This window comes from Leptospira weilii, from assembly GCF_006874765.1.
GTDB classification, from domain to species: Bacteria; Spirochaetota; Leptospiria; order Leptospirales; family Leptospiraceae; genus Leptospira; species Leptospira weilii.
Genome location: NZ_CP040840.1, coordinates 3,782,501 through 3,840,171 on the forward strand (window position 1 = coordinate 3,782,501; position 57,671 = coordinate 3,840,171).

At 40.8% G+C, this 57,671-nt stretch carries 48 protein-coding genes and 2 pseudogenes (1 of these 50 cut by a window edge); 20 read left to right on the forward strand and 30 right to left on the reverse strand.

What is annotated here, in order from left to right; translation table 11 throughout:
* The 4 genes from FHG67_RS18465 to FHG67_RS18480 form a co-directional block, all read right to left on the reverse strand.
* Positions 1–77, reverse strand: the 5' end (the start) of a protein-coding gene (locus FHG67_RS18465; protein ID WP_004498931.1) for a DUF4139 domain-containing protein. It extends 2,026 nt beyond the left edge of the window; 77 of the gene's 2,103 nt are visible here — the first part of the coding sequence; its start codon is at positions 75–77; its stop codon lies beyond the left edge, outside the window.
* Between the two features lie 336 nt (positions 78–413).
* On the reverse strand, positions 414–2,267 hold the full coding sequence (locus tag FHG67_RS18470; RefSeq protein WP_004504054.1) for a chloride channel protein: 1,854 nt from the start codon (positions 2,265–2,267) through the stop codon (positions 414–416).
* Between the two features lie 143 nt (positions 2,268–2,410).
* Positions 2,411–3,190, reverse strand: coding sequence for a hypothetical protein (locus FHG67_RS18475; protein ID WP_004497057.1), 780 nt, complete (start codon positions 3,188–3,190; stop codon positions 2,411–2,413).
* The gene (locus tag FHG67_RS18480; RefSeq protein WP_002614424.1) at positions 3,187–4,101 is read right to left on the reverse strand and encodes a CPBP family intramembrane glutamic endopeptidase; all 915 of its coding nucleotides are present in this window, start codon (positions 4,099–4,101) and stop codon (positions 3,187–3,189) included. Before FHG67_RS18480 ends, FHG67_RS18475 begins: the two co-directional genes overlap by 4 nt.
* A gap of 62 nt (positions 4,102–4,163) precedes the next feature.
* On the opposite strand from FHG67_RS18480, the gene FHG67_RS18485 reads away from it, so the two are divergent.
* Positions 4,164–5,084 (forward strand): M23 family metallopeptidase, encoded by a 921-nt coding sequence (locus FHG67_RS18485; RefSeq protein WP_142499876.1) that lies wholly within the window; start codon positions 4,164–4,166, stop codon positions 5,082–5,084.
* The gene (locus tag FHG67_RS18490; protein ID WP_004504012.1) at positions 5,077–6,156 is read left to right on the forward strand and encodes an NHL repeat-containing protein; all 1,080 of its coding nucleotides are present in this window, start codon (positions 5,077–5,079) and stop codon (positions 6,154–6,156) included. The genes FHG67_RS18485 and FHG67_RS18490 overlap by 8 nt, the downstream gene beginning before the upstream one ends.
* An 11-nt stretch (positions 6,157–6,167) precedes the next feature.
* Here FHG67_RS18490 and FHG67_RS18495 read toward each other — a convergent pair whose 3' ends face one another.
* Genes FHG67_RS18495 through FHG67_RS18520 form a run of 6 tightly spaced genes read right to left on the reverse strand, consistent with a single transcriptional unit; the run spans position 6,168 to position 12,234 of the window.
* Positions 6,168–7,850: an NADPH-dependent assimilatory sulfite reductase hemoprotein subunit gene (locus FHG67_RS18495; RefSeq protein WP_142499877.1), complete on the reverse strand. Its 1,683-nt coding sequence runs from the start codon at positions 7,848–7,850 to the stop codon at positions 6,168–6,170.
* Between the two features lie 37 nt (positions 7,851–7,887).
* Positions 7,888–8,496 (reverse strand): precorrin-2 dehydrogenase/sirohydrochlorin ferrochelatase family protein, encoded by a 609-nt coding sequence (locus tag FHG67_RS18500; RefSeq protein WP_002614414.1) that lies wholly within the window; start codon positions 8,494–8,496, stop codon positions 7,888–7,890.
* Positions 8,493–9,329: a uroporphyrinogen-III C-methyltransferase gene (cobA, locus tag FHG67_RS18505; protein ID WP_142499878.1), complete on the reverse strand. Its 837-nt coding sequence runs from the start codon at positions 9,327–9,329 to the stop codon at positions 8,493–8,495. Before cobA ends, FHG67_RS18500 begins: the two co-directional genes overlap by 4 nt.
* Positions 9,330–9,332: 3 nt before the next feature.
* The gene (locus FHG67_RS18510; RefSeq protein ID WP_142499879.1) at positions 9,333–10,583 is read right to left on the reverse strand and encodes a sulfate adenylyltransferase subunit 1; all 1,251 of its coding nucleotides are present in this window, start codon (positions 10,581–10,583) and stop codon (positions 9,333–9,335) included.
* Entirely contained in the window at positions 10,583–11,488 is a 906-nt protein-coding gene (gene cysD, locus FHG67_RS18515) for a sulfate adenylyltransferase subunit CysD (protein ID WP_004497110.1), read from the reverse strand. Before cysD ends, FHG67_RS18510 begins: the two co-directional genes overlap by 1 nt.
* An 8-nt stretch (positions 11,489–11,496) precedes the next feature.
* Positions 11,497–12,234 (reverse strand): phosphoadenylyl-sulfate reductase, encoded by a 738-nt coding sequence (locus tag FHG67_RS18520; RefSeq protein ID WP_004497111.1) that lies wholly within the window; start codon positions 12,232–12,234, stop codon positions 11,497–11,499.
* Positions 12,235–13,279: 1,045 nt separating this feature from the next.
* On the opposite strand from FHG67_RS18520, the gene FHG67_RS18525 reads away from it, so the two are divergent.
* Together FHG67_RS18525 and FHG67_RS18530 are read left to right on the forward strand one after the other, a co-directional pair.
* Positions 13,280–14,191, forward strand: a complete 912-nt coding sequence (locus tag FHG67_RS18525) for a CPBP family glutamic-type intramembrane protease (RefSeq protein WP_004497034.1) — start codon at positions 13,280–13,282, stop codon at positions 14,189–14,191.
* 791 nt (positions 14,192–14,982) lie between these two features.
* A complete protein-coding gene (locus tag FHG67_RS18530) occupies positions 14,983–15,573 on the forward strand; it encodes a hypothetical protein (RefSeq protein ID WP_004498921.1) in 591 nt (196 codons plus the stop codon).
* Positions 15,574–16,870: 1,297 nt separating this feature from the next.
* Here FHG67_RS18530 and FHG67_RS18535 read toward each other — a convergent pair.
* Both FHG67_RS18535 and FHG67_RS18550 read right to left on the reverse strand, forming a co-directional pair.
* Positions 16,871–17,998, reverse strand: a complete 1,128-nt coding sequence (locus tag FHG67_RS18535; RefSeq protein ID WP_002633472.1) for an alpha/beta hydrolase — start codon at positions 17,996–17,998, stop codon at positions 16,871–16,873.
* A gap of 739 nt (positions 17,999–18,737) precedes the next feature.
* Entirely contained in the window at positions 18,738–20,117 is a 1,380-nt protein-coding gene (locus tag FHG67_RS18550; protein ID WP_004497070.1) for an OmpA family protein, read from the reverse strand.
* Positions 20,118–20,239: 122 nt separating this feature from the next.
* On the opposite strand from FHG67_RS18550, the gene cutA reads away from it, so the two are divergent.
* From cutA to FHG67_RS18565, 3 genes are read left to right on the forward strand one after another with little or no spacing between them, the layout of a single operon-like run.
* Positions 20,240–20,560, forward strand: coding sequence for a divalent-cation tolerance protein CutA (cutA, locus tag FHG67_RS18555; protein ID WP_002633473.1), 321 nt, complete (start codon positions 20,240–20,242; stop codon positions 20,558–20,560).
* Between the two features lie 24 nt (positions 20,561–20,584).
* Positions 20,585–21,418 carry a patatin-like phospholipase family protein gene (locus tag FHG67_RS18560; RefSeq protein WP_002633471.1) on the forward strand — a complete coding sequence of 278 codons (834 nt, stop codon included), beginning with the start codon at positions 20,585–20,587 and terminating at the stop codon, positions 21,416–21,418.
* 5 nt (positions 21,419–21,423) lie between these two features.
* The gene (locus FHG67_RS18565) at positions 21,424–22,167 is read left to right on the forward strand and encodes a GNAT family N-acetyltransferase (protein ID WP_004497101.1); all 744 of its coding nucleotides are present in this window, start codon (positions 21,424–21,426) and stop codon (positions 22,165–22,167) included.
* A 420-nt stretch (positions 22,168–22,587) separates the two neighbouring features.
* On the opposite strand, the gene FHG67_RS18570 is transcribed toward FHG67_RS18565, so the two are convergent.
* Together FHG67_RS18570 and FHG67_RS18575 are read right to left on the reverse strand one after the other, a co-directional pair.
* On the reverse strand, positions 22,588–23,862 hold the full coding sequence (locus tag FHG67_RS18570) for an amidohydrolase family protein (protein WP_142499931.1): 1,275 nt from the start codon (positions 23,860–23,862) through the stop codon (positions 22,588–22,590).
* 92 nt (positions 23,863–23,954) lie between these two features.
* Entirely contained in the window at positions 23,955–24,569 is a 615-nt protein-coding gene (locus FHG67_RS18575) for an LIC_10572 family protein (RefSeq protein ID WP_004504027.1), read from the reverse strand.
* A 152-nt stretch (positions 24,570–24,721) separates the two neighbouring features.
* On the opposite strand from FHG67_RS18575, the gene FHG67_RS18585 reads away from it, so the two are divergent.
* Positions 24,722–26,011 carry a homoserine dehydrogenase gene (locus FHG67_RS18585; RefSeq protein WP_004501189.1) on the forward strand — a complete coding sequence of 430 codons (1,290 nt, stop codon included), beginning with the start codon at positions 24,722–24,724 and terminating at the stop codon, positions 26,009–26,011.
* A 259-nt stretch (positions 26,012–26,270) separates the two neighbouring features.
* Complete coding sequence (locus tag FHG67_RS18595; RefSeq protein WP_002616248.1) at positions 26,271–26,645, forward strand: STAS domain-containing protein; 375 nt, start codon at positions 26,271–26,273, stop codon at positions 26,643–26,645.
* A gap of 167 nt (positions 26,646–26,812) precedes the next feature.
* On the opposite strand, the gene FHG67_RS21890 is transcribed toward FHG67_RS18595, so the two are convergent.
* Together FHG67_RS21890 and hflX are read right to left on the reverse strand one after the other, a co-directional pair.
* A complete protein-coding gene (locus FHG67_RS21890; protein WP_004497131.1) occupies positions 26,813–26,971 on the reverse strand; it encodes a hypothetical protein in 159 nt (52 codons plus the stop codon).
* Between the two features lie 582 nt (positions 26,972–27,553).
* Positions 27,554–29,394, reverse strand: a pseudogene (gene hflX / locus FHG67_RS18600) (GTPase HflX).
* Between the two features lie 94 nt (positions 29,395–29,488).
* Between hflX and FHG67_RS18610 the strand changes: the two are divergent.
* On the forward strand, positions 29,489–30,925 hold the full coding sequence (locus FHG67_RS18610; RefSeq protein WP_004498933.1) for a HEAT repeat domain-containing protein: 1,437 nt from the start codon (positions 29,489–29,491) through the stop codon (positions 30,923–30,925).
* Here the strand turns inward: FHG67_RS18610 and FHG67_RS18615 are convergent.
* From FHG67_RS18615 to FHG67_RS18645, 7 genes are all read right to left on the reverse strand, one after another.
* The gene (locus FHG67_RS18615; protein WP_004497105.1) at positions 30,914–31,327 is read right to left on the reverse strand and encodes a response regulator; all 414 of its coding nucleotides are present in this window, start codon (positions 31,325–31,327) and stop codon (positions 30,914–30,916) included. The two genes, FHG67_RS18610 and FHG67_RS18615, sit on opposite strands and share 12 nt — an antisense overlap.
* A complete protein-coding gene (locus FHG67_RS18620; protein ID WP_004497075.1) occupies positions 31,324–33,222 on the reverse strand; it encodes an ABC transporter ATP-binding protein in 1,899 nt (632 codons plus the stop codon). The genes FHG67_RS18615 and FHG67_RS18620 overlap by 4 nt, the downstream gene beginning before the upstream one ends.
* Positions 33,219–33,797, reverse strand: coding sequence for an anthranilate synthase component II (locus FHG67_RS18625; protein ID WP_002616257.1), 579 nt, complete (start codon positions 33,795–33,797; stop codon positions 33,219–33,221). The genes FHG67_RS18620 and FHG67_RS18625 overlap by 4 nt, the downstream gene beginning before the upstream one ends.
* Positions 33,797–35,218 carry an anthranilate synthase component I family protein gene (locus FHG67_RS18630; protein WP_004497119.1) on the reverse strand — a complete coding sequence of 474 codons (1,422 nt, stop codon included), beginning with the start codon at positions 35,216–35,218 and terminating at the stop codon, positions 33,797–33,799. The genes FHG67_RS18625 and FHG67_RS18630 overlap by 1 nt, the downstream gene beginning before the upstream one ends.
* 86 nt (positions 35,219–35,304) lie before the next feature.
* Positions 35,305–36,468: an acyl-CoA dehydrogenase family protein gene (locus FHG67_RS18635; protein ID WP_002616238.1), complete on the reverse strand. Its 1,164-nt coding sequence runs from the start codon at positions 36,466–36,468 to the stop codon at positions 35,305–35,307.
* Positions 36,469–36,914: 446 nt separating this feature from the next.
* Entirely contained in the window at positions 36,915–37,619 is a 705-nt protein-coding gene (locus FHG67_RS18640; protein WP_004498952.1) for a YwaF family protein, read from the reverse strand.
* 100 nt (positions 37,620–37,719) lie between these two features.
* The gene (locus FHG67_RS18645; protein WP_004497035.1) at positions 37,720–38,901 is read right to left on the reverse strand and encodes an acetyl-CoA C-acetyltransferase; all 1,182 of its coding nucleotides are present in this window, start codon (positions 38,899–38,901) and stop codon (positions 37,720–37,722) included.
* 1,767 nt (positions 38,902–40,668) lie between these two features.
* On the opposite strand from FHG67_RS18645, the gene FHG67_RS18660 reads away from it, so the two are divergent.
* Positions 40,669–41,283: a TetR/AcrR family transcriptional regulator gene (locus FHG67_RS18660; protein WP_002616229.1), complete on the forward strand. Its 615-nt coding sequence runs from the start codon at positions 40,669–40,671 to the stop codon at positions 41,281–41,283.
* A gap of 263 nt (positions 41,284–41,546) precedes the next feature.
* Here FHG67_RS18660 and FHG67_RS18670 read toward each other — a convergent pair whose 3' ends face one another.
* From FHG67_RS18670 to FHG67_RS18690, 4 genes are all read right to left on the reverse strand, one after another.
* Entirely contained in the window at positions 41,547–42,365 is an 819-nt protein-coding gene (locus FHG67_RS18670) for a metallophosphoesterase (protein WP_004497082.1), read from the reverse strand.
* Between the two features lie 734 nt (positions 42,366–43,099).
* Complete coding sequence (locus tag FHG67_RS18680) at positions 43,100–43,435, reverse strand: rhodanese-like domain-containing protein (protein WP_002620951.1); 336 nt, start codon at positions 43,433–43,435, stop codon at positions 43,100–43,102.
* Between the two features lie 124 nt (positions 43,436–43,559).
* On the reverse strand, positions 43,560–45,503 hold the full coding sequence (locus tag FHG67_RS18685; protein WP_142499880.1) for an ABC-F family ATP-binding cassette domain-containing protein: 1,944 nt from the start codon (positions 45,501–45,503) through the stop codon (positions 43,560–43,562).
* Between the two features lie 73 nt (positions 45,504–45,576).
* The gene (locus tag FHG67_RS18690) at positions 45,577–45,747 is read right to left on the reverse strand and encodes a hypothetical protein (protein WP_004500532.1); all 171 of its coding nucleotides are present in this window, start codon (positions 45,745–45,747) and stop codon (positions 45,577–45,579) included.
* 1,013 nt (positions 45,748–46,760) lie between these two features.
* Between FHG67_RS18690 and FHG67_RS18695 the strand changes: the two genes are divergently transcribed.
* The 9 genes from FHG67_RS18695 to FHG67_RS18735 all read left to right on the forward strand — a co-directional run bounded on the left by FHG67_RS18695 (position 46,761) and on the right by FHG67_RS18735 (position 56,196).
* Positions 46,761–47,690 carry an ABC transporter ATP-binding protein gene (locus FHG67_RS18695; protein ID WP_061230926.1) on the forward strand — a complete coding sequence of 310 codons (930 nt, stop codon included), beginning with the start codon at positions 46,761–46,763 and terminating at the stop codon, positions 47,688–47,690.
* Positions 47,691–47,696: 6 nt separating this feature from the next.
* Positions 47,697–48,425 carry an ABC transporter permease gene (locus FHG67_RS18700; protein WP_002620890.1) on the forward strand — a complete coding sequence of 243 codons (729 nt, stop codon included), beginning with the start codon at positions 47,697–47,699 and terminating at the stop codon, positions 48,423–48,425.
* Positions 48,422–50,419: a motility-associated ABC transporter substrate-binding family protein gene (locus FHG67_RS18705; RefSeq protein ID WP_142499881.1), complete on the forward strand. Its 1,998-nt coding sequence runs from the start codon at positions 48,422–48,424 to the stop codon at positions 50,417–50,419. Before FHG67_RS18700 ends, FHG67_RS18705 begins: the two co-directional genes overlap by 4 nt.
* A complete protein-coding gene (locus tag FHG67_RS18710; RefSeq protein WP_004504026.1) occupies positions 50,416–51,516 on the forward strand; it encodes a DUF4340 domain-containing protein in 1,101 nt (366 codons plus the stop codon). Before FHG67_RS18705 ends, FHG67_RS18710 begins: the two co-directional genes overlap by 4 nt.
* A complete protein-coding gene (locus FHG67_RS18715) occupies positions 51,513–52,130 on the forward strand; it encodes a hypothetical protein (protein WP_002620878.1) in 618 nt (205 codons plus the stop codon). The genes FHG67_RS18710 and FHG67_RS18715 overlap by 4 nt, the downstream gene beginning before the upstream one ends.
* Positions 52,127–53,524: a UDP-N-acetylmuramate--L-alanine ligase gene (locus tag FHG67_RS18720; RefSeq protein WP_016760447.1), complete on the forward strand. Its 1,398-nt coding sequence runs from the start codon at positions 52,127–52,129 to the stop codon at positions 53,522–53,524. The genes FHG67_RS18715 and FHG67_RS18720 overlap by 4 nt, the downstream gene beginning before the upstream one ends.
* Positions 53,521–54,546 carry a phenylalanine--tRNA ligase subunit alpha gene (gene pheS, locus FHG67_RS18725; protein ID WP_004497088.1) on the forward strand — a complete coding sequence of 342 codons (1,026 nt, stop codon included), beginning with the start codon at positions 53,521–53,523 and terminating at the stop codon, positions 54,544–54,546. Before FHG67_RS18720 ends, pheS begins: the two co-directional genes overlap by 4 nt.
* A gap of 1 nt (position 54,547) precedes the next feature.
* Positions 54,548–54,970 carry an acyl-CoA thioesterase gene (locus tag FHG67_RS18730; protein ID WP_004501213.1) on the forward strand — a complete coding sequence of 141 codons (423 nt, stop codon included), beginning with the start codon at positions 54,548–54,550 and terminating at the stop codon, positions 54,968–54,970.
* A 188-nt stretch (positions 54,971–55,158) separates the two neighbouring features.
* Positions 55,159–56,196 carry a WG repeat-containing protein gene (locus tag FHG67_RS18735; protein WP_036075103.1) on the forward strand — a complete coding sequence of 346 codons (1,038 nt, stop codon included), beginning with the start codon at positions 55,159–55,161 and terminating at the stop codon, positions 56,194–56,196.
* Between the two features lie 137 nt (positions 56,197–56,333).
* Here the strand turns inward: FHG67_RS18735 and FHG67_RS18740 are convergent, their stop codons facing one another.
* The 3 genes and pseudogenes from FHG67_RS18740 to FHG67_RS18750 all read right to left on the reverse strand — a co-directional run bounded on the left by FHG67_RS18740 (position 56,334) and on the right by FHG67_RS18750 (position 57,519).
* Positions 56,334–57,149, reverse strand: coding sequence for a hypothetical protein (locus FHG67_RS18740; protein WP_004501244.1), 816 nt, complete (start codon positions 57,147–57,149; stop codon positions 56,334–56,336).
* Positions 57,142–57,365, reverse strand: a pseudogene (locus FHG67_RS22765) (type II toxin-antitoxin system HicA family toxin). Before FHG67_RS22765 ends, FHG67_RS18740 begins: the two are co-directional and overlap by 8 nt.
* The gene (locus FHG67_RS18750; protein ID WP_004501253.1) at positions 57,355–57,519 is read right to left on the reverse strand and encodes a type II toxin-antitoxin system HicB family antitoxin; all 165 of its coding nucleotides are present in this window, start codon (positions 57,517–57,519) and stop codon (positions 57,355–57,357) included. Before FHG67_RS18750 ends, FHG67_RS22765 begins: the two are co-directional and overlap by 11 nt.
* Positions 57,520–57,671 lie beyond the last annotated feature (152 nt).

The window sequence follows — 57,671 nt, forward strand, 5'->3', positions numbered from 1 at the left end:
GTTAAGATTAAAAAAATCAGGATCAGATTTAGAAATAATTTTTTTTCAATTCGCAACGGTAGAATGGGTTGTCGCATACAATTTAAATTTCCAGAAAGCCAGATTTCTTATCCACGAAAAAGAAACATCGATTTCGAATTGGGTCAATCCTTTTCCGAAACGGTTAAGGTAAGTTTCAGCAGAATAAGATCATTAGAATTGTTGAAAAATTAATTCTCTATCTGTTTCTGCTTCATTGAAATGAATGTTTGAAGCCGTTTTGCTAATCCGAATCATGGAATTTTTCAACAACTCTATTGAGAATTTGTTCTGAAAAACTCGGATTACTTTACGAACTGCCATGCAAAAGCCCGCGAGACGTTAAACCGAACTAATACAGCCTAAAGATATATCTTAGTTTTCGGGGCAGAATCCTATGATTTTGCACTTTTAGGGAATGTGTTTTCGAAATATATTTTCATAAGGTCTGCAAAACGAAGATATCCGATAAATTGATTCTCCTCGACAATTGCAACCTTATCCAGATCCCAATCGATCAAGATCTTCAAAAGAGCGGCGAGAGAATCTTCCGGTTTTCCAAACGGCGCCGAAACGTCCGTAACATCTCCAACGGTAATTAAGTTGCTGATGACGTCTCTAGATTCGAGGGTATGTCTTGCTTTTCGAAGAGATAGAATTCCCAGATATCGACCTTCCCCATTGAGAACCACATAGTCGCTCGCTTGAATTTTTAACGCCTCTTCCTCAAGTTCAGAAAGTAAAAAATGATCCCGAGCTACTGCAATCGTTCGCAACCGGTTTTTGCAAGTTTTGACTTGAATCTCTTCCAGAAAGTCTCGGTTCATATCCCAAAAATGAGCGGGAGATTGAAATCTTGTTTCTTTCTGCGCACGATACAAACTCAATCTGTGACTCAGTACAAACGTTAAAATCGAAACTACCATCAAAGGGGGAAGCAACATGTAACTTCCAATCATTTCACAGATCATAATCATCCCCGCGATCGGAGCGCTTGCAACACCCGCGTAAAAGGCTCCCATTCCCACCAAGATAAACGACGTAACGGAAAGATCGGGATAGAAGACAACCTTTGCAAAGGTTCCAACTCCTCCGCCTAACATTCCTCCGATAAAAAGAGAAGGTCCAAACATTCCCGCCGAACCTCCGGTTCCAATGGTAAACGAAGTGGTAAGAATTTTCATTCCTGCTAAGATAAAAAACAACACGACCAACCAAAGCCCCGTACTTTGAAATATCGATGAAAAAATTCCCAATGTTCCGACGGGGTCTTTTCCGTCCAATGCGACTTGAAGTATTCCCGCTCCGGTTCCAATCGTCTCCGGTAAAAAAAGTCCGACGGTTCCCACAAAAATTCCGCCTAATGCAGGTTTTAAGATCGGAGAAATTTTAAGACGCGCAGAAAAGTTCTGCACCTTTCTGAAAATCCGAATGAATATATCACCGCACAAAAAACAAAGAACGCCCAGACCTAAATAAAAAATCAGATCGGTATACCTCAAAAACTCGGCGCCGGTAACTCGATAAACCGTATTAAAACCGTTCAGACCGGAATAAACTAAGTAAGCCGAAACCGAAGAAATAATACAGGGAATCAAAGAATCGCTTTCGATATCTTCCCGATAGATCATTTCCACCGACGTTAATGCGCCTCCCAACGGAGCGTGAAAAATCGCGCCTAAACCTCCTGCCGTTCCGGCAAGTAAAAGTGTTCGTCTGGCTCTTGCTCCCGCTTTCAAAAGAGTAGCCAGTAAGGATCCGAAACCCGCTCCGATTTGTGAGATCGGACCTTCTTTTCCGCCGCTCCCTCCGCTTGCCAGCGTAAAGACCGTCGCGATGGACTTTACGAGTGAAACGACGGGATTCATTCTTCCTTCCTGATTGTGAAAGGAATCGATCATCGCATCCGAACCCGTTCCCCCCGATTCGGGTGAAAAACGGTTTACGATCCAACCTGTAAGTAACCCTCCGATGATTGGAAGAAAAAACACGACCCAAGGTCTATATTCATCCGAAAAAGGAATTCCCCAGTGCAAAGTGTCGCTGGAATCGATGAGAAATTCTCCGGAAGCGTGTGGAAGCGAAAGGCCTGCCGCACGATCCAAAAATAAGTATTCACATACGGCAAGAATTCTTGAAAATAGAAAGGCGCCCAATCCGGAAACGATTCCGGTAAGAATACAATAAAAGTATAAAGATCTTCTGCCGCTGATTCGAAAAATGGGTTGTTTTACTTTTTCCATCTTCATAGCTGCGTCGGCCGCTCTTAGAGAACTTTAAAGTGTCGATCTTATTTTCAGGATCGATATTTTAAAGTTTCTATAACACTTCAAAATCCTACTTTGTCTTGAAACGTGATTTCAAGATATTATAGGCCATTTTCGAATGAGTTCTAATATTTAAAAGTATAAGACAATTCGAACAAACGATTATGAGTCGCGGTATCTTCCACCGAACCCGTCATCCTATACAATCTTGGAATCACAATAGCGGCGATTACAACACCGCCGTATTTGGATTCAAAAACGTTTCCACTAGGACCTTCTTTACCCAGAAGATTGTCCATCATACTCTTTTTATGATTGTTGTTCATCGCGAAATAATATGCGAGCCCTCCGATCAACAAATCCGTAAGAATATAAAAAGAAACCCTTGTAAACGTATCCCCTGAGGTATAAATCGGAGATTTTCGAGAATTGTAAAAAACGGATAACGCAGGGGAAATCAAATTCAATCCTTGAGATACGAAATGGGATTTTTTCTCCGGCTTTTCGATTCTTTCGTCAGGCATGGTTCCGGAAGTCGAGCCGATTCCCGTTGCGTCTTTCTTCTGCAGCTCTTCTTTAAAATAGTCTCGAAACGCTTTTTCCATTCCATATTTCGGAGCTTCGATTCTCATGATGCTCACGTTATCGCGTTTTGCGAATTCTCCCAAATAGATATCGAACGAATATTTGGAATACCAAGGATTCGTATAATGATATTTGAATCCTTTTGTCTTCTTACTGAACTTCACGGAACCTTCCGCAAGTCTGTTCAACGCGGCTGAGATTTTCATATTGTTTTCTTCGATATTTCCCTCGAGTTCCATCACCTCGGACGCGAAAATAGAACGAAACGTTAGGAAAAACGGGATTAAGATAAAAAGAAGTCGCCTGTGACGCCGATTCACTGAAGCTCCCCCCCTTTGATATAAGCGATCAATAACATAATGGAGTTGTAACTAACGTGCGCCGATATGGAATACCAGATATTTCCCGTTCTCAGATAAAAAAGTCCGAAAAACATTCCCACAAAACTGAGCAGAATCGGAACGCTGATGGAAGACTGTTCACCGTAATGCACCAAACCGAAAACAACGGACGTAAAAAGAAGACCGGGTATTTCCAATCCTCTTCCTTGGAATTGTTTCAGACAAAATCCCCGAAAAAAAACTTCCTCCACAATTCCGGTGATCAGACCGACGCTATAAAGAGACCAGAGTAACAAGGACCTGTTTCCTTTCATTTCCTTGAAAAGCGCTTCTTGAAATTCATTCGGAGTTTGTTTACCGAAAATCTTGGTTAGAAAAAAACCGAAAACGATTACAAATAGAAAAACCAAAGCCCCGAGTCCCGCGCCGGTAAACATCGTCTTGAGATCGAAAGAATCGCTAAGATCTGCGTATTCGGCCTTAAAAAATCGAACCAAAATAAAATAAGCGGGAAGAATAAAACAAAGCGCCCAAATGAATCGATCCACGATCAAAAGCCAGGGTTTTTCTTTTACCATCACTTCGATATAGCGCTGATAAATCTGCTTATTATCAGATTGGATTTCTTTCTGAAATTTTTCAGTCGTCTGTTTATAAATCTCCGCTCTCGTGCTCCCGTCCAAATATGGAAAATCGCTAGGAAGTTCTTTGGAAATCAAAACGGTAAGAACGACCGAAGTGGCGATTAAAGGCAGAAGAACATACGTTCCAAGGATCAGAACGAGAAATTGTTGAAACGCGATCACAATCGGTTCGAACGGTTTCTTTTGCGGATTGCCGATATTTTCTTCTAAGGATTCCATTGGATCGGGAGTCTTGGTTACAAGCATTTTTGTCTCTTTTTTTGCGTCATTGTTTTTTTAGAACCGGCCGATTCTACAGGTATAAGACCATGAAATGTTCTTTCAAGTATCCAATCGGACTGGCCACCGTACTTTTAGCCGTTGTTTTTTTTAAAAGTCCGCTCGATTCCCGCCAAAAGCCGGAACTCCTGAAAAACTTAGATTACAACAATCAATCGATAAAACGGCTCAGAGAGGACGTCAAAAACAACCTAAGAATCTCCGTTTCCAATCTCGAACGATCCGAACTCACTTCCCTTGAATTTTATCGATATATCGTAAGGAAAGAAGACAACTTCTTCAAAATCATGGCTCGAACCGGAATGGACATCGACACGATCTCGTCGGTCAATAGTCTTTCATCTCCTTACGACATTTATCCAGGGATGGAGCTTTTGATTCCCAACATGCGCGGAATATACGATTTGGAGGAAAAGGAGAATTCGTCCTCGGTTCAAAGAAAACTTTCTAAGAAATACAACCTCGCGCAGAAGTTCATCTTTTTCGACGAGAGTAAAGGACTTTGGTTTATCCCCGGAAAAGGACTTCCGAAAGAAGAAAGATCTTTCTTTTACGGAATGGCTTTTAATCGTCCTTTGGGTGAGATGGGAATCGTATCCTCCCGTTTTGGAAGAAGAAAAGATCCGTTTACCAGAAAGGAAACCTTCCACGGCGGGTTAGACATCGCCGCCGAAGAAGGAACTCCAGTTTATGCTTCCGCCGACGGAGAGGTTCAATTTTCCGATAAAAAAGGAGGATATGGAAATTTAATCGTTCTGGGTCACAAGCTCGGATACGAAACCTTATACGGACATCTGAGTTCTATTTCCGTACGCCCCGGCGAAAAAGTCAGTAAAGGTCAAAAGATCGGAGAAGTAGGTCAAACCGGAAGAGCGACGGGAAATCATTTGCACTTTGAAGTCAGAAGATTCAATCAAAGACAAAGACCCGTCTTTAGGGATCATGTTTAAAAAAATTTTTCACTTTTTTTCCGTTCTGGTCTTTCTTTCCCTATTCTTTTTGGGTTTTTTATTTCTACGTTCGAATCAAAGTACGGACGAATATCTTTCCGATTCTCCCTTTGATCCCGGAAAAAATAATTTTCTCTTGGAATCGGAATGGATTCATAAGGAAACTTTAAACCAACCTTACGGAATCGCAATCGATACTTCCGGTTTTGTTTATACCGGAACCGCGGATCATAAAATTGTACGAATCCGTACGAACGAAAAGGTAGAAACATTTGCGATTCTCGAGGGAAGGCCTTTGGGAATGGTTTTCGATTCAAATGGAAATCTTTTGGTTTGTGTGGAGGAAGTCGGAATTGTAGAGATCAATAAAGACGGCTCTCAAAGAATTCTAATTTCCAAACTTCCGGACGGTTCCCCGCTTCGATTTCCGCATGGAATCGATATAACTAAAAACGGGAAAATTTATTTCACTGTTTCCAGCCGATCTTATTCTTTCAAAGAATCATTTTTAGAGGAACTTTCCTCCCAATCCGATGGAATGATTTTAACGACGGATAAAAACCTTGGTTCATTAGTAATTCTGAATGAAAGTTTGTTTTATCCCACGGGAATCGCGCTATCGTCCAACGAACAATTCCTACTCGTATCGGAACCGTTTCGTCATAGGATTTCTTCCATTCCATTGTCGGGCCAGAAAAAAGGTGTGGAAAAATTTTTTCTCACGAACATCCCGGGGCTTCCGGCTTTAATTACCGGAAATTCCGGTTCTTTTTGGATTGGAATTCCTTATTTTAGAAACGAGGTTTTGGATAGGATCCAGAAGTATCCCGAAATTAAAAATCTATTGATGGGCCTACCGAATTTTCTTTTTGCCAGAAACACACCCAGAGGTTTGATATTCGGGTTAAACGATTTCGGAGATATTACCGCTAATTATCAGGACTTTTCGGACTCTTCTGTTACGGGGATTACGGCAGTTTTAAAACACGCGGGAAATATTTATCTCGTTTCTTCGACCATCGGCAAAATCGCAAAAATGAAACCGATAGTCGAAGAAATTCAATTTTTCTAATATTAGGATCCTTACATGGACCCTAATACCTCTCTGAATCTTTCGAGAGGGAATCTATTTACAAAATCTCCGAATTTCTCATCGGAATCCCCTTCTTCTTTCCAGAGTACGAAAGCTTTTTCCAACTGAGCCGGGATATCCGCAAGAGGAACTTTCTTCGCGACATACTCGCCGACCTTGGTTCCTTCGGAATCCGCCCCGAAAAACAATGAGTATTTGCCTCCGGCTTGCTGACCTACGATTCCCACTTCCGCGGAATAAGGTCTCGCGCATCCGTTCGGACATCCGGTCATACGAACCACGGGAGCCCTATCACTGAGACCGAGCTTATCCAAAATTTTTTGAATTCCATTCAGAACCTCGGGAAAAGAACGTTCCGATTCCGTCAACGCAAGCGCGCAGGTAGGAAGCGCCGGACAAGCAAGCGCGCGATCGAAAAGCGGAGAAGGACTTTCCCAAGGTACATTCAATTCTTTTAATCTTGCTTCGATCTTTTCGCGATCGGATTTTTGAACTCCGAGAAGAATCAAGTCCTGATCCGCGGTGATCTGAACGCCGAGTTTGTAGTTTCCGATGATTTCTTTCAAAGCGGACTTCAGCGGTTTTCCGGGGAAATTTTTGATTCTTCCCGCAAGAGTATGGAACCCGAGAGACAGAGTTCCGTCTTCTCGTTCGTGCCATCCCAAGTAGGATGGAGTGCTCCAACTTGGAAGCGTCTTATTCGTATCGAGTTGTACTTGGGAACGGGATTCGACTTCGGTTCTAAACCATTCCACGCCTTTTTCCGCGAGAACGTATTTCAAACGAGCGTGTTTTCGGTTGGTTCTATCTCCGAAATCTCTGTGAGCGGTTACGATCGCTTCCGCAACGGAAATCAAAGCGCTTTCCGGAATCCAACCGAGCAAACTTGCGGCGCGCGCGAACGTTTCCGGTTTGTTGTGAGTCATTCCGAAACCGCCGCCCGCAAATACGAAGTAGCCGTCGATCTTTCCGTCCGCGGATAACGTCGCCGCAAAGCCCATGTCGTTTGCGTAGATGTCCACGGTGTTGTTTCCCGCAAGAGTTACGGCGATCTTAAACTTTCTAGGAAGATACGTTTTTCCGTAGATCGGATCTTCTTCGTCTTTGTTGAGCTGTTTGTCGCCTAACCATACTTCGGCGTAAGCGTTCGTCTTGTATTTAAAATGATCGGATAAAAGTTGAGCGACTCCGTCCAACAGCTGAAGTTCTTTTTTACCGAGAGGATTCACCGCTTGCGTCACGTTACGCACAACGTCCCCGCACGCTCCCATGCTGGAGAGATTCACTTCGTGAATCGCTTTCATCACGTCGCGGAGATGGAAAATTCTCAGCGTATGAAGCTGAACCGATTGTCTCGTCGTTAAACGAATCGCTCCGCCTCCGAATTTATCTCCCAGCTCGTCCCAAACCAAGTATTGCTCGGAAGTCAATCTTCCTCCGGGAATTCTTCCCCGAATCATAAAGCTGGTGGGAGCTTCGATATCGTTTCCGTTTTCGTCTTTTTTACGGTCTCTGTCTTTCTGCTGATAGAGCCCGTGGAATTTAAGTAATTGTTTCTCGTCTTCCTCGTAGGAATCGATGTTTTGGTCTATACCTTCGGCGATTTTTCCTCTTAGATTTTTAGAGTTCAACTTAATCTCTTCTACGGGTGATAGTTCTTTTGTTTCTGACATGGCTTGGATCTTTTCCTTTTTCGGGTTTATGATTTCGTTATATACGTTTTTGTTCCGCGGGGATTTTGAAATAATCTTCTTTGAGAGTCTGCAACAACTCTTTCAGAACCTTTTTTCTTTTTTCGGGATCGGGGAGAATCGATTTCAATTCTTTTCTAAGGCGCATCAACTCCTGCAGTTCCTCTTCGTGTTCGTCCGGAATGAGTTCTTCCAATGTCGTTTTAACGACGCTCGACAAACCCGCAAAATTTCCTTCCGTGGAAATCGCGACACGCACCGGTCCGCGATCCAACACGGCCGCGGAATAAAAATCGCAGTTGGAAGGATCGTCCGCACAGTTGATCCAAATTTTCCAAGAATGCGCATAGTCGCCGAGGCTTCGATTTAAATCGGAATCGTTCGTCGCGGAAAAAACCAAGGCCTTTCCTTGAAGATCGGAAAATTCCACGGATCTGTATTCCACTTTGATCTCCGGATGTTTTTCCAAAATCTGCGCGACTTCGCGGCAAGTTTCTAAAGCGATCAATGTGATCTTCGCGCCCGCTTCCAAAAGATGAGGCAGTTTTTCGAGAGCGACCTTACCGCCGCCGATCAACAGAACATTCTTATTTTCTAAATTAAGAAATGCTGGATATTTGCGGCTCATTCTTCTTCGCCTCCCCGCGTCTCGGAGAAAGTCTGTTGAAACCGGGTTTCTCCTAAAACTTGAGAGAACGCCGAAACCGATCTTTTGTTTTCCAAAAATCGAATTACTTTCCCGATATAGATGATGCCGGGACCTTTCGTCTTTTTTTCAAAGTAAGAATCCGCCGCCTCTTGGAGCGTGCAGGTTTGAACGTTGCAGTTTTCCAAGGACGCGTTCTCCACAAGTGCGACCGGTAACGAAGGATCGCTTCCGTGTTGCAAAAGAAGAGTTGCGATTTTCGGAAGAGAGGTCGTTCCCATAAAGAGTGCGATCGTTCCTTTGAACTTGGCGAACCAAGTCCAATCGGTTTCTTCGTTCAGAACGGTATGTCCGTCCATGATCAAAACCTGACGGGACAAACCTCTGTGTGTCAAAGGAAAACCCGCAAAGGAAGAGCCCGCATTCAAGGAACTTACGCCGGGAACGATCTCGTATTCAATATTATGATTGAGTAATGTGATTAATTCTTCGCCGCCTCTTCCGAAAACGAAAGGATCTCCGCCTTTCAGACGAACCACATTCTTCCCTTGCAAAGCGTAGGAAAGAAGAAGTTCGTTGATTTCCTCTTGAGTCGCGGAATGGGCGCCGGAACGTTTTCCCACGTAATGAACAACCGCGAACTTGGGAAAAATTTCCAGAAACGAAGGATCCAAAAGCGCGTCATACAAAATGACTTCCGCTTTGGTAAGAATCCGATACGCACGCAAAGTGAGATCCTCCGGATTTCCCGGTCCGGCTCCGACAAGATAAACCTTGCCGGGTTGAAGATCTTTATTCGTATCGACGTTTAACACGGATTAGGCTCCGACTCCGGTGATCATTCCCGCGCCGACGGTGGAATTGGTTCCTTCGTCGACGAGGATAAAACTTCCGGTGGAACGATTGATTCTATATTCGTCGAAACTTACGGGCTTTGCAGTGCGAATTTTGATTTTTCCCATTTCGTTTAACGCAAGTCCGGAAGAAGCGTCTTGTTTTTCGTGAGTGTCGGGCGCGACTTTGAATTCGATTTCTTTTACGACCGCTTTTACCGAGTTTGTGGTTTGGCGAAGAAGATATTTATTTCCGGATAATAACGCCTTGGAATCCATCCAACAGATGTTCGCTTCCAAATCCTGAGAAACGACCGGTCGGTTGTCGGACTGAACGATCATATCGCCTCGGGAAATATCGATCTCGTCTTTCAGACGGATCGTGACGGACATAGGAGGAAACGCTTCTTCCACTTCTCCGTCGAACGTGTCGATGGCTTCTATCGTGCTCGTAAACCCGCTCGGAAGAACCGTGATAAAATCGCCTTTTCTGAAAATTCCGCTGCGGACCTGACCTGCATATCCTCTGTAATCGTGATGTTCGTCGGAAAGAGGACGGATCACATATTGAACCGGAAAACGCGCGTCTTCGATGTTCTCGTCGCTTTCGATATAAACTTCTTCGAGATGATTGAGAAGTGTGCGACCGTCATACCAGGAAAGATTTTCGGACTTATCGACGACGTTGTCTCCGTTGAGCGCGCTGATCGGAATAAATTCAATATCCTTAATGTCCAATCGGAAAGCGAAGTTCAGATATTCCGCTTTGATTTCCTCGTAACGCGCTTGGGAAAATTCCACGAGGTCCATCTTGTTGATACAAACCACGAGGTGAGGAATCCGAAGCATCGAAGCGATGTAAGAATGGCGATACGTTTGTTCGATCACGCCTTTTCTTGCGTCGATCAGAATGATCGCGAGGTTCGAGTTAGACGCGCCCGTAACCATATTGCGAGTGTACTGAACGTGACCCGGAGCGTCTGCGATGATGAACTTTCGTTTTGGTGTGGAAAAATACTTATAAGCGACGTCGATCGTAATTCCTTGTTCTCTTTCGGCTTTGAGACCGTCGGTAAGAAGAGCCAGGTTGATCTGACCGTTGTTTCCGCGCGCGGTTTTTTCGATCGCTTCGAGTTGGTCCTCAAAAATCGATTTGCTATCGTAGAGAAGTCTTCCGATCAAAGTGGACTTACCGTCGTCCACGCTTCCCGCAGTAATAAAACGCAATAAATCCATCAGAAGTATCCTCCTCTCTTTCTGTCTTCCATAGCCGCTTCGGAACGTTTGTCGTCGAGTCTGGAACCTCGTTCGGTGGTCCGAGTGGTTTGGATTTCGAGGATGATGTCGTCGATGTTATCCGCTTGCGAATCCACGGCCGCCGTGCAAGTCATATCGCCCACGGTGCGGAAACGAACCACTTTGTCTTCAACGCGGTCGTTCGAATCGATGGTGATAAACTTGGATACGGGAAAGAGAAGATTCTCGCGATAGATCACTTGTCGTTTATGAGAAAAATATAAGGAAGGGAGCGCGATGTTTTCCTTGCGGATGTATTCCCAAACGTCCAGCTCGGTCCAGTTGGAAATCGGAAAAACGCGTACATTCTCCCCCGGACCGATTTTACCGTTATAAATATTCCAAAGCTCGGGTCTTTGCAGTTTCGGATCCCATTGACCGAACTCGTCGCGAACGGAAAAAACGCGTTCTTTCGCTCTGGCCTTTTCTTCGTCGCGGCGCGCGCCACCGATACAAGCGTCGAATTTGAATTCGGCGATCGTATCCAAAAGGGTCACGGTTTGAATTCCGTTTCTGCTCGGGAACTTTCCTTTTTCTTCGACCGCTTTGCCTTGATCGATGGAATCTTGAACGTAACGAACGATCAGCTTCTCGCCGATCTTAGAAGCGAGTTCGTCTCTGAAATCAAGGGCTTCCTGAAAGTTATGACCGGTATCGATGTGAACGAGAGGGAACGGAAACTTCCCCGGACGAAACGCTTTCAACGCGAGATGCACTAGCGTAATCGAATCTTTTCCTCCGGAAAAAAGAAGAGCAGGTCTTTCAAACTGAGAAGCGGTTTCCCGAAGAATATAAATCGATTCCGCTTCGAGTTGTTCGAGATGTGTAAGTCTGGATCTATTCATAGTTGAATTCATATTGCTCTTTTAGGTCCGGATTTCTGACGGACCAACTTGCCGTCGACGACGTGAAGTCCGCATTCTTGGTTGGATTCTTCCCACCACCATCTTCCGGAGCGGATGTCTTCTCCAGGCTGAACCGCTCTTGTGCAAGGAGCGCATCCGATCGAAGGAAATCCTTTTTTGTGTAATACGTTCACCGGAATCCGATACGTATCGATAAAGTCCTGCGTGCGTTCCAACGACCAATCGAGAATCGGATGATATTTTAAAATATTACGCGAAGAATCGAGTTCGACTTTCGTCAAAGAATGTCTGGAATCCGATTGTTCCGACCGAATTCCGGTGATCCAAAGTTTTGTTCCGACAAGAGCACGATTCAGAGGCTCGACCTTTCGGATATAACAACATTCTTTTCTATTATCCACCGAATCGTAAAAGCTGTCGGGCCCTTTCGTATTGATGAGAGTTTGAACCGCGATCGTGTCGGGAAAATACGTTTCGATTTTTTTGTTATAACTTGCGTTTGTCAGTTTGTGAAGGTCGTAGGTTTCGTTGAACAGACGACCCGTATCCAAAGTAAAAACTCTGATTTTCAGATTTCGGGAGAATATAACGTGAGTGATGACTTGGTCCTCAAGACCCAAACTCGTGGAGAAGGCCGCAGTTTCTCCATACTCGTTGCTAATCCATTCTAAAGCGTCTTCCAGGCTCAAAGGCGCAAGTTTTTGTTCCAGCTCTTGCGGATTCATGTTCGTGTTAATCTAAGTCTTGAATGGGAGGCTCACGCATCCAGCTTGATTTTATAATTGATCCAAGAAATAGCCCAGATTTAAGAAAAAATAAGACTATCTATTTACCAAAGTTTTATATATTGGATTTTTTGTAAACTATATTTGATATAAGGTATTGTTAAACGCAATTTTCTCAATCTTACTGGAAATTCTATGGATTAAAGAGAAATTTTTAAGATTTTTCTCCATGATATTTTCCCAACAGGTCTTGATCCACTTGATAGCGTTGTCACTTTAAATTTTCACACTCAATTTCGGATTTTTGTAAAATCATTCAATTCTCTTCCACAATCCCAAACTGCTTTGTTGATTACTCATCTCTACAAAATAGAGTGCCCAAAATTCTGCGTTTAACGCGAGATTTATACTCAAATGAACGGTATTTTATAAGAATCAGTAGAAACCCGCTTTTGCTTTTAGTATTGTTTCAGGTTTTTTTACGGAGCCTTTAATTGAAACATTTTCTGTAAACTCATCGGAACTAGTCCCAACAATTTTTAAGAACCCTATAAGACGAATCAGTTACAATCATTCCGCAAGTATGATTCCCACAGATCACGTCCCTTGAATAGTTTATGGGTTTCGAAACAGTCTTTTCGTTGTTAAATTCTTATAGTAGTTTCCACATTCTAAGGCATTAAGAAAAGGCCTGAGCATTATTTTTGGTTTTAATTACGAGCTCCTTATTACGGAAAGCTCTCGTTAGAAATTCGGAGATCGTATTTTATAATGGTTCGCTTAGATCCGTCGCAAACTTAGGGCACTTTTTTAGGATCAATACTAAAGCGTAACTTAGAAGTATTTTATAATGTTCTTAATCAATACAAAGACATGACAATACTTTAGTAACAGGTAAATAAAGGTTAAAAACCTACTTAAAAGCAAAATTCACTGCAAAATCTTTTTTTATTTTCACATTCTTAAGATCGAAATTAAATTTTCTGATCCGTTTTTTATCGAAAGTATTGGAAATTTTATCCTTTTAACTTGAATTGGTTTTTAAATGGAAATCGTATCGATCTTAAAAGGATTTTTTAGAAAAAATTCCAAAATCTATACTCTATTATTCGGTTTTTATGGGAGCCTATTTTTAATCCTATTCTTGAACGAAGAATTCGGATTTGCTCTTCTCACTTCGAAGGATTTTAAACTAAAAGCGACTAGTACATTCATACTATATGGAATTCTAATATTTCTGTTTTATTATCATCTTCCTAAAAAGAGAAAAATTCGATTCCGTAAAGGAAAAATAATCAGTTTCCTTTTCGTATTTTGGATTAGTTTGATTGTTTTAAATCTATCCGACTTTCCCTATGAAAAATTCCTATTCTATCTTCCAAGAGAATGGATCTTTTGGACCTGGAAGATTATTAAACAATTCACGCATACTCTTCCCTTGTTAGTTTTTCCTCTATTATACGACTTTTATAGATACAAAACGAATCCTGTTCCATTTGAAAAAAGAAGAAGTCCTTCTTATTATCCGATTTTAATTCTCGCTGTGATAATCTCTGCAATCGGTTCCTTTATTCCAGGTTTTAAAGAATTTTATCCGAGGGTTCCAATTACAAACGAACGGCTATTGTATCATGCGACTTGGTTTACGACTCTCATTTTTGAAATCGTATATCTTTATACTTTTTATTTTACGGAATTCTTTTTTAGAAAATTTTTAATTCGATATTTAAGCGTCGTAGGCCGTTATCACGCAGTAGGAATGGCGGCTTTAATTTATGGCATGGTTCACTTTCAAAAACCGAGAGGAGAAATTCTAAGTTCTTTTTTCGGAGGATTGTTAATGGGGGCTTTGAGCATTAGAACTCATTCGATTCGAGGCGGGCTTTACGCACATATCGCACTCGCAGCCGGTATGGAGTTTTTTACCGGGATCTATATTTGGGATAAATTATTTTGATTTTTAGAGTCTCCTAAATTTATCAGAACTTATTTTAAATACTGGTTACTCATTTAAAGCATAACCTTTATGTATGTAAAAATTTATTCTAAAAACTATCACACAAAATTTTCCAAACATGTTATCGGCAAGGTTAAGATCAAAGCAAAAGCTCGACTAACTCGAAACTTGGAAAAATCAAAATTGTTACTACTGATCCTATAAAATAGAATACCGTTAATTTAAGCACAAATCCCATAGACACAAAATTTTAGACACTCTATTCTGTAGGGATGACTACTAATCTCTATATAATAGAGCGCCGTTAATTTAAGCACAAATCCCACGTTTAGACGTAGAATTTTGGGCACTCTATTCTGTAGGGATGAGTAATCTAATAAGTCAGCAAAAGATCAAAAGTAAGTCTCAATACATAAGAGAATCATAATAAATAAGCATTCTATCTTGATAAGGAGAAGGCGCTTATCTCTACAGCATAAGTACCCAAAATCAAGATAAAAAAAGAAACTACTCCAAGAAAAAGTACAATTTGAAGTAGCAATATGCTCATGTAGAAAAACCAATTGAGTAATATCCCTTCCCCGGATCAATACTTTTGGTTCAAGAGTTCAATCTATATTAAAAGACAGGAATTTAATAAACTCAGCATTCTAAGAGGAATTCTTTTCAGAATTTTTCATCTTTCCGCTTTCAAATCACTCAAAAGCTTTTCGAACCGAATTCCGATCTTTTTTTAAACTCTTGAAAGTAAAGAATTGCAAAATTTATCTCTTCAAGAATTATTATTTACCATGCAACTGAGCACAGTTTTTTCAGATTTTATTTTAAGTTTTGTCTCTATCTTTGTCGCGATTCAAATTAAAAATATAACCTCTTATTCGAAAGCCGTTGGTTTTTTAGGATTTATTGCGATAGGAATCTCCGCCGGATTAGGAGCAATTCACTTTTTGGGAATCGAGATTCTAGACCCGATCTATCGTTTTTCGGTAGGGTTTGCCTCTTTTGTCGGAGTACCTTTAATTGGTACCGGCTTCTTCCATATCGGGATCAAAAAATTGGAAAAGAATTTTATTTATCCGATTACGGGAGTTTTCATTTTTCTTTATATAATTTTCGGTTATATTTTTCTTTTCCCACTTTTATCCACTGCCTTGGGTGGAGTTGCAATGATTACGGCGATTCTTGTTTGTATTCGTAAAAATTCGGGAGAGACAAAAATTCCAGCTCTTTATGGAATTTTGGGAGCGATTCTTTTCATCCTCGCAGGACTTGTGATAGGAACAACAGGTTCCAGAGGGCCTATTTTAAACGTGGATATTTTTCATATCGTTCTCGCCGTCGCCGTCTACTCTTTGAGCGTCTCCCTCAAAAGATTAAGCTAATAGTCGCCGTTGAAACATTAGAACACTATAATACTCCTAAAAAACTCTTTTTACCGATTAATTTAAGAACCTGCCCCAAAAGAAACTCAATCGCATCTCACTTCTTAAGGGGCGTTCGATGGGGATAGAACCCAGAACTCGCCCTATCTCTCGCGACCCTTCCGGAGCGAGATTTGAGTTTAAAAAGCGTTCTGTTAAGAGTCATCAGCTTGATCTTTCCGACAAAGCAGAAAACTCAATGCGTCGCTCTCTAACATAACGTGAGTTCGGTATAACAAATGCGAAAGCGATTCTATGTTTCGACCTGAATGCCGATCCATAGAGAGGCATTCGCTGAGTTTAGGGAGAAACATTGAGTTAAAGCGCAGTCGCGAGCGATTCGCCCAAACTTTCTTACGCCGAACTCACGTTAAATAATATTATCATAGTATTCTTCTCATGCGTCCGAGTAGTAAGAAGACTTTTGGGATAATAAGGATCAAAAACTGATATTTTTCAAGTATTCCGACAAGAATGAAACTTTTTACTTGAAAAAAATATGATTTTCTGATAGAGAAAAATCTTCCGAACCTTTCCATCTCCACCCAAAAATAAGGGGAAACTCAGGCACAACGCTTCCTAAGGGGCGCGTTGTGGGAACTAAGTTTCACAGAAGATTTGGTCGGAATTCCGACAGATTTATCTTCGGATCCAAGTACTTGTGGGGTTGGTTATGGCGCTCTAAGGATCACTTTCGCGGGTTTTGGGACGCGCCGTAAGATGACTCGTAGTCTTTCAAAATTCTTAGGAAGTAAAAATTTATTTCAAAGACTATTTACGGAGATACAACGAAAATTCAAGATAAAATGAATCCGATCGAATCTATCTTGAACTTTGAACTTGTCCCAAAACTTCAGAATGCAGAAACTTCAACAAGAGTCTTCCAACAACAAAGTTTGTTTAAAAGCTCTTAACCTATCCGGTAAGATTAATCTGTGAAAATTACTACGCTTTGTTCCGGATTTACTGATTTCTTTTAAAGTTTTAGAACAAGTTTTTTATACAATTTGCTAAAGTATTTTTGGCGCGACCCGATTCCTATCAAAGGGAAAAATATTTCCTATAAAAAAAGAAAGATAAGTCGGGGTAACATATGTTCGAACGACATTATTTCATAAACTCCAAATCGAACCAAATCCATACCCTCACAAAATAATAGTTTTTTATTTTAGAATATTCTAAATTTATTTCATACAAAAAATAAGTTGTTTGATCCCTATGCGACGCCGTACCTATCGGTACGGCGTTGGTTAAAAAACTAGAAAAGGGAAAGAAAAAGAGACGGCTTGGAAAACGGAGCGCCGTGAACGGCTTCAGCATCGGAGACCGTAATCGCATGCGATCCAGCTTTGAGATATTGCGCAAGTCCCTCAGTTTCCGATTGGTTGAAAAATACGCCTTTGTCCAACCACACGACTTTGAGATTAAAACCGTTCCATATATTTGGAGAAACGGACAACCTCGAAACAGCATTTGTCGTTTGTCCGGAAGGATCCAAACCTACGATATTGGCTGCGGCCGTGTACGGCTCCAAATTACTCATAACTTCCAATTGAGCCGGAGTTGGAGCACCCGTTACCGGAACCCCGTTTACCGCGAATTTTGTATTGATGTAAAAATCGTCCGGTGTCTCTACAAAAAAGCCCGTTATAACCTGAGGAGGAAAAGGTTGCGTTTCCACCACTTTTTCCGTCTTAAAACTCCAAACAAAACCTTTTGCAGAATTCGGGTCAGTTATAGGAGCATCCGCACCGAACCAAGGTAAAGCCGAAGGAATATCACTTGCGATCAGGATTGTATTTTCGATACCAAATGCATCCAAAAGGCTGGAACCGCCATCCCGAAACCTACTCTGAATCATCTGAATGACAAGGCCACCGATACTATGTCCAACGATGGTCGTAATCTTCCTTTTTTCCGTACCAACCATTTGGTTCAGCAAAGCACGGAGTGCATCTCCGTAATTTCCAACACTCAATTGACTCACATTGGCCGGAGCAGGCGCAGTCCCGCGAGTCATGGTACTAGCGCCATGTCCTGGAAGATCCATAATATAAACGTGAGTCGCTTTTCCCTGATTGATCAATTCTTTGGCTAACGGTTCAAAGAAGGCGCTATTGTCTCCGAAACCGTGAACAAATAAAACCGTCTTCCCATTGATAATGATCGGTCCTCCGCTTGGCTTGCGGTAATGAACGACATTGATCTTATAATAAGTGGTTTCAAGCACATTGAAACCGCGGCCTACCAAATTGTACGTGAGAATTTCCCTTTCATAAGCGGCGCTAATGGAATTTACGCCGGATAAAAAAACTAGAAAACTTACGACCAGAACAATTCTTCTAGATCGACTTTGAATTTTCTGAATACCCAATCCAATCTTCATGGAATAGTTTCTCCTTACACTTTTTTTGAAGAAAAAAACTCTACTCTAACAATTTCCTTTTTTGTTTGAGTTATCGGAAAAATCATTTTGCGATCTATTTGTAAAGCAAATTTTGCACCACTTAAAACATAAAATTGACTCTTTATTATAAATAGATCATGATTTAGTGTCAAAAATATCTTATTGAACTTAAAAGAGGTATTTAAAATAAAATAAATAGATTTTGAAATTATTTTAGAATCTAAAAAGCGGCCTTTTCTCCTAACTTGGAATGTGGTTTGATGCAAAAGTTCATATCAAAAAAACGACAGAAAAACGAGGGAATGAAAAGTATAAGGAGAAATGGAGGCGAGCGAAGCAAACCAAGAGGCTTCGCTATTTCGGCGCAAACTTCGTCGATAGGTTCTAATTTATTTGTAAATGTTCTAGCGAATTTAACTTCTTTTTTGTCACTTTTACCGTTATATCGGTGTTTGGCGGTCGGTCATCGCCTTTCCGAACTTAAAGCCTGTTCCAAAACCTGAAGAAATCAATCAGTAAGTTCGTAATAAAAGGCAGGGCGCGGCATGACAGATAACGACGAAAGTTTACCGACGTCGCCCTGAAAGTTTATAACGCGCTTTCAAAGAGTCTTTTCGGTGTTAAATGCGTATATGGGAGTTCCCGCCACTCCGTAGAATTTTCACTTTTCGAATCAGCTCCTAATTCAGGGTTAGATCAATCAGTTCGGATTTTAAAACTATTCCATCACGATGGTAATATCAACCCGACGGTTTTTTTGTCTACCCTGGGCTGTAGAGTTATCGGCGATCGGTTTTGATTTTCCATATCCTTCATAAGACATTCTTTTTTCTTCCAAACCTTGTTCGTCTCTAAGTTCTTTTAAGACGGAAAGAGCGCGTTCTCTGGAAAGTTTTCGATTGTATTCGTCCCCGCCCGAGTTATCGGTATGACCGCTAATCCTGATCTCCCTGTCCCCATATTTTTTCAATACGGATGCGATTCTTTTTAATTCGAGTTTCGCCTCATCTTTGAGTTGGGAACTATTGTAATCGAACAACACCGAGTTTAACGAAATCGCGATTCCTTCCTCTGTTCTTCGAATTTCAACCGGGGGGCCGGAAGATTTCATCGTTTCCTGTTTAGCTTTATTCTCCTCTTCTTCTGGCCATGAAAGAGTTTCTCTCGGAGGATTTTTAGAGTTTTTTTTCGAATCAGATCCCGATTCGATTCCGGTAGGAAGCTCTCCGCCCAAAATTTTACGGACTTCCTCAGCGAACTTATCTTTATCGCTATCCGTAAGCTTTACATTTTTATTATATACTCCATGGATGTCGAATGACATTTCCTGAGCCGTTCCATTTGCGTAAATGAAAGTATAAGTCAACTGAACTCTTTTATATTGAGGAAGACCAAGTTCGCGATTGAAAAAAACCATACCTCTTGCAAACCCGTAGATTTTAAAAGGAATTCCCTCTTGTCCCATTTGAGAATCGTAATATAACGTATAGTTGTATTCAATCCGATCGCCTTTATCGGAAAGATTCTGAAATTCCCATTCGTCGACGCCGTGATACTTATACTTTGCAAGAACCGTAATCATTACTCTTCCGCCCGGAAATTGAAAACTTTCCGTAGCAGGTTGAGTCCATTCGTCTCCGACAGAAACCGGCTTTTCGGAAAAACTTGGAAGAGAACGTAGGTTCGGCATACTATATTCTTGTGGAACCTTGTATTGCCCTAAATCCGTAATTTGAAATCTGCTTTTAAACGTTTTATCTTTGCGAAATGCGGAGTCGACTTCCGGAAAACGACTGTAAGTATCGAAGAACCCGTCTAACAAACATGTTTTCATTTCGCAAGAGAGAGTCTGTAAAAGAATTCGATTTTTATCCTCTCTTTTGATCGTTCTTCCTTGGCTTATCAGACGAACGTTATGATATTCGTTTAACTCAACGTTCTCTCCCGGAGTCAACCTCCAACGAAAAAGAAATTTTTCCGGTTCTTCCGAAAAAAGAGAATTAAAGTTTATAAACATTAAAATAACGCAAAATGCAATTTTAAGAAATCCCTGACCCGTAGTTTGAGATTTCAAGTTTTGATCCAAAAGTGTCCCCATAGTTATAGTTTCGTAAAATTTCACTAAAACATAAGGAAAGTATAAAAAACTTTCCGAAAAAATACGATCTGGACGAAATTTAAAATTAGAATTCTTACTTGTTTACCTTTAAGGAGAATGAAATGGAAGCTAGACTCGTTTACGTCACAGTCGGCAACGAAAAGGAAGCTATTAAAATTGGAAAGACCGTCGTAAAGGAAAGATTAGCCGCGTGTGCGAACATTCTTCCGAAGATAAAGTCAATTTATCATTGGGAAAAAAAGTTGGTTGAAGACAACGAAGCCGTTCTTATCCTAAAAACAAAAAGCGAACTCATGACAGAACTTACCCTAAGGATCAAATCCTTACACAGTTACTCCGTACCTTGTGTGGTTAGTCTTCCTTTATTGGAAGGAAATCGGGAATATTTTTCATGGATTTTCAGCGAGGTTATTGCCGAATAAAATATATTCAAAAAACTTTATATTATGCAAATACACGTTAAACAAAAATTCACAGCTCTTACATTTAATTCCGCCTTTTTCGGTTTTTACGCACATGCGGGTTTTGCAAAGGGACTTTCGGAAATCGGATTTTATCCTTCCAAAATTACTGGTTGTAGTTCGGGAGCCTTGATCGGCTCTCTCGTTGCGGCCGGAGTTCCCATCGATACCGTGACCGATCTAATTTTAAACTTAAGGAAAAAAGATTTCTGGGAAGGGAATTTGGTCACAAATTTTGTAAAGCCGATCCGCAAAGGATTGAAAAATTATTCCGGAATTCTTTCCGGTAAAAAGATCAAAGAATTATTAAAGCCTTATTTGGGTCATAAAAAGATAGAAGACCTTCCTATCCCGATGGGAATATCGGTTTCAAACATAACAAAACAAATCAGAGAACTCAAAACAAAAGGAGATTTGATCGACCGAATTCTCGCTTCGATGACCTTTCCTTTCCTCTTTGAAATTCAAAAGTTGGGGGAGGAAGAATTTATAGACGGAGGAGTCGCCGATCAGGAACCAATCAAGGAATTGATTTTAGATAAGTCCGTCCGTAAGATTGTGGTTCACAGCGTTCGCACAAAAAAAGACCGCTCCGAGAGAGCGATGATCCGCGCTTTTCATTCCTCGGTTCAGATCATCGAAAATGAAACAAGAGAACTAAAAGAATTACTCGCAAAACATTATAAAAAAGAAATATTAAGAGTCGAAACGGTAACTCCTTATATAGACGCAAATCAGCTTAGACATGGAAAGGATGCGATGGAAGAAGGAAAAAAAAGCGCGCATCACTGGAAGAAAAAGATTCTCGCTCCCGCTTAATTCTATTGGAACCGATCGTCGCAGAAGTCACGGAGAATTACGTAAAACTCCATAGGGCGCTTTCAAAATTAATGGAAGCGCCAATCTTCAATTATAAAAGTTTTGACTTCTATTCGAATCCGGATTCGCATTGGTTCACAAGAGCCATCCTCAAAGGGAACTTATCCCTTTCTGACTTGAGTTCGGAAATCGAGGATTTGAGGAACAAGGGATTCCATCCTGATATTTTAGATTTTTTGAATACCAGAACTCACGAAATCCCGATTTATAAACTCGGGTATAATTTCTGTAACGAACAGGTCGGAATGTTTTTAAAAGGAGATCCCATTTCGCTTAACAAAAAATCGAATACGGAATTCGATATTCGAAAAATCGAAACAGAAAAAGATCTAAAAATTTGGTTGAGGATTTTAAACGATTCTTTCAAATCCGACGACCGGGAAAATCTGTATCTTAAATTATTGGATCAAAACTCATTTCGACTATACGGAGGCTTTACAAACGGGCAAATGACCGCGACCGGAATGACTTTTTATGACGGAGAATCCTTCGGTTTATATTCGATTACTACCGATCTCAACCATAGGAGTTTCGGTTACGCATCTGCTCTCATAGAACATATATTAGGCGAAATTCGAAAAGAATTTCCGGGGTTTATCATTTTACACGCGACCGAGATGGGAAAGGGAATCTACGAAAAGTTTGGTTTTGAAAAGTCAACTCTTCTTAGGCATTGGAGTGCAATTTAGAACCCGTCTTAAAACACCAAAATGTAGAAACTACTAAAATTTCAAAGGAAAGTTTTTACACTTCCAATTCCTGTATACCGAATTTACCTCAGACTACGTACACATAAAGTTCTCGTTTAAGAATAGAAAGGAAATTAGTTATTATAATCTAAATTCTGAAAGTTAAATTTGATCCTAGAAATAGTTTACGAATCTTTTTACTACTCGGACACATGAATAGAATACTATGATAAATCTATTTCGAAAATTAAAATATTGGAATCTTCCTCTAAAAGACCGCTAATCCCCGATCTAACCTAATTTTTGAGAACTGCCGTTGTTTTGCAAAATTGATTGAGTACCGTTTTCATGCGTCCGAGTAGTAATTGTCTAACAGGTTCAAGTGAAAAGGATAACCGCAAGAATTCAGAAATCTTCCGATCACTTCATTCTAACGCCGCAAAAAAATACCGCCTCAATCGAACCCGGAAACTCATAGTTTTCAAAAGGAGACCAACCGGACTTACTTTTGATTTCCTCTTTTAGAAATTTCTTCGGCTTTTTTAAATTCAAAACGGTAAAATTGGCCGAATAACCCGATTCTATCTCGCCGAAGCCTTTGCCGAATTTTTCGGGAAGATATTCGTTCACAAAGTCTCCCGGATTCTTTGCGCAAATCCTTGCAATCGTTTTTAATTCCACTTCCGCTTTCAAGATCAACCATGTTACAAAAAGCGAATATGTATCCAGCTGAGAAATTCCGCTCGTGCCTTTGTGTTTTTCCTCGATACTGTGAGGAGCATGATCCGTCGCGAGATAATCGATCCAGCCTTGTTTGACACCTTCAAGCATCCTTTCCCGATCGTCCCTTTCCCGCAAAGGGGGATTCATTTGAAACCAATGACGATTTTCAAAAGTCAACATAGACCTATCGAAAAACAAATGAGTGGGCGTCACTTCGCAGGTAATTTTGAGTCCTTTTTGTTTTGCGAGTTTGATTTTGCTCAAACCTTCTCCGGTAGAATAATGACAGAGTTTTCCTCTGAGATTGTATTTTTCGATCAGATATAAAGCAAAATCGGTCGCCGTCGTTTCCGCTTCGGCGGGTCTTCTGTCCTCGTGAAATTTTTCGTTCTGATATTTTTCAAGAATTTCGGGATCTTCGCAGTGAAAGCTTATATTCTCCCCTGCATAGACACGGATCGTATCTTCCAAAGTTTGATTATCATGGAAAAAAAGCTCCCCTATGCTCGGACCCATAAAAACTTTATAAGGAACGGACTGTTTTAGAGGTTGCGTATTCGGTCCGATTCCCGCATATAACGTTATGTGTATATTAGATCGATCGGCTAACTTGCGTTTTTTTGAATATGTAAGTTCGTCTACGGGAGGGATCGGATTGTTCGGCATATCCGCAACGTGAATAACTCCGCCATTGACTGCCGCCGCACTCGCGGAAATAAAATCCTCCTTATAGGTTTGTTTACCGCTTTCGTCTTCCCTTGCGTGAATATGGATGTCTCCAAAACCTGGAAAGATCACTGTCTCGGAGGGATCAAATCGGATTTCATTCTCTTTTGACCGCGTATTCCAAAACGCTTTCGCTTCTGCGTGTTCCCGAATCCCGAGAATGAGCCCCGTTTTAAGGTCCCATTCCACGGTTCCCAAAAAATCTTTCTCATGAGTGACAATTCTGCCGGATATTTTATTAATCATACAGGATCTTCTTTGCGTAAAACCCGAAAGAACGTCCGTAAAAAAGCGAAATTCCATCTTATTTCTTAAAACAAAACGGAATTGCTCCAATTTCACTTAACGCAGATCACGTTATACTTCATTGCTCCCGAACTGCTCATTTCCGAACCGTCTTTGAAATTAACCGAAAAGTAATAACCAGTTTCTCCGTCTTGACTGGAAGACCAAAAAATTCCAGCGCTTCGTAACTTTTGCTCCACTCTTTTACTGAAAGTTTTAAGCTGATCCTTTCCGGGAAGGCGTTTCCCTTTTTCCTCACAGATCTCCCTTGCTTCGGCCCAAGTTGCAGATCGATGAAACGTATCATCCCAACCGCGTTTTCCATAAACGGGAGTTTTGGTATGATAATTTTCGCAAATGAAATAACTGAAAATTCCTAACAGCAGAATACTGGCGGTAAGAATCACTCGTACCACCAACTTTCCACTTTCTCGAGGCGCTCTTATTTTAGGAGCGGAATTTTTCTCCATAGCAAGTTCCCGGCTTTTGCGATGGAATTCTTGATTTCTTTGAAAATTCTTTCCTTGTTGTTGGTGGTGAGAATATTTTCTATTTCCTTCTCTTTGTTCGTTCCCACCTCGGTTGGAATCCGTATTTTCCCGATTTCCTCCTGGACCTTTTTGATTCGAACTATGCTTCTTTCTGGGAGGCCTTCTTTTGTTTGCCATTTGGACCTGTGTTTTTGAATTTAAGAATTTCTTCTTGATTCGTACCAGAGAAACGACGGGTTGTAAATTAAAATTTCAATCCTTCCAAGAACGCCGCTTTTTCCATCGAAAATTGAGTGAATCTTCCCTGCAAACTACGAAGATGGTAAACCATGGAACGCATTCGTATTGGATTGATCGGAGCCGGAACCGTAGGATCAGGCGTTATCGAAATTCTTAAAAAAGAAAGTATCTCATATCGCGAAAAGTTTGGAATAGAACCGATTCTTTTCTCCGTTTGTACTCGAACCCCCGAAAAAATCAAAAAGGAGCTACAAAATTTTCCAAATTGTAAACTGGAATCCGATTATCAAAAGATTATTACCGATCCTGAAATCGATATGATTTTAGAACTTGTCGGCGGAACGGATGTCGCCTATTCGATCATAAAAGAAGCTTTAAAGAACGGAAAAACTGTGATTACTGCAAACAAAGCTTTACTTTCTCAAAAAGGGGACGAATTGTTTTCTCTCGCTCAAGAGCAGGGCTTAGAAATCGGAATCGAAGCGTCCGTAGCGGGAGCCATTCCGGTGATTCGCTCGATCAAATCCGCGCTCTGTTCCGATTCGTTTCTTTCTTTATATGGTATTCTGAACGGAACGACAAATTTTATTCTTTCCAAGATGGAATTGGAGCATCTGGATTATTCGGAAGCTCTTCGAATCGCTCAAGACCTAGGTTTCGCTGAGAAAGATCCTACGTTCGACGTGGAAGGAATCGATACCGCTCACAAGATCAGTATTTTGGGAAGTTTAGCATTCTCCGAAAAAATTCCTTTACAGAGCATACAAATCGAAGGTATAACAAAGATTAGCAAACTAGATATCCAATTTGCGAGTGAACTCGGTTATAGAATTAAACTTCTTGGGCTGGTGCGAAAGTTGTCTCATCAAATCGAAGCCAGAGTTCAACCTGTGATGATTCCGGTCAAACATCCGTTTGCGAATATTATGAACGAGATGAATGCGGTTTATTATCAAACCGTATACGCAGGACCGGGAATGTTTGTGGGGAAAGGAGCCGGATCTTTGCCAACCGCCTCTTCGGTCGTTTCCGATGTGCTTTATTACGGAGCGAGAAGAAACAAGGGGCTTTCTCGGGAAAAAAATCTTTTTCCACAAGCAACGATCTCGGAGGCTAACGGCTCCCTAGTGCGTTATTATCTCAGGTTTACTACCGTGGATTTACCAGGAGTTCTTTCTGAAATTTCCAAGGTACTGGGAGACCATGGAATTTCGATTTCTTCGGTGAGACAAAATGAAGCTGAAAAAGAACCCGTTGAAGTTGTTGTGATTACACATCCTGCAACGGAAGAGAAAATAAAAAAATCATTGAAGATCATAGACGGGCTGTCTTTAATCCGGCATACTTCGGTCGCGATTCGATTAGAAGACAAACTCTGAGAATTCCTTGAATAGACGGGAGGATTTCAACTTATCTTCGTATTCCGAGGAAAATAAGAAAGGTTTAGATTCTTTTTGATTGGAGTAAGAAAATCCCTTTTCACTTTTCAAACCAAAATGCGAATCTGTAAGATTTTCCGAATAATCCTTGTAGTAGAATTTGAAAAAAATGTTCTCATAGAAGCATACACTTGGAATATGAAGATGCAATTCGGAAAAAAAAGAAAAATTTATCCGGAAAAAATTAAAAGGAATTTTCATGGCGAAAGTAGAATTCGATTCATTGTATATTGAGACGATAAGGACAAGCCTCCCCGATAAGGAAGTCCAACTCGTTGTATTCAACGGAAAGGTAACCAACTCCAATTCTTTCGAGATTTCCCGCAAAATTCATTTTATCTTCGAAGAGGAGGTTTACAACATCATCTTGGATCTTTCCAATCTCGAATACATCAACAGCGTTGGAGTTGCTACAATTCTGACCTTGATCAAAACTGTGGATCAACATTCCGGCAAAATCGTCATCGGCGGCCTCAATCATTTTTTGGAAAACGTAATCCGTTTGATGGAACTTCCGAAAAAAGTACAGATTTATCATTCCATTGAGGAAGCCAAAAAAGCTTTTTCTTCCTAAGAAACTACCTTTCCCCACGCAAAACTTTCTAAACTCAATAATTACAACCGAAACCACAAGTTTGTTTAGAACTTGTGCCAAAACTTTAATTGTAGGAACTCCTAAAATGTATGAGTTTCCACACTTCAAGTAGTAGTGAGCGAATAACTTGCCTAGGAAACGTTGGTTCACATTGCGACCATATCGGGCATAACCAACCCCACAAGTATTTGGATCCGAAGATAAATTGTCGGAATTCCGACAAATCCTCTGTGAAACTTACCCACAACGCGACCCTTAGGAAGCGTTGTGTTGAGTTTCTTCGAGCGACCTAAACACCGACCCATAGGAAGGCATTCATTGAGTTCATAGAATGAGATGTTGAGTTACTCCGCCGGCCTTGACTCCGTCGAATCAAGAGTATCACACTTCGAACTGTCTTACGTCCAAGAATCATACTAATCTATGGATCACGTTTCAGGCGAAAAGGCTCGGGAGATTTTTCTCTATCAGAAAATAATACTTCTTGCAAGTAAAAAGTATCATTCTTGTCGGAACACTTGAAAAATATCAGTTTTTGATCCTTATGATCCCAAAAGTCTTCTTAATTTGTGGGGTTGGTTATGATATCGGGAGCAACGTGCTTGAGTTTTTCTTTTTGAGTAGAAACCTATCTCAAGAATATTTTATCTTTGCTTAAATGCTGATTCCAAAATATTTTTGAGATAGACTTCTAGTTCTTCCTATTTTTAGCAAATTTATTTTCAAACGAACTAGACACATTGAAGAGAATGCGATTTGACATCGTTGTAAAGAAAACAACGTAGTCAGCGTCAGATATGTATCGTTCAATCATGGAAACGCAAAATTGTACTGGAGACAGGAAATGAAAATATTCATGGCAAAACGAGTGTTCCAGAGAGATAGCCTCACAACTTTTCTGCAATAGAATAGTTCGATCGGGATAAATTGTAGATTCTTTCTTCCAAAAGATCCAGAAAAGTTTTCAATCCCCAACCTTGGTAGGCAGAAACTAGAACCGTATCCGAATGAACGTCGATACCCAATTCTTCCTTCAAATCTGCGATCGCTTCCAGCCCAGGGCCATGATTTACGGAAGGGTGGGAAAAAACTTTATAACCGTTAGAATCGTTTTCAGTCTTCCAAGTTTTGAACTTTCCGAGATTGTCGATTTTGTTAAACACTTGGATCATCGGTATATGAGAAAGTTCTAATTCTTCCAAAATCTTTTCAACGGCTTCCATCTGAAGTTTATAATCCGGATTAGAAACATCCACAACATGTACCAAAAGATCGGAATCTCCCAATTCCTCCAAAGTTGCCTTAAACGCATTGGAAAGTTCAGGCGGAAGATCGTGGATAAACCCGACCGTATCGGAGATAATAATTTCTCTTTCCTCTGGAAAACGAATTCTTCTCGTGGTCGGATCAAGCGTAGCAAAAAGCTTGTTTTCGGAAAGAACCTCGCTGTTTGTTAAAGCGTTTAAGAACGTTGACTTTCCCGCATTCGTATAACCGACGATACCGACAGCGGGTAACTCGTTTCTCTTTCTTTGTCTTCGATTGATTTCTCTTCGTTTTCTGAGAGATTTGAGTTCAACTTCGAGTCTCGTGATTCGTTCCTCGACTCTTCGTTTTCCGATTTCAAGTTTTGTTTCCCCGGGGCCCCTTCCTCCGATTCCACCAGTTAACCTAGACATGTTATCGTCCAATTCCGTGAGTCGTCCTTTGAGATATTTAAGTTGAGCTAATTCCACCTGAAGTTTACCGTCTCTGCTCTTTGCATTCCTTGCAAAGATATCGAGAATGAGTTGCGTTCTATCGATTACCTTGATGTCCGCGATATCCGAGATCTTCTTCGCTTGAGAAGGCGTAAGTTCAAGATCGAATACGAGAAGTTCCACATGCTTCTGAATCGCTTTTAAAATAATCTCTTCGAGTTTTCCCTTTCCCAAAACTGTGGAGGGATCGAGACGATTTTTTCTCTGTATGAAGGTATCCACAACATGAACTTCCGCAGTTCTACAAAGTTCCTTCAATTCTTCCATAGACAAAGAAGGATGTCTGCCCACGTTTCTTTCAGGATAAACTCCCACTAAAAAAGCACGGTTTTCCTTTTGAGCGTCTTTTAAATTTCTTTTTGAACGAGAAAGCCTAGATTCTATTTCTAAGATTTCCTCCAGAAGAATTCCTTCAGTTAATTGTCCGGGATATTTTTTAGGAAGAACACTCCAAAGCTCGTTTTCCGATCCCGGATTCAGATGCGCGGAATAGTACCCGTTTGGATTTCCGGAAGAATCCATGACAATAGCGGTCATATAATCTAAACGCAACAAAGCTAAGTCGGTCAAATCCTCCTGGTTCAAAGATTCTCCCTTTAAATGCGTATGAACTAGTCTAAGACCTCGAAGCCTCGCTTCGGAGGTACGAAGTCTATCCAAAAAAGGAATCTCAATCGAATTGTCGGAACCTACCAGCACGTGGGTTACGTAGCCGGATCGATCGATTAAGATGCCGATTTGTTTGCCGATTTCTAAGGATAATTCGCAGAGTGCGCGCGCAAAATCTTGACTAATGATCACGTCTTCCCGGATTCTTTTCTCGGAAATTTTTTTCAGTCTTTGGATTTGATTGGATTTGAGGCCGTTGAGATTACCGCTGAGCTTACTAATACAGAAATTCTCCTTTGCTGAAACTTAACAGGTTTTCCAGTTTCCGTCAAGCATTCCTTTCGGTTTTCGGAAATCATGCTTGTCTACGGAAAAAGATAGGAAAAACCTGAGAAATCAGTCAAATTTATGAGTAGCATCTTTACAGAAAACTTTACATATCAAAGGTATCCAATGTCTTTATATTCAAAACTTAAAAACTTATACCTTTGTATTATTCTTTGTTTTTCTCCAAGTTTAGTCGATTTGAAAGCGGAATCGAATGCTCCTCCTTATCGCGACACTGATCTCCCAAGGCAGATCGACGCTTCAGATAGCTCCGCTGAAAATTCCGATCCGCAAGAAGAATCATCCACAAACGAAAACGGTTTAAACGTAGACGACCCAAGAAACCTTACCGAAGAATCGGACGGAGTTTCCTCCTATGAAAAAATTAAAAGAAAGGATCTTACACCGCAAGAACGACAAGAAATCGAATACGACCTACTGATTAAAAAAGGTATCCTTGCCGTTTTTCGAGCAGAGACCGAAAAGCGTTATAAAGTCCTGAATCGGATTGCGCTTACCCATCCGATTCCAAGAGTTAGAGCCGCGGCGGTTTTAGCAATCGGCAGAATAGGCAAAGGAGAAGTAAAAACTTTACATCGTGTTATCGAAAGAGACGGAGAAGCAGTCAGACAAGCGGCCTACAAAGCATTAGCCGATATCGGATCACCCTCTTCCCTGAATTATTTTTTCAGTGGAATCAAATCCAACGATCCGGAAATTCAATTTTCTTCTTGGAGAGGAATGGGTAAAACCAAGGACCCTTCCGCAAGAGACGCACTGCTACGCCAGGGCATCCGTTCTTCCAGACGCGAAATTGTGAAATCCTCCATCTTAGGGCTCGCCGCATTTCAGATAAACGAGGATCTCAAACTTTTCAAAACGTATCTGAATTCCGACGATCTCGAACTTCAAAAAACCGCAATCGAAGCCCTGGGAATCCATAAAACCCGCGCTTCATTAAGAATCTTAGAACAAACCTTGGAAACAAAACCCGAATTCGCAAAAGACATCATAGAAGCGATCGGCAATAATACGAGTCTTTACGGAACATATTCTTTTATTAGAATATTAGAAAACTCGACTTCCCAAGAATTAACTCAAAGAATTTTGGCGCAATTGTTTCTTAGAAAGGCTTTTTATCAATTCGGGACCGTGAAGGTGGAAAACGGCTTCTCCCAAGAAAATCCGTATCCCACATCCCGCAAACTGCGCGATCTTTCCGCCGGAGAAGTCGGAAAAATTCTAAAAAAGAGCGATCGCAGATTCATCCAAAAAGTCGGAGATAAATTCGCAGAAGATTATTATTATCTTCTCCTTTTAGAATCCAAAAATCCGGAAAGTTATTACGAAACGTTTCAATCCTGGGTATTCGGAGCATATCTGAAAATCAGAACGATTACAGCTCCGACTAAAGAACTTAAAGGGAAAAAAGTTAGAAAATCCCTGAAAAAAAAGCCAAACTACAAATTCACTCCCGCTTCCGAAATGGAAGAAACCGATCCGGCTCCTTCAGGCCAGAGCGAGGAATCTTCTACGGAAGAAAGCCTTCCTTTAGAGAACTGATTCAAAAGACACGTTTGATTTTAAATAAGTGGAAAGAAAAATCACCCTTCCTTCTTTCAAAGGGATCTTCGGAACCATCCAGCCGATACCTGCGAAGTAAGGCAGTATGAAAGAAGAGAAAAACATTACTCCCGGAAAATCAAAACCGGTTGTTGCGATGATTTTATTTCCTCGATAACCGTCTTTATGAATCTTTCGGATCATCCAAAGCCCCGAAGTCTGAGTTTCCATAGTGATGTCAGTTACGATCGTATGAAAAAAATTTCTATCCTTGGAATAAATTTCCCAGCCTTGGGCCGCATTCACGGCTCTTATGACCTCAAATCCTTTTTTCTCGAACCAAACTTTTAGGCTGTCCGCATAACGATCATTGTCATCCACGATTAAGACATTCTTGTTCATGGTAATACTCCATTGTTTGCCGCAAATTGATTGTCGGATAACTTTCGATAGATTCCGTTTTGCTCATATAAGGAATTGTGATCTCCTTCTTCCACGATTTTTCCGTTGTCCATCACGACGATCCTCGAAATGTCTTTGATGGTAGAAAGTCTATGGGCAATTACAAATGTAGTACGGTTCGCATACAATCTCCGAAGCGCATCACTGACCAATCTTTCCGATTCGACGTCGAGGGCAGAAGTGGCCTCGTCTAAAATCATAATCTCAGGATCTCGAAGGAGAGCTCTTGCGATCACAAGTCTCTGCCTTTGTCCGCCTGAAAGATTCAATCCGCGAACTCCCAAAATACTATCATACCCGTTATCCATCTTTTTGATGAAGTCGTGCGCGTGCGCAAGTCTAGCCGCACGAATCACGTCCTTACGAGTTGCGCCCGGTTTTCCGTAAGCGATGTTATCCGCTACGGAGCCGTGAAAGAGAAAAATATCCTGAGTTACGATCCCGATTTTTTTACGAAGATCTCCGAGACTGACGTCTCGAATATCGATTCCGTCAAACTCGATCGATCCCGAGGAAGGATCAAAAAACCTTGGTATCAAATCCATCAAAGTGGACTTTCCACAACCGCTAGCGCCGATGAGAGCAATCGTTTCTCCCTTTTTCACTTTAAGATTGATATCTTTTAAAACCGCTGCGCCGGTTCCAGGATAAGCGAAGAATAAATTCTTAAACTCTATGTTATATGCAAGAGGAGTTGCGACAACCTTACTTTCTTTGCTGTGATCTTCGGTTTCAAGATCGATGATCTCGAAAATTCTTTTTCCGGAAGCGATGGATTGAGTGATCTTCCCCACCATTTGAGAAAGCTGAGTCAAAGGTCTAAGTAAAAACAGAAGAGTCAATAAAAAGGCCATGAACTCGCCTTGAGTGAATCTTCCGCTGTATATAAGGCTCGCACCAGCCGCAAAAAAACCTAAAACCACGATCGAAGAAGTCAACTCAACGAGAGAAGGGGAAATTTGAAGATAAAACTGACCTTTAAAATTCCTGCGATAAACGTTTTGATTGATCTTTCCGAATTTTTCCTGCTCGTATTTTTCAGAGTTAAAAACTCGAATCACCTTGATTCCGGAAATCATCTCTTGAATGTTCGCGTTCAGATCCGCCATCTTTTCCTGAAATCTAGCGGTGGATTTGGTGATCTTTCTAGTAAACAAAGTCACAGGAAGAATAATAACCGGAACGGTAAGACAAGCGATTAATAACAACTCTGTATTCAAATATAATAAAACCATTAAGTGTGTGACCACGTAAAAAAAGTTAATTGTTGCATCCCTAAAATTACTCGAAATCACAGCCGCAACGATTTCAACATCGTTGATAATTCTACTCATCATCAAACCGGTTTTTTCCTTAAAGAAATATGTCAAAGGAAGAAGCTGGTTTTTTTCAAAAAGTTCCTGCCGAATGTCGCGTACCGCCTTATAACCCGCGGTCGCGATGCAGAATACGGACAACAGGTACGTTATCAACTTAAGAAGATACAAAGGCATCACTATGATACAAATTGACCAAACGACCTCTTTCGGTTCGAGCCCCTTAGTTCTATTATTAACCCATTCTTTTGCATCGATCAAAAGAAGCTTGGTCCTTTCGAGTCCGTCCAAAGATTCCTTTCCGAACACTTTTTGTTTGAGAAGAATTCTCTGCTCCGGTAAAGTCATTTGCAGTTGAAAGCGAGTTTGTTTGTCGTTTCCCAGAGAATCGAATAAAGGGATGAGCGCGGTGAGAGAAACCGCGTTTAAAACGGCCGTCAATAACGCAAAAACGATCCCCAATGTGAATCGATATTTATAATGTACGGAATAGGACAAAAGCCTGAAAAAAAATTTCATAACCCCTGAACGATTGAGGAAAAATTTCTGATCAAATCCAGCCCAGCGCTAGTCATAATGGATTCCGGATGGAACTGAACGCCGTAAAGATGTTTTTTGGTTCTGTGACGAACTCCCATGATCACCCCATCCGGAGTTTTGGAAGTTATTTCGAGTTCCGGCGGCATACTTTCTGGTTGAATCACAAGAGAATGATAACGAGTTGCAACGAAAGGAGAAGGAATCCCTTTGTAGATGTCTTTCCCGTCGTGTTCGATCAGAGAAATTTTTCCATGCATGATGGAAGGGGCAGACACAATTTTACCGCCGTGAACAAGACCGATCGCCTGATGCCCGAGACAAACTCCAAAGATAGGCAGTTTACCGCCGAGTTCACGAATCACATCCAGACAGACTTTAGAATCCTCGGGGCGACCCGGACCCGGAGAAAGAATGATAGCTTTCGGAGCAAGTTCATTAATATCGCCTAACGTAATTTTGTCGTTTCGATAAACTTCAACTTCGTTTCCGATCTGACAGAAATACTGATAAAGATTATACGTGAAAGAGTCGTAATTATCAATCAGGAGAAACATTATTTCCATTCCCCTTTGAGTCCGTTTCTCGCAAACTCTACCGCCTTTAAGAGAGCCGCCATTTTGTTTTTTGTTTCTTCCAGTTCCAACTCGGCAACCGAATCATACACAACTCCGCCACCCGCCTGTAAGAATGCAGTATCTCCGTAAAACACGATCGTCCGTATGATAATTGCAAGATCGCTTTCTCCGGAAAATGAAATATAACCCAAAGCTCCGGAATAAATCGCTCTTCGAGTCGCCTCTAGTTCATCTATGATTTCCATCGCGCGGATTTTCGGAGCGCCCGAAACAGTTCCTGCGGGAAGAGCCGCACGAATCAAATCATAGACAGTCTTATTTTCGTCGAGTTCCCCTGAACATTGACTTACAATGTGCATAACGTGAGAATATTTCTCGATCACTTTAAAATCGTTCACACGGACGCTTCCCGGTTTACAAACCCTTCCCAAATCGTTACGTCCGAGATCGACGAGCATAACATGCTCCGATATTTCCTTCGGATCGGAAAGAAGATTCTCTTCCAAAAATTTATCTTCGCTTAAGTTTTTACCGCGAGGACGGGTTCCCGCGATCGGACGAAGAAACGTCTGATTGTTCGCGTATTTCACCATAATCTCCGGAGAACTACCTACAATCGTAATTTCGCCTAGTCGGAGATAATACATATAGGGACTCGGATTTACGGTTCTTAGACCGCGATAAATTTGAAACGGGGAAACATCAGGCTTGAATTTCAACTTTCTGGAAGGCACGACTTGAAATATATCCCCCGCCTGGATATATTTCTTGGCTTTTTCCACATTTTCCTTATATTCTTCGTCTGGAATATTCGGATTTAATTGTAGAGCCCCGTTTACAACCTTCGGGTTTTTGATCTCTTCTGGAACAATCCCGTTTCGGATTTCATTTTCGATAGAATTGATTTTATCGATCGTGGAATCGTAACATTCTTTCAAGGAAGAATGTTCTCCGATTCTTGCATTAACCACAATTCTTAAAATATGATCGATATGATCGACCACAAGAAGTTCGTCGTAAATCGCAAAATAACAATCGGGGGCGTTTTCATCTTCCGGTTTTGTATCCGGAATATTTTCATAATAGCGAATCGCCGCAAAAGACACAAATCCTACTGCCCCGCCGGCAAACGAAGGAAGACGATAGTCTTGAACGTAAACTTCGTCTCCGAGAAGATTCTCCAAAAGAACCAAAGGATCGTAGGTAATGATTTCCGTCGAAGGTTCGTTTTTGACGGTGATATAAAAAAGGCCATTCTTTCCCTCAAGGATACGGGAAGGAGTTTTGCCGAGAAAAGAATTTCTTCCCAGCTTTTCACGGCCTTCCACAGATTCCAGAAGAAAGGAATTCTGTGAAGATTCACATCCCCACTTTGCAAATAGAGAAACCGGAGTTTCCATATCCAGAAAAACCTGTTTAAAAACAGGAATCAAATTCCCGCGCTCTGCAAGCGTGGAAAACTCCTCGAATGTGAGAGAAAACTCTTTCAGGAGTTCGGTCCCTCGATTCCCTTTCCATCCGCAAGAAAACGAGAAACGATCATTCTTTGAATTTGAGAAGTACCTTCGTAGATTTGAAAAATTTTCGCATCTCTCATTAATTTTTCGACCGGATATTCTGTGTTAAATCCGTATCCGCCGAGAACTTGGACGGCGTCCGTGCAAACTTTCATGCACATGTCCGCACAGAACATTTTTGCGATCGATGCTTGGTATGTATTTCTGAATCCGTTATCGATTATCCAAGCCGCCTGATAACAAAGAAGCCTTCCGGCTTCGATGTCGCGGGCCATCTCCGCGATCATAAAAGAGATTCCTTGGTTATCCATGATAGGGCGACCGAAAGTATTACGAGTATTTGCATAGTTGACGGAATGTTCCATCGCAGCACGTGCAACACCGACAGCTCCGATTGCAACTCCGGGACGAGTGCGGTCAAAAGCCCCCATTGCAATTTTAAAACCCTCTCCCTCTCTCCCGATCATCTGCCACGAGGGAACTTTCAGGTCTTCGAATGTGATTGCGCGTGTGTCGGAACATTTCTGCCCCATGTTGATTTCTTTCTTTCCTACAATGATTCCAGGAGATTTTGCATCTACGATAAATCCGGTAATTCCCTTATGACCTGCGGAAGGATCGGTTTTTGCAAGAACGAAAAGCCAATCTGCGTATCCGGCATTCGTAATCCACATTTTGGAACCGTTGATGATATATTCGTCTCCGACTTTTTTTGCGGAGGTACGAATTGCCGCGACGTCCGATCCCGCACCCGGTTCGGTCACCGCATAAGCAGCGAGTTTAAATTCCTCCGTCATCGGTTGAATAAATTCTTTTTTGATTTTATCACTTGCTCCGAGAATAACAGGAGCTAACGCAAGATTGTTTGCAAGAATCGCAGTCGCCACACCGGAACACCCCCAAAAAAGTTCTTCTCCGATGACCACCCCGTCAAGTTCCGACATACCGGCCCCGTTAAATTGAGGTTCGATATGAAGATTCATCAGCCCGATTTCCCAGGCCTTTTTTAAGATTGCAAGGGGATATTCTCCCGTACGATCGTGATGTTCTGCCTTTGGACGAACTTCTTCTTTAGCAAATTTTCTGGCAAGATCACGCAATTCTTTCTGTTCACTAGAAAGGGCAAATTCCATTTTTATAGTACACCTTGATCGAAATTGAACTCATCCGATGGTTCCTGGCATTCTCCGCTTGGAATCGTCGATGTCGGGATTTTTATTTTCCGGACGGCTCTTCGAAATCGGTATCGAAACCTAGAATAAAGCTCTGTATGCAAGATTCGAAGGGAATCCTTTACCGTCAAGAAGGTACGAAAGCTAAAACCTATGCAGACACCTTGAAAGAGGGATCGTAAGCGGATTCTAATACATTTTTCGTTTGCGAAAACTGTCTCCTTTTTCCAACAGATTTCTTGTTGGAACTCTAACACCTTCCGAGGTCGAAATTCAATCGTTTTTAGGAACGCTCGAAAAAAGAAGATCGGTTTCGATCAAAGTTTTTTCGTTTTAAGAGATGTAGGAACTACTACGTTCAAACGCCGGATCAACCCGGTGAAACCGTAGAAACTACAATCGCAAGGCTAAACCGCGAGCAGACGTTCTTTCCGATTCGTCCAATAAAACGGCAGATAAAGAAGAAAGAAAAAGCCGACTCCGATGATCTGCATCTGAATCAGATAGTAAGGCCATTCGCTTAGAAAATCCAACGCGGAACCGGCGGAAGGTTTTGCCATCATATAGCCGTAGTTTCCGTCCAAAGCGTAATCGACTACGAAAGCGGTCACAAAGAAAATCTGAGAATATAAAAACGCTCGTAAAATCGCCCAAGGACGCGGTTCCAATTTTAAACCGAATACGAGATACAAGGAAGCGATCACAAGACCCGAATGCGCGATAAAGAATATAAAGAAATAGATATGCGGAAACGTTACCTGAAGATCGGGACTAATCACGCCGTTGATCGAACCGCTCATCACCCAAAAATAAGAAAGCTCCGCGAACGTTCTGTTGTGAGTGAACAACGCAATCGCAGTTACGACCATCGCCCAGTTGCAAAATTCCATCGGAAGATCATAGCGAATCTCCCAATGTCCCGAATCGATTCTATAAATAATGTAAACGAGGTAATTTAAAATAAGAATCCAAGCCGTAACAAAGCCGATTCTTTTGGAAATGTTTCCTACCTTATCCTTTCTTCCGATCCAAAGGAGAACGAAGGTCGTAAACCCGGTTAAAAACAAAAGCAGATAGTGAAGACCGGATCCTATTTGAAATCGTTGTTCCATATTTACAAAAGCCTAAAACCCCACACTAAAAAAAGCCCGGGATCACCGGGCTTTCCAAATGAAACGGAAAGAAAGAATTCTTCCCATACGTTACGCACTCTTAGGCTTCCGGATTTTCCAAAACGAGAGCGATCCCCTGACCTCCGCCGATACAAAGAGAAGCGACGCCGTATTTCGCCTTTCTTCTTTTAAGTTCGTAAGCGAGAGTGATCGTAACTCTTGCGCCGGAAGCTCCCAGCGGATGTCCGATCGCAACGGCGCCGCCATTCACGTTCGTGATCGCCGGATCCAGTCCGAGTTCTTTTTGAACCGCGAGGTATTGAGCAGCAAACGCTTCGTTGACTTCGACGAGACTCATATCGGAAAGTTTCAAACCCGCTTTTTTCAAAGCGGCGGGAATCGCAAGCGCAGGACCGATTCCCATCTTAGCAGGATCGCAACCCGCGTGACCGTAACCGCGAATGATCGCGAGAGGTTTTTTACCGACCTTGTTTGCGTAAGAAGCGGAAGTAACGATCGTCGCCGCGGCTCCGTCGTTCAAACCGGAAGCGTTTCCAGCGGTAACGGTTCCTCCGTCGCGGAAAACCGCCTTTAACGATCCGAGTTTTTCTGCGCCCGCAGCGCCTTTGATAAATTCATCTTTTTCTAATGTAACGGGTTTTTTACCGCCGATGGTTACGGGAAGAATCTCGTCTTTCAGACGACCTTCGTTCGTAGCCTTTTCCGCGCGGGTCTGAGAAATCGCGGCCCACTCGTCTTGTTCTTGTCTGGAAATCTTGTATTGGTCAGCAAGATTTTCCGCGGTCTGACCCATGATCAAACCTACGTATTGGTCGGTAAGACCTTGTTCCAATGTATCTTCGAATTCAGCGGAGCCATAACGAACTCCCCAGCGTGCATTTCGAACTACGTAAGGAGCGTTGCTCATAGATTCCACACCACCCGCAAGAACCGCATCCGCATCCCCAAGGTAAATCTTCTTAGCCGCCTGAACGATCGCTTCCATACCGGAACCGCAAAGACGATTCAGAGTCAATGCCGGAACTCCCAAAGGAAGACCGGACTTTAAGCCGATATGGCGAGCGAGATAAATCGCCTCTTTTCCGGTCGGAATCACGTTTCCAAAAATTGATTCCCCGATTCCGTCCGGAGAAACTCCCGTCTTTTCCAAAATCGCCTTAGAAACCAAAACTCCCAAATCAACCGCACTGAGGTCCTTTAAAGTTCCTCCGAAATTTCCGAACGGGGTTCTAATTCCGTCCAGGATGACTGCCTCTTCCATAATTACTCCTAATAACTTTAATATTCTAATTCCTGAATGTTTCTTCGCTTTGCAATGTATTTCCACTCATTATCCGACACATTGTACCTGTAGATATTCCATTGGAAAATTTTCGAGGCGGATAGACGGAAGAATTTCCGTCTTAACCGTAAAGTAAACACTTTTCGCCAAAACCGTTTATACGAAAAAATCCCTCTCGTTTACAAAACGGAAATCTTAGTTTGATCTCTTCCTTGGTCCAAATAAAACCCAATTTTCTTTAGAAATCGCACAGTTGCGCTTTCCTTTTTCTGGCGTTGATCTTTGACTCGAAATAAAATTGTGTGGAAATCGTTTATAGAAATCATTTTTATATTCTTTTTAGTCCGAAGCGGAAATAAAAAATCCTCTGATCTTGATTTTCCAAAAGAAGGCGAACCCTTTCTTCGTGTGAAAGAAACAGTTCCTACAAATTCCTTAAAAAGGATTTCCCAAAAAGATTTAAATGCGGGAATTCCCACAATTTTTTTCACAACTCTACAAAACTAGAAAAAACCTTAAAAATAACGATCCGCCATTACTCATTTTCGTCCAACTCCTCAAAAAAAGCCTATTTTGGAAAGTAGGAATTCTTTTCGGTTTTTTCTTTAATCGCCAAATCATTCTCATTTGATTCTGAATAATAAACATCGTTTATTGAGGAAAAACAAACGGCTTGATATGCGTCTCATTGTAATTTCATTGATTGGTTTAAATCTATTTTTGTTTGAATTTTTTTACATAAGAGTTTTTGAAAAATTCAATAGTGGAGATTAACAAATATGCTCCGACCGTCCGTTTCAATGAAACAGAAATAGATGGAGAAGTAATTTTTCAACAACTCTATAGATCGACGCAGAAAATTTTACGATCAATCATCGTTACTGATCCTATAAAATAGAATACCGTTAATTTGAGCACAAATCCCATGTTTAGACGCAAAATTTTAGACACTCTATTATATAGGGATGATTAGGGAAAAGCTTTCGATTCCTGAAATGTTTTTGGTAAAATCTTTCTTATTTAGATCCATACTGATTGTCATGGATAGAATCATCGTTCTTATGAGGATGGAAGTAATGTGGAAGAAGAATTTCATTTTCTCATTTTTCTAAAAATCCAATTACTCGGACGCATGAATAGAATACTATGATAACGTGAGTTCGGCGGTTGAAAGTTTGGGCGAATAAGAAACTAAAGTGTTACTACTTCCTGAACTCAGGCGCAGAGCTTTCGTAAACTCAAATCTCGCGACCGTGCGTTAACTCAGCGAATGCCTCTCTCTATGGATTGGCATTCAGGTCGAAACATAGAATCGCTTTCACATTTTGCTATACCGAACTCACATTATGATAAACTTATTTCGAAAATTAGAATGTTGGAATCTTTCTCTAAAAAGTCGGGATTTCCCGATTTGACTTAATTTTTGAGAACCGTTGTACTTTTACAAAACCGACCGCTTATTTTCGAGTATCATTTTCATGCCTTCGAGTAGTAAGATAATACTTAAAAAACCAAAAATCCACGAGTCGACTTTATCGAAAAATTCCCGCAAAGCCGAATTTGTGAAGAAACAGCAAACTTGGTATCTTTACCTTTCGCATTCGGCTTTTATAAACTTCGCCTATAAACGTTGAGAAATTGATTTTTGCTTTCAGATCATAAAGGGGTTTATAAAGTTGAGACGACACGTATAAAGTAAAATATCTAGGCGTTTTCAATCAAAGCACTTGATAAATTTGGAATAAAATGACTACTGTAATTCGACACAAAAGGAGATCCCGAAATAGCCTAAACCGGGAAAACATCGTCCAAGTCGCGATGGAAATCCTACAAAAGGAAGGAATCGATGGGCTTTCTATGCGAAAAATCGCCGAAAAGTTGGACTGCAGCGTAGCAAGTCCCTACTCTCATTTTAAAAGCCAAGAAGAAATCATTCAAGTATTGATAGCCAAAGGAGAAACAGAGCTAACCCAACGGTTGCGAAACGCGCAAAAAAACGGGAAGAGCTCCTTTGAAAAACTTGCAGAAATCGCAAGAATCTATTGGGACTTTTCTCTCAATAATAAAGAACTCCACAAAGTAATGTTCAACACCGTTCACGGACATATGCACAGAAAGGCGTTCCCAAGTTTACCCACCAGTTATAGAGTGTTTTTAGAAACAATAAGAAACGGATGCGTTAGTCGCGAGTTCAAACTTCCCAAAACGGAATATCCGACAATAGCAAGAACGATGTGGGCTTGGATGTACGGATTGATGGTATTAGATCTTACGAATATGCTCAAACGCCGTCGTGGAGGAAAAGACGATCCGTTAGCGGAAGGTTTTTCGTATTTTCAGAAAATTCTTTTAGGAGAATAAGCCTTTTAATTATTAGAACTTGTCCAAAATTCGTCGAGCGTCAATAGAAGCCGGAGACGCCCGAGTTACCAGCTTGATCTTTCTGATAAAGCAGAAAATTCAAGTGCCGTCGCTCTCGGGATCGCTTCTGCAGATTTTGGGACGCGCTGTAAGTTCGAAACCTCGAAAGCAAATCGCGATAGCTTCGTATTTTAGAACATAATATAATTCTAATTCATTTTCAAGAAATTTTGGCAAATCCAATTTATGACCAAGATCCAATCCTACGGGGAACGCAATACGATCAATGGAACTTCCGCGGGACAAAAAAATCGAATCGGTAAAATCGACCAGCCGATACCCGCGGAAATAAATACGTCTTCGCCGGATTTATTTTTTTTAAATCCGACATCAAAGCTGGAATCCTCCACGGGTAAAATCGGTGAAAGATCAAAAATCGGGATTCTTACTTGCCCTCCATGAGTATGTCCGGCCAGAAACAAATCCACTTTTTCCTCATGATTTGCATTGGATGCGTCCGGATTGTGAGATAACACAATCCGGAAATCTTTATGAAAGGTACCGGATAAAGCCTTATCGATCTCAGTCCTATCCTCCAAAAAATCCCCGATTCCGGCCAGGATAAATCTTGACGCTTTTCGTTGTATTACTACGTTTTTATTTCTAACGGACCGACCGCTTCTTTCTAAAAGTTCAAGCGATAGTTTGTCGTTTGCCCAATGATCATGATTCCCGTTAACGAAATAAACGCCGTCCTTTGCCTTGAGTTCTTTTAAAATAGACCAAACTTTTAACAGCTCGGTATTCGTATTCCGCTTCTTTACATAATCTCCCAAGCCTACGATTAAATCCACATTACGAGAATTGATTTCTTCTATAACCCATCGAATCCAAAATTCGGGATTTAAAAAACCGTAGTGAAGATCGGAAACGACTGCAATTTTATAACCGTCGAAATCTTTTGAGACTTTGTCGGACTTGAATTCGTATTCTTGGAATCGGACCCAATATCTTTCGACAAAAAGACAATTCACTCCGATAAAAAGTAAAACTATTATAATATAAAATCGTATCTTTCTCATATACTCTCGAGAATAAAATCATTCGGCAACATATCAACTCTGATAAAAAAAGATATATAATTCAATTCTAAAACTCGAAATCAGCAGGTTCCCCGAATTAACGATTTAAGCTTTGGAAGGAAATGAAGAACTTTAAGATATTTCCAACCGAATTTTGAACTTATGATTCGTCGCAACGTTCATTCTGAATCGATTTTACTACTCGAACGCGCGAATAGAATACTACGACAAACTTATTTCGAAAATTAGAATATTGGAATATTCCTCTAAAAAATCGGAATTTCCCGATTTGGCTTAATTTTTGAAAACCGCTGTACTTTTGCAAAACCGATCGCTTATTTTCGAGTATCATTTTCACGCGGCCGAGTAGTAAGTTTACCGTAAAATTCAAATTGCGTGAACTCCAATAAATAAGTCATCTTTTAAGAACTTGTCCAAACCCTGCAGAGCGACCTGAACACGACCCATAGGAAGGTGTTTACTGACTTTAGGAAAGCTCTGCGCTAAGTTTTATCGGACACCTAGAAGCAAGACGCCTAAGTTTCGCAAAAATACGGATTCCCACTTTATTAACCAATTACAGTCGATTTATAGCAAAAATCTTTGGTGACTATATAGCTTTCTCGGTGAATTTGAGATTTTGGCGCGTCTTATTAGAAGTTATCTCAAAAATATCTTAGAATAATTGGAATCGGAATTTTAAATAAAGATAAAGTATTTTTGAGATAACTTTTCTAGTATTTAGGAATAGAAGAATCAACTTCGTCCGAATAAAGTAAAATCCCCCCTTCCACATTATGCACCTTTGTAAAGCCGGATTGTTTCAAAATCCCGCAAGCCATGGCAGAACGTCCTCCGGAACGACAATACACGATCACGTCCTTATCGGATTCTTTCCAAGAATTGATTTCGGAAAGCCTGTTCGAAAGCTCTCCTACCGGAACCAAAAGATCGGTTCCTTCGATTGTACAGATTTCCACTTCGTTCGGATTTCTCACATCAAGGAGATAAAATGAATCCTTTTTCATTTCTCTCAAATCCAATCTCGACTTTAGTTCTTTAGGGGTCATACGACAATGTTCCTCAATATAAAAATAGAATGCGGCATTCGCTGAATCAGCCGTTTTTTTCAAACAATCCGACTTAAAAATTTAAGTAATTCGAATTCACAATTTCCACGGAATTCCAACCAAATTACAATTTAAACTTTTCTGAAAGTTCCTCCAACTCAAATTGAAGCGATTCCCACGCGGAGGTCAAATGTGTGATTTCATTTTTGACTTCGTTTAAGTTGTCTAGCTCCAATTGATAACTACGATTTTTAAAAAAGCCCGGATCAGCCAACACTTCTTCCAAATTTTTTTTGGATTTTTCTAAAAGTTCGATTTTGGTTTCTATCTGCTCCAATTCTTTCTGAATTTTTTTGATTCGATTTTTGTCAGAATTTTTCTTAGAACGGGTTTGGTTTGTCTCCCCCTTTTTTAAGGCAGAACTGTCGCTTTGTAATTTAGGATGCGATGTCTCTTGTAAATTGTACTTCAGATAATCGGAGAAAGTACAATTAAAATCGCGGATCTGCCCGTTATCGACCGAAATGGTACGGTTACAAAGATCTTTTAAAAATTCGGGATCGTGAGAAATGATCAAAAGGGAACCTTCATAAGCCATCAGCGCTCGACGCAAATTATCCCGAACGACTAAATCCAAATGGTTTGTAGGCTCGTCCAAGAAAATGGCATTGGCCGGAAAACGAACGAGCATTGCAAGACGAAGACGACTTTGTTCCCCACCCGAAAGAAGATTGGTTTGTTTATAAACGGAATCATCCGAAAAAGAAAAATAACCGAGAAGACTTCTAGCTTGTTGCTCCGTAAGATCAGGGTAAGCGGACATCACGGTTTGAAGCAGATTTTTGGAAGGATCCAGTTCTTCGTGATGATTTTGCGAGAAATAACCGATTTTTGTTTTCGGCCCGTAATAAATCTTTCCCGAAATTAGTTTATGAATTTCTAATAAACAACGAAAAAACGTGGACTTTCCAGCCCCATTTGGACCGACAACTGCAATTTTGTCTCCCGCGGAAATCTCTAAATCAGCATTATTGAAAATATAAGGAGCCTTGCCGGAATACGAAAAGGTTCCGTTTTCAATTCTTACGGTAATTTTTCCCGAGGAAATAAAATTAAAACGATAATCGGACTTGGAATTCCAGAAAGATTCTTGAGGCGCCTCCACCTTATCTCTTTTTTCAAGTTTTTTGATCGCGGATTGAACCTGTCTTGCCTTCGTAGCCTTCGCACGAAATCGCTCTATCCATTCCATTCTATTTTTAAGATAAGCTTCCTCCTTTTCGAATTGAGCTTGAAGCTTTTCTTGAAATTCATTTTTATGTTCGAAATATTCTTCCAAGGTTCCCCGAAATTCGATGACTCCAGAAGGGGAAAGTTCCGCGATCGTATCGCAAGTCGCGTTCAAAAACTCGGGATCGTGAGTAACGAGCACAAAGGATTGTCCGGTGGAATTCAGATAACCTGCAAGCCATTCCTTAGACGCGTTATCCAAATGGTTCGTAGGTTCGTCCAACAAAAGTAAGTTGCCTGGATTCAGAAGAGTGATCGCCAAACCAAGACGATGTTGATAACCAGGAGAGAATTCGCGAACCTTCATTTCCATCTGAGCATTAGAGAATCCTAATCCTCCCAAAACCTTGCGAGCGTTGGATTCCAACTTGTGAATTCCGTACGTAAAAGCGTATTCTTCCAAAGCGCTTTGTTCGTCCAAGATCGCTGTAAATTCTTTCGAATCGTGGGAAACAAGATCGAACTTACAATTGATTTCCTTCGATCGCTCTGAATACTCGCGATAATGTTTATGTTTTTCTAATACAGTGTCTATAACCGAAGCTTCCGGATCGAAGTCCGGTATCTGTTGAAAAACCGAAATTTCGGTATTTTTTGATTTTGCTACGGTTCCGTTGTCTGGAATAAATTTCCCTTCCGCAATTCTAAATAAAGTCGATTTGCCAGAACCGTTAGGGCCCACAAGACAGACGCGAGAACCGGGTTTTATATGCCAGGAAAATCCGTTAAACAATACGGCCGAAGCGTATTGATGTTTTATATCGATAAATTGAAGCAAGGATCGAGAGGTTCAATGAGATAAAAACGATGCAGATTGAATCCGTCGAAAACCGACAGATTAAAAAAAGAAATTACTTCTTACCTTTTGCCGCAAGTTCTTCCAATCTTGCATTAAGATGCAAAATATATTTGCTGGAAGAGCCGTTCATTTTTTCTTTTGAAGTTTGAATCGCAGTGTCGATTTCCGCCACGGTCATTTTATTGATCTTTTTGTTTTTCTTTTCTTGAGTTTCTTCAGACATAGATATCCCGCTAGATAATTTTATGCCAGATTTTTAGAATTAGGGGGATCCGACAACCGATTTTAAGGGAAAGTATCGTTCGGTACAATCAAAATGTACTTAAAAGCCTTATCTCAACTATCGTTTACAATTCCAGTTCAAACTCGGCTTTTTGTAAAGAACCAAAGTGGAACTTTCTTAGATCAAAATCGTAAAGTCCGGCATTTGGACTCATCGAATAAGAACATTCTTACTGAAAAGATCTAGTCTCCGGATCAAATAAGACATAATTTTATTGGGAAATGTTCATCCTTTAAAAGAAAGTTTACCCAGATCCAGATCCCTACAAAATGTAAGAACGGCCATACCAATAACCAACCCCACAAATTTAGAAGGCTTTTATGGGATAATAAGAATCAAAAACTGATATTTTTCAAGTGTTCTGACAAGAATGAAGCTTTGTACTTGCAAGAAGTATTATTTTCTGATAGAGAAAAATCTCCCGAGCCTTTCCGCCTCCAGGCTCAATGATTTGCTCCCTACGGGTCTCATCACCCACCACCCAAAAATTAGGGAAACTCAACGCAGAGCTTTCCTATGGGTCGCTCTGCGGGGCGTAAGTTTCACAGAGGATTTGTCGGAATTCCGACAGATTTATCTTCGGATCCAAGTACTTGTTGGGTAAGGTTTACGGCCATACCAATGCAAAAATCATAAGTATAATAAATGTTCCTTTGCTAATTCCCGTCGGCACTCGAAGGGCGCCATAATAGAATAGGGTAAAACCCATTCCCCAAAAAATAGCCGCGATCGGTACAAGTATGCTGCCCATAGAACTTTCTATGATTCGTCGTAGGAATTTAAACGTCAAACTCATAACCGATCGTATTTCAACGAGAAAGTGATTGACCCGAACTCATAAAATTTTTTCTATTTTTCTGGATCCTGCAATAAAACGCAAGATTTAGAAATTCCATCATATCGGACTTCCTAAGTAATGGACCGCAAATGTCTCCGATGTAGTTTAAACAAAGATGATCAAAGTTAAAAATCTATCTAAATTCTATGGTAAGAAACTCGCCATAGATCGCCTGAATTTTGAGTTGGGAGAGGGAGAAATCGTAGGTCTTCTCGGTCTGAACGGAGCCGGAAAAACCACCACGATTCGAATTCTCACCGGATATCTAATCGCGTCCGACGGGATCTGTGAAATCGACGGAACGAACACTTTCGAGAATCCTCTCGAAGTAAAAAAGAAGATCGGTTATCTTCCAGAAACGCCTCCTCTTTATCCCGAGCTTTCCGTAGAAGACTATCTCAAGTTCGCCGCGAGAATTAAACAAGTTTCTTCCGAATCGATTGATTCGGAGATCGCAAGAGTTTGCGAAAGAACATTTCTCACGGATGTCCGTAAGAGTAACATCGAAACTCTTTCTCTCGGCTTTCGTAAAAGAGTGGGGATTGCGCAAGCGTTACTTGGAAATCCGAGAATTATCATTCTCGACGAGCCCGTTTCTGGACTCGATCCGAAACAAATTGTGGAAATCAGAAATCTCATTCATTCTTTGAAAGAAGGACATACGATTCTGCTTTCGAGCCACATTCTTCCCGAAGTTTACAAAACTTGCAATCGCTTCTTATTTTTGCATAAGGGGAGAATGGTATATCAAAGAGATAGAAAACAACTTGAAGAGGAAATGGAAAAACTTTCGGGCCTTGAAGTCACTCTTTCGGGAGCAAACCCCGAGTCCGGTAAAAAATATCTTTCCTCACTTCCCGGAGTGAACGTGGATAAAATTCAATCGATCGGAGAAGATTCTAGAGGCAACACATTCCTTGTTTCCACTTCCACCGAAAGGGAATTTAAGGAAAAACTTTTCGCATCCGCGTCTTCCTCTCCCCGTTTGGAATACATTCGCAAACAGGAAGTCACCTTAGAACAGATTTTTATGAACCAGGTTTGAAAGACTATGCTTCAAAATATTAAATGGATTTTTTTCAAAGAAGTGAAAGTGTTCTTCGGAACCTTTATGGCTCCTTTGGTTTTCGGCGGAACAGCCTTTTTGAATTCTCTTTTCGTATTAATTCTGAATTTTAATTCAGGTACGAATTATGTTGATACCACGGTCATCACTTTTCTTTCTTTCATGTCAACGATTATCATCGCGATGCTGATTCTCGCGATGGGAAGTATTACCGAAGAAAGAAACCGAGGAACTTTGGAGTTTCTTTTTACGGCTCCCGTCACGGATTTGGAAATCGTCGCGGGCAAGTTCGCATTCGGAACTCTGATTTGTCTTTTGATTTCCGTATTTGTAAATGGTTTGTTTCCGATTTTTCTTTATTCTTTTTGGAAAGCTCCTCTTTACATAGTGGTTTCGGGAACGATTGGAGTTTTTCTTTTGGGAATTTTTTCCTTCGCGATAGGACTTTTCGGAAGCAGCCTCGGTAAGAATCAGATGATTTCACTTCTGATTTCGATCGTGATCATTCTGACTCTTTGGGTATCGGGATATTTTTCGTACCTGTTCGATTCGGTTACGAGAAAGATTCTCTATCACCTTCACATTTTTTCGCATTTCATTTCGTTTTGCAAAGGAGTTCTGCCTTTGAACGGAATCGTTTTCTTTGTCAGCGGTGCCTTATTCTTCCTTTATCTCACCGTAAAAGTTTTGGAATCTAGGAGATGGAGAGGATGAAAAAATCCGTATTACTGAGAATTTTTCCGTGGGTTTCCCTTGTTTCCTTATTTTTGTATTTTCCGGTCCGAGACAGTATTCAATTGCCCGTCAATCGTTGGCTTTGGATGGGATTGGTATTGGTGATTCTGATTTTAGAACCGACCTATCGTTGGTTTCAAAAAAAGAATATTCAAGAAGAATGGAATTCTTATATATCCGCCGGTCTGGGTCTTATCGCTTTCGGAATCTATCATCTCCGCGTATTTTTGGAAGAACTTGCGCTGAAATCCAATTCGGTCAACTCCGGAAACGAAAGAATCCGGGAAATTCTTCTGGTTCTTCTGGTTCTTTGTACGATCGCATTTCTGATTCTGACTTTATTGAAGGAGTTGGGAAAGGATTCCGAGGGCGCGCAGAGTGTTTTGAAGACTTCAAAGCAAGCCCTAGTGCGTTACTTCATCATGAATCTTGCGATCGTTTTTGTTGTTCTCGTGATCGTAAATTACATTTCCGTAATGCGAAACCATAACTTCGACTTGAGTTCCAAAGGCCAGTATTCTTTTAGTCCGACAGCCGTCAAAATCCTAAAAAGCGTCAACAAGGAAGTAGAAGTGATCGCTTTTTATCCAAGACCTCTGGAAAATTCCCCTTCGAGCGATAAGGCCAATTCCTTTTCTTTGAGAAGAATTCGTCCGGATTTGGAAATCTATTTGGATCAATTGAAATCCTTAAGTCCACAGTTTAAGACTCGTTTTATCAACGCAGACGTAGAGCTGGACGATCTTGCCGAATTTGGCCAGGTATCGAATGGAATCATACTCCTTAGAACCAAAAAACCTTTGGCGGAAAACGGAAAACAATACGCTGAACAAAGACTTTCGATCCGAGAAAAAAGCGATTTGGAAGATTTGGAACGTAAGATTGTACAAGCAGTCGTAAACATCACAACCGAAGAAAAGAATATTTATTTTACCCAATCCAACGGAGAAAGGTTCTCTTCGATCTTTCAAAATCTTCCGAACGAAAAAATCGGAATTTTATCTAACTCTTTAAGTTTTTTAAACTTTAAAGTGAAAGGGCTCGGAATCGCGGAAGGTTGGCCGTCTCAAATTCCGGAAAATACAGACGTTTTGATAATTGCGGGACCAACCGTCGCTTTTTCGAAAGAAGCGCAAACCGCCATTTTAGATTTTATCGAAAAGAAAAAGGGAAAAATTTTCATTACGATCGATCCGAAAGGAACGGAAAATTTTCTATGGCTTTTGGAAAAATCGGGTTATGAATTTGTAAAAGGACCTCTTTCCCAAGTTCAGGGACAAGCTGGAATGATTCTCGCAAAGTCTTTTAGAAAACATCCGATCGAAGAAGCTTTAAGTAGAAAGGATATGGGGGTCGTGTTTCCATTTGCCGGTTACTTTGCTCCACAGACGACTCCCCAATCCGGCGGTAAAAATTTAGAAGCATTTCCTTTGATGGAATCCGGCGGAGAATCTATATTAGATAAAAATAATAATGGAAAACAGGATAACGGGGAAGAAAGAAGAAACGTAATCCTCGGGATGATTTTGAAGACGATTCCGAAAGTTCAGAAAGAAGAAACAAAACAAAACTCAGCGACCGGTTTGGCTGAACAAGATTCACAGAACGATCCGAACTCTCCTCAGGTTCCGGGCTTAAAACCGGAAAACAAAACTGCTCATCAAAATACGAATACCGATTTGAAAGAAGAAGGTAGAATTGTGATTTTTTCGGGAACGTCTTGGATCACCGATCAGTTTATTTCTTACGAAACAAACTACGAACTCGCTACTTCTTCGATTACCTGGATGTATCAGGATCTCTCTTTGTCTTCCATTCAGCCGAAGAAAGAAGAAATCAATACGGCTTCTTTAACCGAGGTTCAGAAGAGGGTCGTTTGGATTTTAGGAATGTTTATTTTTCCGGGCTTGATCGCGTTCGCTTCCTCCGTTGTTCTGATTCAAAAACGTAAACGAGAAGGTGAAGAATCTTGAAGCGGACACTCCTTCTTCTTTTTACGTTAGTTGCTCTTGCTCTTAGTTTTTTCTTTTTGGAAGAAAAAAAAGAAGATCAGTCGGAAATTTCCGTTTGGGAAATTGACATAGACGAAATCGAATATCAGCCCCCTAAAAATTCTTGGGAAGGGGAAGACATCTCCGCTTTTTATCGGATGCCTATCGTTCTTAAAAAACAAAAAGACATCAGAAAAAACGCCTATTTTCTCACCGTTCACTCTAAGGATTCTGAAACTGGAGAAACCTTAGTGTTCGAAGGCGGTTATAACGCGGAGAATATTTTTCGAGAATTTTCCGTTTTGAAAGCGAAAGGCGTCGAACCGATCGCGGATGGAAAGGTAGCCGCCTCATTGCAGTTAAATGAAAATTCTCCGCAGATTCTTTTGAAGTCTTCCGGAAAATTGCTGAAAAAAATTTGGATCGGTAAAAAGAAATCCTTCGACTCCACGAGAATCGTGCGAGAAGGGAATGAGGTTCTTATCGTTCAAGGAAACACTTCGGATCGTTTTACGAGAGGAATCGGGGAATTTAGACAGAAACAACTCGTGAATCTAAGAGACGAATCCATAGTCGAAACAATCTGGGAGGAAGAAGGAAAAACTCTTCATCTCGACAACCATCCTTACAAGGACCAAACGGTTAAGAAAAATTTTTGGAGAAGACTTTCCGGAAAACCAATTTCTTTAGAACAATCTCTGGGGAATTCTTGGAACAATCAAGTTATCAGCCAACTTGTAGAGTTGTATCCGGATGATCCCAACGGAGCAGGTTACGCCGTAGCCAAAAGTTTGACTAACGTTCCTGCGGATGCCTCTCTTAAAATTCGAATTTCCAACGATGATTGGATTACTTTGCGCTATTATCCGAAGACGAATATCAATTCCATCGATTACAGGCCTACAATTCGAATCATAAACGGAAAATTTTCCGAACCTCCTTTTTATATCCGTGAAGATAGTTTCTTGCGATTAAAGGAAGTTGTAGGGAATTTGGAAAAAGCTGAGCAAAAAAAGGAAGAGCCTGCAAATCAAAACTCACTTCCTAAAAACCCAAATATCCCTTCGCCCCAAAAATGATCATAGATAAAAAACAAGATTTCTCCGAAGTTAGAACCCTACTTCTTCAAGAAGTTTTTCAATCTCCCGAAAACGCTTTTAATCTTTATCAAAAAACGGGAGGTTTCGGTCACTTCGAAATCTTAAGAACCCATTTTCTTCTTTGGATTCTCGCACCTGCGACAAAAATTATTTCCAATCTTGTTTTTTCGATTTTTTCTTTTGTTCGATATGAGGAGGGAGAATGGAACCTGTTTTCCGGAGTTGTGTTTTCCTTCGTAATATATCCTGCTGTTTTATTTCTGGTCGCTCAGTTAGACGTATTTCGAATCTTTATGAAAAAAGCCGATCGAAGTAAGGGAGAAATACTTCCTCCCGCAAATATTCTTTTGGTTTCGTTTATTCCGTTCAGCGCATCTTCTTTGTTTTGGATTTTACCTTCCCCATTGCAGGCGGTTTTTATCTCGATTTCTTTTATTTTCTCCTGTGTCCTTTCCGTTCGAAGTTTGAAAAAAATTCTAAACTGGAACGATAAGGACATCCTAATATTCTTTTTGTCCGGTTCTGCGTATTTTTTGACGGGAACCTTATTTTTAACAGTCGTTTACAATATAGTTAGGACCATTCTCAATTGAAGATTTTTCTAATCGGAATCGGCGGCATCGCTATGGGCAATCTTGCTTATATGCTTCAGAAAAGCGGACACGAAGTTTCCGGCTCAGACACGGGTATTTACCCACCTATGTCCGATAAATTAAAAGAATGGAATATTCCTTACTTCGAAGGGTTTAAAGCCGAGAATGTTAAAGGCCAAGATTTGATCATCGTGGGGAACGCAATTTCCAGAGGAAATCCCGAAGTGGAGGAAATGCTCAATTCGGGACTAAACTATCTTTCTATGCCTGCGGCGATCAGCGAATTTTTTCTCAAAGGAAAAAAAGTGATCGTTGTCGCGGGAACGCACGGAAAGACCACCACTACATTCTTAATTCATCATATACTCAAAGAGAATGAAATCGAGCCCGGCTTGTTTGTCGGAGGAATCCGGAAGGACGGATTTCCAGGGTTCGAGCTTGGAAACGGATCTTATTTTGTCATCGAAGGGGACGAATATGATACCGCGTTTTTCGATAAGTCTTCGAAATTTTTACATTATAGACCGACTTATGCGGTGTTAAACGCACTGGATTTCGATCATGCGGATATTTTTCCCGACATTTCCGCAATCGAAACCATGTTCAAACGTCTGATCAATTTGGTTCCCGGAAACGGTAAAATTTTCTATTGGAGCGGCTCGGGTTCCCTCAAAAAAATGATCCAAAACGTCAAGTTTACAAAAGTGGAAGGTTTCGAGTGGAATCGAAAGGATTCTTTTCTTACTTGGAAAAAACACGAACTTTTTTGGGGAGATCAAAAACTAAATCCGGTTCTTTTCGGAGATCACAATTACAGAAACATAGAGGTTGCGATTCGTGTTTGTTCCGAAATTCTAAAAAACCAAAACCCTTCCGGTTACAAACAGGGAATCGCAAAAGCAATCGATTCTTTTTCGGGAGTTAAAAGAAGGCAAGATATTCTTTTCCAATCTTCGACCGCGGTCGTGGTGGAAGATTTCGCGCATCACCCGGTTGCAGTGCGTGAAACAATTCATGCGGTCAAAAAAAGATTTCAAGGCCATAAGATTATCTCCTTATTTGAACCAAGAAGCGCAACTTCTCATCGAAACGTTTTTCAGAAGGAATATTCATATTCTTTTATAGGTTCCGATCTAACCATTTTGACCGAGATTCATAATCTGAAAAAGGTTTCAAAAGACATTCGTTTGGACGTGAAAAAACTTGTTCAGAAACTTTTGAAAAACTCCAAAACAATCCCAGTTTATGCGAAGGATCCTCAAGAGTTACTTGTAAAACTTGAGAAAATGATTCCCCAATTTACGGGACAGAAAATTCTGATCCTAGCCATGTCCAACGGTTCCTTTGGCGGTATATATCCCGGACTCGTCGAGTTGGCTCGAAAACACGTATGAACTTATCCGAGGAACTGGATTCCATTTATCAAGAAGCCATTCAAAAAATCAGCTCTTCCATATCCGAAGAAGATTTAGATAGAAATAAAAACGATTTTATCGGTAAAAAAGGAAAGCTAACCGCAGTTCTCAAGAACGTGGCTTCGCTTTCCATCGAAGAAAAAAAGACCGTAGGCCAAAAAGCGAACGAACTTTCCAAAAAACTGGAGAACTTCGTTTTAGAAACAAAGACGTCGCTCAAGAAAAAGCTTTTCGAAAATCAGACGGCATTCGAATTTTTCGACGCACTTCGTCCCCTCACCAGTCCTTCTAACGGAAGCCTTCATCCGATTACTCAGATTCAATACGAGATCGAAGACATATTTGCATCGATGGGTTTCAGCATCATGGATGGCCCCGAAATCGAAACGGATATTAACAATTTCGGCGCCCTCAATTTTACCGAAGACCATCCAGCAAGGGAGATGCAAGATACGTTTTATCTGGAAAACGGAAATCTTCTCAGAACTCACACTTCCGCAATCCAAGTAAGAACATTAAGAAAGTTGAAACCTCCGTTTCGGATCATTGCTCCCGGAAGAGTGTTCCGTTACGAAGAAGTGGACGCTTCTCACGAACACACTTTTTACCAGATCGAAGGAATGGTCGTAGGTAAGGATATTTCAGCCGCCAATCTGATCGATACGATGCAGGTTCTTCTCTCTAGAATCTTCGAAAAAGAAATCAAAACCAGACTTAGGCCGGGATATTTTCCTTTTGTGGAACCCGGTTTCGAGCTTGATATCAACTGTCTTGTGTGCGAAGGGAAAGGTTGTCCCGTTTGTAAACAATCGGGCTGGCTGGAACTTTTACCCTGCGGTTTGATTCATCCAAATGTTCTTTCGCACGCGGGACTCGATCCGAAAGAATGGACTGGGTTTGCGTTCGGGCTCGGGCTCGATCGACTCGTGATGATGCGATACGGAATCCACGACATCCGCTACTTCCAATCGGGTAACCTTAGATTTTTAAAACAATTCTAATATGATTTCCACCCCGATTCAGACTCGTTGGATGGACATGGATCCGTTCGCTCATGTCAGTAATTCCGTTTTTGTTTCTTATCTTGAGATCGGAAGAGTGGATTACTGTAAGCGTCGTTTTAACGTGAAAGACGTTTTCGATGTTCCGTTTATTCTCGCGAGAATCGAAATCGATCTCAAAAAATCGATCGAGATGCGCCATCAAGTGGAAGTGCAAACAAGCGTGACCCGAATCGGAAACAGTTCCTGGGATTTCGAGTCCAAAATCGTCGAAACAAACACCGGAAACGTTTTTGCAATTGCGAGAACCGTTCAAGTTGCGTTTGACCACATAACCAAATCCAGCATTCCGATCCCGCAAAATGTTCGAGTAGTTTTAGAAGAGGACCTCAAGGAATTTCAGAGACAGAACAAAGAAAGTTGAGCCGATTTCTTGGCTGCGAAAAGTCAATAGTTAAGATTGAAGTGCAGAAACTCTCATTTCATTATAAAGAGTCTTTAATATTTTAGAAGCAGGTCAACTTTGATCAGTACAAAAGTAATTTTACTACATAAAATTTGATCTCTAAAATCCGATTTAAAGAAAAATCCGACTCAGCTTAGGAAAAAAATATGACGATCAAAACACAATTTTCTTGGAGAACCGCTTTACTTTCATACTTTATATTCTTTGCATGTATTTCAAAGCTTGTAGCGCATCCGTGTTCAACCGAATTTAAAATGGACACGATTGAAAAAGACGGAGCCAGCTCTATTCGCCTAACGCCTACAAATCCGAATGTTTTCGTGATTCAGCCTCAATTCGATAGAGTCGGAAAATTTTCAAACGGTTTGGCGCCCGTCTTGGTAGGAAAGAAATGGGGATACATCGATTTTACTGGAACACTTGTAATTCAATTTCAATTTGAAGACGCACATTCTTTTTCAGAAGGTCTTGCATCTGTGAAGATTAAAAACAAATGGGGATACATTAATTCTACGGGAAAAATCGTGATTCAACCTCAATTTGATGAGGCTAAAGATTATTTAGAAAGCGGTGCATTTGATTTTTCAGAGGGTTTTGCATCCGTGAAGATTGGAAACAAATGGGGTTATATCGATCATTCTGGAAAGATTGTAATTCAACCTCAATTTGATATGACGGACAATTTTTCAGAGGGTTTTGCGGCTGTAGAGGTTAGAGAGAAATGGGGATATATTGATAAAACCGGAAAAGTGGTAATCCAACTTAAATTCTTATATCCAAGTTCCTTTTCAGAGGGGCTTGCTTCGGTAGGTATTATAAAAAGTAAATCGGGAGGATTCAGCTTTGGTTATATTGATACCACCGGAAAGGTTGTGATTCAACCTCAATTTCTTGGTGCAGAAAGCTTTGAAAATGGTTTCGCACTTGTTCAGTATGGCCCGAGAATGGAATACATTGATAAGGCTGGAAATCTCCAACCTCGATTTAATTTTGAAAAAAAAGTAGAAAGGGGCAGTTTTCGTCTTATCAGCAGCAATAATAAATGGGGGGCCTTGTTTGGTTCCGATACTATCTTTCCTACCCAATTTGATTACGCAGAATTTGCTTCAGAGAGTTTTGTATCTGTGAAGATTGGAAACAAATGGGGATATGTTGATTTTACGAAATGTTCTTTATCCGTATGAGATTTAGGACAGTGTAAATTTAGAGTAAAAGTTATGGAAGTATGCGAGTATTTTAATGTTTCGATTTGTTTTTTTCAAACTCAATGAACATCAGTAGGATGTGCGATTATAATTTATAGTGGTTTGCAACTACAAATTCAAATCACGCCAGCCCAATGACTGTGAGATTCTTTAATGAGAAATAGGAAGTTGCTCTGCAACGGAATATAATATTCAGTTCGAGAACAGGAAAACATGGATGAACACTCAGGAACATGAGCTTGGTTTGGAATTGTTGGGTTGTAAGGAATAAAATACAGCCCTTTTTTTGTCTTTGAGGAGACTAGAAAAGATGTTCCCCTCTCGGAATAATGAATCAGATCATTTGGATTTACCTGGTTGATCAGAAATCGAAGTGTTACCCACTTTAAAAATATTACTCCCGTTGCCATATGTTCTTCTTCTGCATCATCGAACATTTCTTCCAAAGGATTATTGTGTAGCACCGGACGACCGAGCCCCACTTGATTCCAGCTTAGTTCCCACTCATCGTTTCGATCCAATAATTTTCCCGGCGGCACATTTGCGAACTTTTGCCGGATCCAATTAACGTCTTCGGCGGAAAGTTTCAAGAAACAAACCTCGGTCTTGTCATACTGGCTCGAGCTGATGTTCTCGCCCGTTGGAGCCGCACATAAATATCTTTCCGGTTGTACAGAAAATACACTCGAATAGGATGGCGGCTTTTCCGATTCTACAATCGGTATTTCTTCATTCCAGCGTTGCTTCTTCCATAAGGAATGATTCAAATCCAGCAATTCATTTCTGACAATCGGTTGCGGAGCTGCGAGTAGAGCGGTAACTATCCCGGCTTTATAAACGCAATAAATTATATAAATACAAAAACTTGCAAGCGTGGCTCCGATTAAAATTTTTACCATTGGTAAAAAATGCCTTCTTTGTAACTTAAACATTCTCAAATTCTTCCAAGCTGATTTTGGTTTGTCTTAAAATACTTCGTAGAATCCCACAATCGCAATTTCTTTGTGTTCCGGTACAATTGCGGTCAATGTTCCAAATTCAGTGAGTTTAATAAACTTTACGTGGCTTCCTTTTTGACTCACTTTTCGAAATCCAAATCGTTCTAATTTTCTCTTTACTTCTCTATAGGATAAAGGCTTAAGCGACACTCACTTCCGCCTGAATCTTTTTAATCTCGGGCAAAAGAGTCGCTACAGGATTTTCAAAGTGTAACTCTAAGGCTTCTTGCAAATTGGATAGCGCTTCTTGTTCCGTTTCTCCTTGGCTTGCAACATCCACCTCTAAGCACTGGGCCACATACATTTTCTCTTCTTGCCAAACACTTGCTGTAAAGGATTTCTTCATACTTTTAAATAACCTTCCCATTTTTCTCATGTCCAATCTTTTTTTGACCGCTTCTCAAGAACGGATCTATTCAAATTATTTTAATATCCCTTTGAAAAAAATGAGAGGAA

Coding starts and splice junctions, on each gene's coding strand:
- FHG67_RS18470 (WP_004504054.1), bottom strand. CDS start 2,267: ATGAAGATGGAAAAAGTAAAACAACCCATTTTTCGAATCAGCGGCAGA.
- FHG67_RS18480 (WP_002614424.1), bottom strand. CDS start 4,101: ATGCTTGTAACCAAGACTCCCGATCCAATGGAATCCTTAGAAGAAAAT.
- FHG67_RS18485 (WP_142499876.1), top strand. CDS start 4,164: ATGAAATGTTCTTTCAAGTATCCAATCGGACTGGCCACCGTACTTTTA.
- FHG67_RS18490 (WP_004504012.1), top strand. CDS start 5,077: ATGTTTAAAAAAATTTTTCACTTTTTTTCCGTTCTGGTCTTTCTTTCC.
- FHG67_RS18495 (WP_142499877.1), bottom strand. CDS start 7,850: ATGTCAGAAACAAAAGAACTATCACCCGTAGAAGAGATTAAGTTGAAC.
- FHG67_RS18500 (WP_002614414.1), bottom strand. CDS start 8,496: ATGAGCCGCAAATATCCAGCATTTCTTAATTTAGAAAATAAGAATGTT.
- FHG67_RS18510 (WP_142499879.1), bottom strand. CDS start 10,583: ATGGATTTATTGCGTTTTATTACTGCGGGAAGCGTGGACGACGGTAAG.
- cysD (WP_004497110.1), bottom strand. CDS start 11,488: ATGAATAGATCCAGACTTACACATCTCGAACAACTCGAAGCGGAATCG.
- FHG67_RS18520 (WP_004497111.1), bottom strand. CDS start 12,234: ATGAATCCGCAAGAGCTGGAACAAAAACTTGCGCCTTTGAGCCTGGAA.
- FHG67_RS18525 (WP_004497034.1), top strand. CDS start 13,280: ATGGAAATCGTATCGATCTTAAAAGGATTTTTTAGAAAAAATTCCAAA.
- FHG67_RS18530 (WP_004498921.1), top strand. CDS start 14,983: ATGCAACTGAGCACAGTTTTTTCAGATTTTATTTTAAGTTTTGTCTCT.
- FHG67_RS18535 (WP_002633472.1), bottom strand. CDS start 17,998: ATGAAGATTGGATTGGGTATTCAGAAAATTCAAAGTCGATCTAGAAGA.
- FHG67_RS18550 (WP_004497070.1), bottom strand. CDS start 20,117: ATGGGGACACTTTTGGATCAAAACTTGAAATCTCAAACTACGGGTCAG.
- cutA (WP_002633473.1), top strand. CDS start 20,240: ATGGAAGCTAGACTCGTTTACGTCACAGTCGGCAACGAAAAGGAAGCT.
- FHG67_RS18560 (WP_002633471.1), top strand. CDS start 20,585: ATGCAAATACACGTTAAACAAAAATTCACAGCTCTTACATTTAATTCC.
- FHG67_RS18570 (WP_142499931.1), bottom strand. CDS start 23,862: ATGATTAATAAAATATCCGGCAGAATTGTCACTCATGAGAAAGATTTT.
- FHG67_RS18575 (WP_004504027.1), bottom strand. CDS start 24,569: ATGGCAAACAAAAGAAGGCCTCCCAGAAAGAAGCATAGTTCGAATCAA.
- FHG67_RS18585 (WP_004501189.1), top strand. CDS start 24,722: ATGGAACGCATTCGTATTGGATTGATCGGAGCCGGAACCGTAGGATCA.
- FHG67_RS18595 (WP_002616248.1), top strand. CDS start 26,271: ATGGCGAAAGTAGAATTCGATTCATTGTATATTGAGACGATAAGGACA.
- FHG67_RS21890 (WP_004497131.1), bottom strand. CDS start 26,971: ATGGGTCGGTGTTTAGGTCGCTCGAAGAAACTCAACACAACGCTTCCT.
- FHG67_RS18610 (WP_004498933.1), top strand. CDS start 29,489: ATGTCTTTATATTCAAAACTTAAAAACTTATACCTTTGTATTATTCTT.
- FHG67_RS18615 (WP_004497105.1), bottom strand. CDS start 31,327: ATGAACAAGAATGTCTTAATCGTGGATGACAATGATCGTTATGCGGAC.
- FHG67_RS18620 (WP_004497075.1), bottom strand. CDS start 33,222: ATGAAATTTTTTTTCAGGCTTTTGTCCTATTCCGTACATTATAAATAT.
- FHG67_RS18625 (WP_002616257.1), bottom strand. CDS start 33,797: ATGTTTCTCCTGATTGATAATTACGACTCTTTCACGTATAATCTTTAT.
- FHG67_RS18630 (WP_004497119.1), bottom strand. CDS start 35,218: ATGGAAACTCCGGTTTCTCTATTTGCAAAGTGGGGATGTGAATCTTCA.
- FHG67_RS18635 (WP_002616238.1), bottom strand. CDS start 36,468: ATGGAATTTGCCCTTTCTAGTGAACAGAAAGAATTGCGTGATCTTGCC.
- FHG67_RS18640 (WP_004498952.1), bottom strand. CDS start 37,619: ATGGAACAACGATTTCAAATAGGATCCGGTCTTCACTATCTGCTTTTG.
- FHG67_RS18645 (WP_004497035.1), bottom strand. CDS start 38,901: ATGGAAGAGGCAGTCATCCTGGACGGAATTAGAACCCCGTTCGGAAAT.
- FHG67_RS18660 (WP_002616229.1), top strand. CDS start 40,669: ATGACTACTGTAATTCGACACAAAAGGAGATCCCGAAATAGCCTAAAC.
- FHG67_RS18670 (WP_004497082.1), bottom strand. CDS start 42,365: ATGAGAAAGATACGATTTTATATTATAATAGTTTTACTTTTTATCGGA.
- FHG67_RS18680 (WP_002620951.1), bottom strand. CDS start 43,435: ATGACCCCTAAAGAACTAAAGTCGAGATTGGATTTGAGAGAAATGAAA.
- FHG67_RS18690 (WP_004500532.1), bottom strand. CDS start 45,747: ATGTCTGAAGAAACTCAAGAAAAGAAAAACAAAAAGATCAATAAAATG.
- FHG67_RS18695 (WP_061230926.1), top strand. CDS start 46,761: ATGATCAAAGTTAAAAATCTATCTAAATTCTATGGTAAGAAACTCGCC.
- FHG67_RS18700 (WP_002620890.1), top strand. CDS start 47,697: ATGCTTCAAAATATTAAATGGATTTTTTTCAAAGAAGTGAAAGTGTTC.
- FHG67_RS18705 (WP_142499881.1), top strand. CDS start 48,422: ATGAAAAAATCCGTATTACTGAGAATTTTTCCGTGGGTTTCCCTTGTT.
- FHG67_RS18715 (WP_002620878.1), top strand. CDS start 51,513: ATGATCATAGATAAAAAACAAGATTTCTCCGAAGTTAGAACCCTACTT.
- pheS (WP_004497088.1), top strand. CDS start 53,521: ATGAACTTATCCGAGGAACTGGATTCCATTTATCAAGAAGCCATTCAA.
- FHG67_RS18730 (WP_004501213.1), top strand. CDS start 54,548: ATGATTTCCACCCCGATTCAGACTCGTTGGATGGACATGGATCCGTTC.
- FHG67_RS18735 (WP_036075103.1), top strand. CDS start 55,159: ATGACGATCAAAACACAATTTTCTTGGAGAACCGCTTTACTTTCATAC.
- FHG67_RS18740 (WP_004501244.1), bottom strand. CDS start 57,149: ATGTTTAAGTTACAAAGAAGGCATTTTTTACCAATGGTAAAAATTTTA.
- FHG67_RS18750 (WP_004501253.1), bottom strand. CDS start 57,519: ATGTATGTGGCCCAGTGCTTAGAGGTGGATGTTGCAAGCCAAGGAGAA.